Source organism: Sediminitomix flava, from assembly GCF_003149185.1.
Classification (GTDB): domain Bacteria; phylum Bacteroidota; class Bacteroidia; order Cytophagales; family Flammeovirgaceae; genus Sediminitomix; species Sediminitomix flava.
In genome coordinates this window covers 205,076-262,746 of the sequence record NZ_QGDO01000004.1, presented here as the reverse complement: position 1 = coordinate 262,746, position 57,671 = coordinate 205,076, and the positions used below count along the sequence as shown (strand labels likewise).

Sequence of the window (57,671 nt, the reverse complement as noted above, 5' to 3'; positions counted from 1 at the left end):
AGCAGCAGGTGAACGAAAGCAAATTTTACTTACATATTCACCAACAACAAAAGAAGAGGTAAGCGAACAATGGCTTGTGACCTCGGAAGGTATAGGGCAGCAGTCGATTGAAATTAATAGCAGTTCATTCTTGTCTCCTGAACCGACAGCAGAATTGTCTGATCTGATTTTTAGCCTAAAAACATTGGAGACAGATGTAGCAACACTTACGATTGCAAATACCATAGATACAGACTTGAACTATACGATTGAGCCAACTTCTATCATGAAGCTAAATACCAATGATGGAGAGGTAAACGGCTATACTTATCGTGATTCTCATTACGATGCTCAGGTTCGTTATGAATGGATTGATATTGCTGAAGAAGAAAATAAAATCTATGTGCCAACAGATGGTTTTGTAGCTGTAGAATTACCGTTTTCATATACTTTTTATGGTGAAACTTTTGATTCTATTTGGGTGTGTGAGAATGGTTACATCACATCTAAAGAGCCTCAAATAAGTTCAGACCCACAGTATGGCCCACATTTGCCCGATGACGGGATTTCTGGGGTAATGGCTCCAATGCGAGCTGCATGGACACTCAATTCGGCTGAAGATAGCTCAGGAATATATATGTCAGTTGAAGAAAATCGTGTCATCGTAGAATACAAGAGAGTTGTTTCGAGCCTATGGGGAAATCCTGGATATGCGACTTTTGAGGTCATTTTGCAAGCTGATGGTTTAGTAAAATTTCAGTATAAAGAAGTCGATAATTTCAATGGTGAGATTTGGTATGGCCTGAAAGATTTGGAAGGAAAAACCTTTGTAGATATTGGTCGTGCAGGGCATGACTACCCTGATGTCTATAATACAAGGTTTGAGGATTATCAAGCAATCATTTTTCAACCAAAAGTAAGTGTAACGATACAAGGAGAAGGAAGTAAAACGCATGAACTTACCATGACTTCTGATAGACTTGAGGAAGGGATTTATGTGGATACTTTGGTTGTAATTTCAAATAGTTATTCAACTCCCGAAATTAGAATTCCTATCAGTTACACCGTAGAAGGCGTATTGGATTATACAGTTTCTAGAGATACGCTTGATTATGGAAATGTATTCTATGTAGAAGATGATATTCGTGAGTATTCGCAGGACTTCTCAATTTCGAATGTTGGAACAAAAGAACTAGTGATTGAAAGGATGAGTTTACCTGACTTTCCAGAAGTTAAGTTAAAGCTAGATGGCAAAGAGCTTTACTTTAAATCGGATGGAGAATTGATTTCAAATGTAGTTTTAGAAGCTGGAGAAAGTATTGTATTGACTTTGGTATTTGAGGCAGAAGAGGTTAAAACTTATGACTCTGAGTTAGTGCTTTATGATCAAGATTTAAATAGAACTACGATCAAGGTAGTAGCGAATTCGGTATTACCTCCAGTATTTGAATTGGAAAGTACTGACCTTGTAAAAAACATGAATGTGGTAGATACTTTATCTCATGCTTTCATGTTGAAAAATACAGGTAATGCACCATTGATTTATACTGCGAAGGCTGGTTATGAATTTACAAGCTCAACAGCGGCAAACACAGTTATGTCCGCTTTTGGTTTGACACAAGAAGAAGTGGTGGCTAAAAGTGCTACAACTTTCGATTCCATCCATTATGATATTTCTGAAAAGGCAGCTGCAACTAGAGGAAATAGAACAAACACACCGATTCGGACAGCTGTTCGTATGACTGCTCCTGCAGAAGGTTTTACAATTACACATCTCAGAATGATGGTAGATTATCTGTTCCAAGATTATGTGCGGGTAGAGGTGTATGATGGTTCGAGTAATTGGCCCGATGGAGGAAATCAACTGTTTGAACAAGACTTTTTATCAACAGCACAATTAGGTTCAAGTAATTGGATGTTGTTAGAATTTGATAGAGCAGTAAATATTCAAGGAGGAGAAGATTTCTATATCGTCATGTCACATCCCGAATTTGGAGAGGCGGCTTATGATCTTATTGATGATGAGAATATTTATAAAAGAAACTTTTTCCTACCGTCTATTGAACACCAAATAGATCAAAATGGCGGATGGTTTTCAGGAGATCCCGATAATACGATTTATGATGAGGTAGAACGATATGTTTGGAAGGTGAGAGCACTTTCTTTTCAAGCCAATTGGATAGAGTTAGATGCTGTAGAAGGGGTAATTGATGCGGGTGCCAGTCAGGAAGTTAATTCAATAGTATTGGGAAATAATTTAGCTCAAGGCTTAAATGTGGGTTATGTATCTATTTCGACTAATGATCCAGTAAAATCAAAAGCAAAGGTAAACTATGAAATAACGGCAAATGCATCTCCTCAAGTCACTTATTCCCCAGACCAATATGGTGAAGCGGTAAAAGTAGCAGAAGGAGAGAGCAAGATTGTGAATTTATTAGCGATAGACCCAGAGGATGACCATATAAGTTTTGAAATAGTTTCTGATTCTTCTTTTGCGACCGTGGAAAAAGTTGAGAGTAATCAGGCTCAAGTTCGTTTATCTCCAAGCCATGATGATCAAGGGGCACAAGAAGTTGAGCTTAAGGTAATAGATGAACATGGAAATTATGTTATACACCCATTTTCTGTATATGTTGAAGATGTAAACAGAACACCGCAGTCGGCAGAACCTTGGGCTGTGAATTTACTTTTGGAACAACCTATTGGTTATACAATCACCGTAGCTGAAGTTTTTGAAGATCAAGACGGGGATACGCTTCAGTACGGAGCAGTGAATGACACTCCAGATATCATAGATGTTGCTTACGGTCAAGAGGATTTAGTGATTATTCCGAAATCAGAAGGGGTCGGGATTGTATATATTTTGGCAGATGACGGTAAAGAAAATGGCTTCACATACATTTATGTTGTCGTTTATGTTTATTCGGAAGAAAGCTATACAAATACATATAACACAGTGAATTTATCAGTTTATCCAAATCCAATAGTCGATGAAGTACAGTTAAGTTTTGAGACTGAAGCTCGCGGAAAAGCGTTGATAGAAGTTATCAATTTGGAAGGAGACGTGATGAAAACCTATGAACAGGTATTAAATGATGGAAATAACCAAGAAGTAATATATCAAGTAGCAGGATTACCCGCAGGAGTTTACCTGATAAGAATTAGTACATCAACGGAGTTGATTGGTGTGAAACGGATTGTCGTGAAGTAGTTTAGTTAATTATTGTAGTACACTTATTCTATTTTAGCTAACTGAAAGGCTTTCATACTCTAGTCACTAGGAGGCATAAAATGTTTTTGAACTCTATATATTTTAAACAAAAACAAAGGGTAATGAATAGATTTTGAGTCGAATAAGATGGATAGGTAAAACGTGAATACAAAGGAAAAAAGAGCGCTTTTAGTGCTCTTTTTTTTGTGTCAGTCTAAAACTGCGTATTTAAAAATATAAGTAAATCTTAAAAGGTTATTTAGATAAATTAAAACTCATTAGTACGGCAAGTTTTGTAAAGTCATCGGATTCTGCTGCTTTTGTAAAACAATTAATGAAAATTATAAAAAATTACAGGCAACTAACCAAGGTTTGTAATTGAGCCAAATTCACATACTAACCAAATATTAGATGAATTTTACTAATATATTTCTACTTACCGGAGGACTGCAAGCAATTATTCTATTGATGTTTTTCTTTGTGACCAAAGAAAAGCGGACAACCAATCGATTACTTGCGATCATGATGCTCGTCTGTGCAGTCAATTGTTTAGTTTTTGGTTATACTCCACTTAAGAGTGAGAAATACTATGAGTACTTAGTTCGCTTTAGTTTTGTGATCAGTACTACTTTTTTTCCTAGTGTTTATATCTACACTAAAATCTCTTTAGGAAAAGCTAAGAATTTCAGAAACAAAGACTTTAAACACTATATTCCTTACTTTTTATTTGTGTTTTTAGGTTTACCATTTTTTGTGATCATTACATCAGTATGGTTGAAATTGACGAATTGGACGTACCCAGAGTGGACGTATAACATCGTACAAATTTCAAACGCTGTACTTTATTGGTTACTAGGTTTTCAAGGGATATTTTATTCATGGAAAACGTATAAACTATTGAATAAGATAGGGAAGGTAGATCAGTCAGATCAACACAGTCAGAGTATCCAAACATGGTTGAATAATTTATTACTTGTTTCTCTACTTGTATTGCTTGTTGCTGCAGTTAAGATATTAACAATAAATGGGTTGGGTTTCGGTTTTCTTACTCCGCAAACGAATTATAGACTTATTCCGGCTATGATCATGATTTATATACTCACATATAAGTGTATATCAAATCCTGAGATATTCAAAAATAAGCAACTTAAAGTGGTATCTAAACCCATAGCTGTAATGCCAATTGCAGAAGTTATCAATGTAGAAAGACCTATTCTACATATTGAAGAAAAGGAGGAAGTATTTAGTGAAGAGGAAAAAGAGAAACTGAAAAAATATATAGAAACAGAGAAAGCTTATCTAAATACAAAGTTGGGCTTACAAGATTTGGTAGATGAGTTAGGGATTTCTAGAAACCGAATGTCAACACTTTTTCAGCAAACTTATAAGAAGAAATTCTATGATGTTATCAATAATTTTAGGCTAGATGAGGCAATTCGACAGCTAAAAGAAAAAGAAAATGATCATATAAAATTAGAAATTCTGGCGTATCAATCGGGTTTTCATTCTAAAGCCACCTTTAATAAGCTTTTTAAGGAAAAAATGGGGCAAACACCATCTGCTTATCGTAAAGAGGTGCGTTTTTCTAGAGAGAAAATGGCTTAATTATAGCTAATCGTTGATCTAGTTTAAAGTGCAAAAGTAAGAATATTAGTCTTGTGTAGGTTTTCAAGAAGAAGTTATATTACTTTGATAATTAAGGTTAAGGTTATATAATTTATAATCATCCATACCCAAGAGAATTACTTTTGTATTTTTAAAACTTTATCGATGAAACGATTTTTTTTGCTGTTTATAATGTGCTTCTCTTTTTCTGCGTGTATGCAGGGAGAAGTAGATCGATTAAATGATGAGCTAGAAAAACTTAAAGAGCAATTAAGTGCATATGAGGCTGCTCAAGAGCAAGAAATTAAAAATTTCCAAGAGACCATTCAGAACCTTAGATATCAACTAATTGATGTTATAGCTAAAAATGAAGAGTTAGAAGAAGAATTGGGAAGTGTTGCTCATGAATTAGATTCTGTGTCAAATGAGTTGATTGATTTGCTAGATAAGCATTTGTTGCTTACAGAGGATTTTGACTCTCTGTCGTCAGATTTAGATTCATTAAATTTAGATCTAGATTCATTAAATAATGAACTTGAAGTACATAGGAATAAGATTTATTGGGGAAGTATCTCTACCGATGCTGATTACGATAGTTTAATTGAGCATAATGTTGTTGTGATGGGGAGTGTTTTTGTTAGGTCAGAAAATGACTTAGAAAAACTTAAAAATATACAGGCAATCAGCGGTGACATTGTTCTAAAAAATACAAATGTATCTACTTTTTCATTAAATAGATTGAGAACCTTAGGAGGAGATTTACTATTTGAAAATAATATAAGCCTAAACTCAGTTGAACTCGATTCATTATTAGCTGTTGCAGGCGGATTCAAGTTGTTAGACAACCCTTCAATATCTGAGATTACTTTAGAGCAACTTGTAATTATTGAAGAAGAATTTGAGTTAAGAGGAAATGAAGACTTGGATTCTGATAATTTAAATGCTGCTACTGCTGTTTATGATTTTCCATCATTATTGATGATCGGAGATGATTTCAAAATTTATAAAACGAGTAATCTTTTAGGTCTTACAACGCCTAAACTTACACTAGTAGGAGGAACGTTTGAGCTATCAGAAACATATGGTTTAGACCAATTTGACTTCTCTTCTTTGTCTGTAGTTAGTGGCGACATCTCATTGAAATCTACAGATATTAGTTCTTTAGCTGTTGATCTTCTTGTAAAAATAGAAGGAGATTTAATGTTGAAAAATAATTCAGAACTATCAGGTTTCTCAATCGCAAAAGTAACAACTATTGAGGGCGAATTGGAATGGGTAGATAATCCAAACTTGAGTTTGATAGGAATGAATGCGTTGGAAACAATCGGTAAAGGGCTAAAAATTAGGCTGAACAACAATTCGTTATCATCAGAAGAAAGTTTGAATTATGAGTTCCCGATGCTGAAATCTTTGGGAGGCGATTTGCAAGTGAAACAGCTTAATAACCTTGTAGAGTTTAAAGTTCCAGCCCTTGAAAGTATTGATGGAGAGCTTGTTTTAGAGCAAATTTTAGCGTTGGAAAAGATGGACTTTACCTCACTTACTTCTCTTAATGGTGGATTGAAACTTCAAAATATTGAGACAGATGAGAACATTGGAAAGTTAGACAATCTAGATGTTTTCAATGCTTTAAATGAAATTAGTGGAGATATCTATATTGATTTACCATCACTAACTACTTTTAGTGGATTTTCAGCTTTGAGCTCAAGTCATGATGGTCTGAATATTACAATTTCAAATTCAGAAGACTTAAAAGAATTGAGTGGTTTTGATGTTTTAGAGTCGGTTTACAAAGTTGATATTAGTCCGAAAAACATTGATATTAATGGTGGAATTATTGATCTATTCGCAAAGTTGAAACAGGGGCATGTTCGTATTCTTTCTAAGCAAGCAGATTTAGATTCTTATACGACACTTTCAGTAAAAAGCTTTACAGAAATCGAGTCAGGCTCTTTTACAATGGATCTGATCAATGTTTCAGCAGATTTTGAGGAGAACTTCTTTGCTTCCTATACTGATTCCTTATCTTCCAATCTTTGGACGAATAATTCAATAGTTGATATAACTATCAATAAGTATGTATCTGATATGGATAATATTGGATTATGTACGTTGACTAATTTCTTCAATTCAGATTTAATGTTAGAACTTGAAGATGAAGTATTATTTGAGTATCAGCTTTTTGATCATGTCATTGGTGTAGAGTTAGATACAGATAATAATCCTATACCAACAGTAAAGTACCCTGTTGATGCAGATTCACCTTTGGCAGATGAAAATTTCTGTTTGTAGCATAGATTCTATTATTAGAAAAGTAAAGTACCTATTCCGATTCATTTTGGAATAGGTACTTTTTTATATGCTGTTTTTTTACTGTCTATAAGCATTTTCTTATACTTTCATTCAATTCATGTAATTAACTTGATGTTAATATTCGGAGTAATCTTTGATATGATCAGAGAAATTATGTTCATTTGCGACTGATTTTTATCAAAAAATTAAATTATTTGAACTGAGGACACTGTTTATAACAGTTAATTCAAATCCCACAAAATCAATCATATTGAATAGTAGTGACTAACTAAAAGTGTCCCAAAATATCCGAAGTCGATGAAAGAAATCAAGAATATCTGCTGTATTGGAGCTGGCTATGTTGGAGGACCGACAATGGCCGTAATCGCATTAAAAAATCCACAAATTAAAGTAAACATTGTAGATATCAATGCTGATCGTATTGCAGCTTGGAATGGTGATGATCTAGATAAATTACCTATTTATGAGCCTGGCTTAAAAGAGATAGTAGCTGAAACTCGTAATAAAAATCTATTCTTCTCGACTGATATTAGCAAAGGTATTGATGATGCTGATATGATCTTTATTTCTGTAAATACACCTACAAAGACATACGGAAAAGGAAAGGGTCAGGCAGCAGACTTGAAATATATTGAGCTTTGTGCTCGTCAGATTGCAGAAGTAGCAAAAGATGACAAAATTGTTGTAGAGAAATCTACACTTCCTGTTCGTACTGCAGAAGCCTTAAAAAGCATCTTAGAGAATACAGGTAATGGTGTGAAATTCGAAATCTTATCAAATCCTGAGTTTTTAGCAGAAGGAACTGCTGTGGAAGATCTTTTAGCTCCAGATCGAGTTTTGATCGGAGGTGATAATACCGTGACTGGTCAAGAAGCGAAGGATGCCTTGACTTCTGTATATGGAAGTTGGGTTCCAAAGGACAGAATTTTACAAACGAATGTTTGGTCTTCTGAACTTTCAAAACTTACAGCTAACGCATTTCTTGCACAACGTATTTCTTCAATCAATGCGATGTCAGCACTTTGTGAAGAAACAGAAGCTGATGTAGATGAAGTAGCTAAAGCTATCGGTATGGATACGCGTATTGGAGCTAAGTTCTTGAAATCATCTGTAGGTTTTGGAGGCTCATGTTTCCAAAAAGATATCTTAAATCTTGTGTACATTGCTAAATCTTATGGTTTGCAGGAGGTTGCAGACTATTGGGAGCAAGTGATTATTTTGAATGATTACCAAAAGCGTCGTTTTGCAGATAAGATTATCAGAGAATCTTATAATACTGTAAATGGGAAAAGAATAGCATTCTTCGGATGGGCATTCAAAAAGGATACAAATGATACACGTGAGTCTGCAGCTATCTATGTAGCAGATTATTTACTTGATGAGCAAGCTGATATTGTTGTTTATGATCCAAAAGTATCAACAGAGCAAATCTATGCAGACTTAGAATATTTGAATACACATTCTGCAGAAGAGATCAGGTCTAGAGTAAAAGTAGTATCTTCTCCTTATGAAGCAGTTGAAAAAGCACATGCGGTAGCAGTGCTTACTGAGTGGGATGAGTTCGTTACTTATGATTGGGAAAAAATTTATGACGAAATGCTTAAGCCTGCTAATGTTTTTGATGGTAGAAATATTTTAAAGAAAGACCAATTAGAAGGACTTGGTTTTAAGGTGTTTAATATTGGTAAGTAGGAAACCTTTAGCATCAGAGCGAATTCGTCGTGAGGAAGTGTATAATGAATACTCTGAGTTTAGAATATAAATGAAAAGGCATCCCAAAGGGATGCCTTTTTTGTGACTTACTTTCTGAAAAAAGCAGGTAGGCTGATAAATGAGTTTTTGGGAGATAAGATGGTGATCAGAGGTTACTTGTTAAGGTGTAATGATGTCCTGTTCAGTTAAAATATTTGAGAAAGGGGAGCTGTTATTCTCCAACCCTTAACAACTAAACAATTAAGTACTAATTTCTAATCCCTCAATCCATAATCTGAAACTATCCTCCACATTTATCTGAACGTGTCATGAAATTGGGTTTTAGTATAGTATTAGTTCGAGTTGCAAACTTTTTGTTGATGTATCTGTTTCGTTTGTCTTTAGTGCAAGTTTAGAAGGGTAGACCGTTAATGAAGTATGGTCTACAAGATTTTGTTGATAAAAGAGGGTAATCTTTTTTAAGTTAGGATTATATCAGTTGATAATGTGATTATTCTAATATTTGCAGTGTTCGTTAAATGATAAAGTGTATAAAGTTATTTTAAAAGCGCCATTGATTTTCATGTCTGATGAACGTTGTAAGTTTTTGTACTTGAGTTTTTTAAACTTCAAATTGCCTTCTAGAAGGGAGTGAGAGTTATGGCGTTAATAAAACTTTATTGGATTATACATATTCTAGACAATCATTATGTTAATAATTAGGGAAGTGATTGTGTTTATGAGTGAAAATGTGTTCTTTTGTGGCTGATTTTTAATTTGACGGAATTATTTGAACTTTTGAGGTGCACTTTAGATCGAAACCTCTTTTTATAAATAATTGCAACTGAATTTCCGACTAAGAAGTAAATTTCAATGAAAGGAGTAAAGAATATTTGTTGTATTGGAGCAGGCTATGTAGGTGGTCCAACAATGGCTGTGATCGCATTAAAGTGTCCACATATTAAAGTAAATATAGTAGATATTAATGAAGAGCGTATTGCAGCATGGAATGGTGATGATCTGGATCAACTGCCAATTTATGAGCCAGGCCTTAAGGAAATAGTTGCAGAAACTCGTGATCGTAACTTATTCTTCACGACAGATATTGAAAAAGGGATTGAGGAAGCCGATTTGATTTTTATCTCAGTAAACACCCCTACCAAAACTTATGGTAAGGGTAAAGGTCAAGCTGCGGATTTGAAATACATTGAGCTATGTGCGCGTAAAATTGCAGAAGTAGCGAAGGAAGATAAAATCGTTATAGAAAAATCTACACTTCCTGTACGTACTGCAGAGGCTTTGAAGAGCATCCTAGAAAATACTGGAAATGGAGTGAACTTTGAAATTCTTTCTAACCCAGAGTTTTTAGCAGAAGGAACAGCGGTTGAAGATTTGTTAAGCCCTGATCGTGTTTTGATTGGTGGGGATAACACTGAAACAGGCCAAGCAGCAAAGAATGCATTAACTGAAGTTTATGCGAACTGGGTTCCAAAAGAACGAATTCTACAAACAAATGTTTGGTCTTCTGAGCTTTCAAAATTAACAGCTAATGCCTTTTTGGCACAGCGTATCTCTTCAATCAATGCGATGTCAGCTTTGTGTGAAGTGACTGAGGCAGATGTAGATGAAGTAGCGAAGGCAATCGGTATGGATTCACGTATCGGTGCTAAATTCTTAAAATCTTCTGTGGGATTTGGAGGATCATGTTTCCAAAAAGACATTTTGAACCTTGTTTATATTGCTAAATCTTTTGGCTTACAAGAAGTCGCAGACTATTGGGAGCAAGTAATCATTCTAAATGATTACCAAAAACGTCGTTTCGCAGATAAGATCATCAAAGAATCTTACAATACAGTAAACGGGAAGAATATAGCTTTCTTCGGTTGGGCATTTAAGAAAGATACCAATGATACTCGTGAATCAGCAGCTATTTATGTAGCCGATTACTTACTCGATGAGCAAGCAGATATTATTGTGTATGATCCGAAAGTATCTAAAGAGCAAATCTATGCAGATTTAGAGTACTTAAATACACACTCTTCAGAAGAAATCAGGGCTAGGGTAAAAGTAGTATCATCACCTTATGAGGCAGTAGAAAAAGCACATGCTATTGCTGTTTTGACAGAGTGGGATGAGTTTATCAATTATGATTGGTCGAAAATCTATGATGCAATGCTTAAACCAGCAAATGTTTTTGATGGACGCAATATTCTTCGAAAAGAAGAGTTAAGTGAGATTGGATTCAAGGTTTTTAATATTGGGAAATAAGACGAACAAATTTTTAGATATATGAAAAAGGCACTTATTACAGGGATTACAGGTCAAGACGGCGCGTACTTGGCTGAACTACTTCTAGAAAAAGGTTATGAAGTTCATGGTATTAAAAGAAGAGCGTCTTTATTTAATACCGATAGAATTGATCATCTATATCAAGACCCTCATGAAAAAGATGTTCGTCTAAAGTTACATTATGGTGACTTGACAGACTCAATGAACTTAACTAGAATTATTCAAGAAGTTCAGCCTGATGAAATTTATAATTTAGGAGCTATGTCTCATGTTCGTGTAAGTTTTGACACTCCTGAATATGTAGGTAATGTAGACGGTTTGGGTACACTAAGAATCTTGGAAGCAGTTCGCTTGTTAGGATTAACTGAAAAGACTAGAATTTATCAAGCGTCTACTTCAGAACTTTATGGTTTAGTACAAGAAGTGCCTCAAAAAGAGACAACCCCTTTCTACCCTCGTTCACCTTATGCTGTGGCTAAAATGTATGGTTACTGGATTACAGTGAACTACAGAGAAGCGTATGATATGTATGCATGTAATGGTATTTTATTTAACCATGAGTCACCATTACGTGGAGAAACTTTTGTAACACGAAAGATTACACGTGCAGCGGCTAGAATCGCTTTAGGACTACAAGAAACATTCTACCTAGGAAACTTGAATTCGAAACGTGATTGGGGTCATGCTAAAGATTATGTAAAAGCAATGTGGTTAATTCTTCAGCAAGAGAAGCCTGAAGATTTTGTGATAGCAACTGGTATCACAACTACAATTCGTGATTTTGTGAGAATGGCATTTACAGAATTGGGTATAGAATTAGAATTCGAAGGTGAAGGAGTTGAAGAAATTGCAAAAGTTAAGTCCTGTTCAAATTCGGAATTTAAAGTTAAAGAAGGTCAAGTCATCTTGAAGATTGATCCACGCTATTTCCGTCCTACGGAAGTAGATCTTTTAATTGGTGATCCTACAAAGTCTCAACAAAAACTAGGTTGGGAATTGGAATATGATTTACCAGCTTTAGTGAAAGATATGGTACAGTCGGATTTGAGATTATTCCAAAAGGATCAATACCTAAAAGATGGTGGACATGATATCTTGAACTATTACGAATAAAAAATGAATAAAGACAGTAAAATATATATTGCTGGTCATCGAGGAATGGTAGGTTCTGCCATTCTTCGAAGACTAGAAAAGAATGGTTGCCGTAATATCCTTGTTAGGACTTCAAAAGAGCTTGATCTAAGAAATCAAGAGGAAGTTGCAAACTTTTTTGAGTCAGAGAAACCAGAGTATGTATTTCTTGCGGCTGCAAAAGTTGGAGGAATTCATGCAAATAATACTTATAGAGGAGAATTCTTGTATGATAACTTGATGATCCAAAACAATGTGATTCATCAGAGTTATGTACATGGTGTAAAGAAATTAATGTTCTTAGGCTCATCTTGTATTTATCCTAAAATGGCTCCTCAGCCTCTACAAGAGGATTATTTGTTAACAGGTGAGTTGGAACCAACAAATGAGCCTTATGCGATAGCTAAAATTGCAGGGATCAAGATGTGTGATGCTTACCGTTCACAATATGGTTGTAATTTTATATCGGTCATGCCAACAAACTTGTATGGACCAAATGATAATTATGACTTGAACAACTCACACGTATTACCTGCTTTGTTGCGTAAATTCCATGAAGCAAAAGTTAATGGAGATAGTGAAGTAGTTTGTTGGGGAACAGGTACACCAATGCGTGAATTCTTACATGCAGATGATTTGGCTGATGCTTGTTTCTTCCTCATGCAAAACTACAATGAGGAAGGATTGGTAAATATTGGTACAGGTACGGATGTGACTATCAAAGAGCTTGCAGAGACTATAAAAGAAACTGTAGGATTTGAGGGCGAGTTGGTTTGGGATGCTTCTAAGCCTGACGGTACTCCAAGAAAATTGATGAATGTAGATAAATTGAAGAGTCTTGGATGGGAGTATTCAATTGATTTATGTGATGGTATAAGTTCGGTATATCAAAGTGCATTTTAGACGTATATAATAATAGATGAAAGGTAGTAGTGTATTAGTTACGGGAGCTGCAGGTTTTATAGGTTTTCATTTAGTTGAAGCGTTAGTAGGTGAAGGGTATAGAGTTGTAGGTATTGATAATATCAATGACTATTATGATGTGAATCTTAAATATGCAAGATTAGCAAAAAGTGGTATTGATAAAGTTTCAATTGAGAGCAGAGGTTTAGTGAAAAGCTCTAAACATAGTAACTATCAATTTCAAAAGTTAGATTTAGTCGATTTACAAGCTCTCGAAAATTTATTTGTAAAAGAAGAGTTTGACTATGTGGTTAATTTGGCTGCTCAAGCTGGGGTACGTTATTCTTTGGATAATCCACATGCATACGTTCAATCAAATATAGTTGGCTTTGTGAATATTTTAGAGTGCTGTCGACATAATAACATTAAGCATTTTGTATATGCATCTAGCTCTTCGGTATATGGTGCTAATGATAAAATACCATTTAGTGAAGAGGATCGAGTAGATAATCCTGTAAGCCTATATGCTGCTACTAAAAAGAGTAATGAATTAATGGCATATACTTATAGTCATCTATATAATGTACCAACTTCTGGGTTAAGGTTTTTTACAGTATATGGTCCTTGGGGAAGACCAGATATGGCTCCAATGTTATTTGCAGATGCAATGGTTAATGGTCGTGAGATCAAAGTATTTAACCATGGTGAAATGCAGCGTGACTTTACTTATATAGATGATGTTGTAATAGGTATCATTGGTAGCCTTGAAAAAATTCCGACAAATGAGTCCAAAGCGGAAGTTTATAATATAGGGAATTCCACACCTATTAAGTTAATGGACTTTATTACAAATATGGAAGAGACGTTGGGGGTAGAGGCTAAAAAGATGTATATGGAAATGCAAGCTGGTGATGTTAAGGTTACTTATGCAGATACAGCTAAATTAAAGAATAATACGGGGTATAGTCCATCAACACCGTTGAAAGAAGGGGTCAAAGAGTTTATAAAGTGGTATACGGAATTTTATATTAACTGAAGTTATGAAGTGGGCTAGAGGCTTGTCATCAGACTTAGTGGAAGTGATTGTTAAAGGTGTTTCAACTTTAGGTATAAAGGTTTTAACATTAATTGTTGGTTTAATTATTAGTGTTATACTGGGGCAAGAGTTAGGGCCTGAGGGAGTTGGGGTATTTTCATTTGTTGAAAAAATTACTTTGGTTGCTTACATACTAGCAATTTTTGGCACTAGTGAGTATTTAATGAAAAATGTAGCGATTCATCTAGAACGTGATAATGTTGAATATATTAAGCATTATATTGTCAAGGTATTTCAAATTGTTAGTTTATTCTCGGTTTCAATATTTTTGTTATTTATTTTAACTATAAACACTAGTTTCCAGAATTACTTTATTCAAGATGAACGTATTTACTATCCACTTAGTGTCTTGTTAGCTTGTTTAGTTTTTCGAGCACTATTAACATCCCCAATTACAGCATTTTTGAAAGGAATTCGTAAAACATGGCAAGCAAATTTGTTCCAAGAGTCGCTGCCCTTGATTTTGCGTCTGTTTCTATTAGTCTTATTTGTTTATTTTTTATCAAATAACTTGACCGTAGCGGTTGTAGCTGAGATATTTTTCTATTCTTACTTGTTTACATTCGTTATTGCTTTAGGTTATAGTGTATTTATTCAAAAAAGAATCTTTAGAGAAAAGAATTACCTATTGGCTAAAGATTTAAAGGTAAAGGAGGTCTTGAGGAGCTCTTTTCCATTTCTTTTAGTGAGCTCTATGACTATAATGGCATCAAATATTGATGTTATTATGCTTGGAGTGATGATAGAAGACCTGTCTCAAGTGGGGATATATAGTGTGGCATCGAAGGTAGCTCTTTTATCAAATTTTTTTTTAATAGCTAGTAACTCAATCATCTTCCCAAAAATTGCTTCTTATTTAGATCAATATAAGCTTCCAGAGCTTGAGAAGCTTATTAGACAGGTAAATATTGGTTTATTCATAATAGCATTGTTAGTGTTTGTTTTTGGATACTTGTTTGGAGAATGGCTTTTGTCTATTTGGGGAGATGGTTTTTCTGAAGCGCATAGGATATTAATAATTTTGTTAGGTGGACAAGCTGTAAACATAGCGACAGGCTGTGTTGGTGGTGTACTTATGATGGGAGGAAAAGAAAAAGATTTAAGCAGGCTGTTAATGATTATGACGATTCTCAATATAGTATTGAACTTTATCTTTATTCATGTATATGGTAGTGTAGGAGCAGCAATTGCTACAGCGATTTGTATCGGCTTGGAAAATCTAATTAAGGTTTATTTAGTTTACAAGTCATTTAATTTATCAGTATTACCATTTTTTAAATCAAAATATTAATAATAAGGATGCAAGTATTAAAATTTTTATGGGATAAACTTCCTAAAAAAACAAGATTTAAAGTTAATCAAAAATTGGGTCGTAATTTAGTGCCTACATATTATCCAGAGTACATAGATAATAAGATGTTGTTTATACATATACCTAAAAGTGCTGGTTCAAGTATTGGAAAGGTTCTTATAGGTGATAAAAAACCAGGGCATTGGACAACTGATGATTTTATGGCGATGAATAAAGCCAGATTTAATGAATATTATAAGTTTTGTTTTGTAAGAAATCCGTGGGATCGTGTGGTATCTTCTTTTTTTTATCTTAAAAAAGGAGGGAATAACCCTAAAGATTTGGAGTTTTCACAAACAGAATTAAAGAATATAAACTCATTTGAAGAGTTCGTTTATTCGTTGAATGAGAATGAAAATCTCCAAAATTGGATTCACTTTATTCCTCAGAATCACTTCATTACGGATGGATATGGAAGAATAAATGTTGATTATGTTGGTAAATTTGAAAGTTTAGATCAAGATTTTAGTTTAGTCTTGGAAAAAATTGGATTGCCTCAAATTGAGCTTCCTAAAGTGAATAAGTCAAAGCATAAGAATTATCAAGAATATTATACTGATGAAACCAAAGAAATAATTGGTAATTTGTATCGAGAAGATATATCACTTTTTAATTATACTTTTTGATTTTAAAGCTATTTTAAAAAGAGGTTTGTATTATGAAAAGTGCTTTGATACGTCTGATAAAGAGGGTTCTGTCATTTTTTTACTTTCTTTTTAAATATTCTAAGAAAGTTCAAATTATTGAGGATGAAAGATATAATAACATATTCTTTGGTTATTATGATGTTACATCATTTTCTTCTTCTGAGAATCTCCTAACTATTCATGGTCAAAAATATGGTCATAAAGATGTTGATATCCTGTTGTATAATCTTCAAGATAGTTCTATTGAAGTTATTGATAGCTCAATGGCTTGGAATTATCAGCAAGGAACTCGTCTGATGTGGTTTAGTAGTGACGAGTTGCTTTACAATAAATATGATGAGATTAAAGGGTATTATTCTGTAATAAAGAATATAAATGATAAATCGGAAACAATTATACCTTTCCCTGTTCAAGCTTTATATGAGAATTCATATATCCTTTCAATTGATTATTCTAATTTGACTGAAATTGGAACAGAGTATGGCTATCCACATCTGCATCAAACTTCCTACAAAGATAGTTTGGTGTATTTTAATTTAAAGACATCTGAATATTCAACATTGTTTCAAGTTACGGATTGTGTAAAAGCCTTGACTACACAATTTGATAATGCTACAAAGTGCCATTTTAATCATTTTTTGATTTCACCTAACGGTAATTATTTCGTATTTATATTCAGGTTTTATTGTAATGGAAAAAGGGTTGATAATTTGTTAGGCTATTCTTTGATTACAAATAAATTAGATGTTATAGTTGAGGGACAGATGGTCAGTCATTGTGTATGGAGAAATAATGAAGAAGTATTGTTTTGGGGTAGAGTAGATAATTGTCCAGGGTATTTTCAGATTAATACAGAAGAGAAATGTATTAATTTGAAGTATAGTACAGAGAAAGATGGTCATCCATCATTTATCAATAATGATGTAATTTTAACAGACACATATCCAGATAGATTTTTGTGCCAAACTTTGTCTACTATCAATATTGAAACAGGTGAAAAGAATATTAAATTGGAGAAAAAACATCCTGCAAAATATTCAACAGCAAATAGGTGTGATATGCATCCAAGTTTATCACCTTCAAAGACTTTTTATCAGATAGATGTTATTGAAAAAGGAAAGAGAAAGGTATGTATAGGAAAGGTATAGAGCCAGTTGTTTCAGTTGTTATGAGTTTGTATCAAGAACCCATTGAGTGGATGAAACTAGCTATAGACTCTATCTTGAATCAAACTTTTAGAGATTTTGAGTTGATATTAATAAATGATCAACCTAATAGATTAGATAATAGACAACTCTTAGAAGAATACTTTAAAATAGATAATAGAATCGTTACTGTACATAATGATGAAAATATTGGTTTAACTAAGAGTCTGAATAAGGGATTAGAAATAGCTAGAGGGCATTACATCGCACGGATGGATGCTGATGATATTGCTAAAGAAAACCGATTAGAGTTGCAGTTTAAATTTCTACAAGAAAATAGTAAATATATTTGCTGTGGGAGTTTTGTTAATATCATTGATGCTAACAATAACTTTGTAAAACCGTTAAAGTTACCAGAAACACATCAAGAAATACAAGATGAATTAGTGGTAGAGACTCCAATGATTCATCCAACTTTGTTCTTTAGAAACATACACCAGATTAAGTATAATGAGAGTATTAGGTTTGCTCAGGATTATGACTTGATTTATAGATTATCTTTAAAAGGGCAATTGTATAATTTAGAGACACCATTATTGGAGTATAGAAGAAGTAGTGTTCAAATTAGTAATGCAAAACTTAGTGAGCAAACTAAATATGCAAATGATATTAGAGAAAGAATAATCATTGATTATTTACATAAGTATTATGGTGTAAGTTGTGTAAATATCCCTTCATATCCATTCTTACAAAATCTTCCAAAAGGAAGGCTTAAAAATAAAATATTATTTTCTTTTCTTATACATAATAACTTTAGAAAGAACCATATTAGATTATTAACTGAAGCTATAAGAGTTGATAAATTTTCAATGAAAGAGTCTGCGAGACTATTATTAAAAGTGGTAAAATGATTATTTTATTATTTGTATTTTTCTTGATAATCTATAGCTTAAGAAAACTTATTAAGCCTTTTTTAATGAGTCCACTTTGGTTATTTATATCTTTCCATTTTACATGCATTGTGTTCAGTTATATATATTATTATTTTGTTCCATTATCAAAAAAAATAAATTTATTTAATGTAGACAGGGTTACTTCGACACAGTTTGATGAAGTTATATTTTACTTTCTATTATCTTTAGTATTTTTTTCTTTAGGAGCTCTTTTAAATCTTTTTCTCTTGAAGAAGAAGTATAGGAGGAGCCTTAGACAAAATTTATCTAAAAGTCTTTTTTTAAACATAAAGTTACAGTCTTACTTTAGCTGGACTATTAATATCGTTTTTGTCATAATTATCTTGCTTTATATGAGCGTTTATGGCTCAGAATTATTTTTAAGAGAAACATATTTAGGCTCGGAAATAGCATCTCGCCATTTATCTACACTGTTGAAGTTTCTATCTCTTATTGAAGTAGTTTTATTAGGTATCGTTTTCAACAATTCTCCTAAGAAATCATTATTAATGTTTGTTATGTTAGTATTTCTTTCTTTAGGGACGGGCTCGAGGATACTTGTTGTATACTGTATCGCATATAATGCTATTGTTTATATTAATAGTCGAGGTGGTGGCACTCAGACACTAAGAGCTGTAGCTGGCCTATTTTTAACTTTAATATTGTATGCTTTTGTTATAGAGTTCAGATCGCAACATAGACATGGATTATATCCTTATTTACTTTCAGTCTTAGGTGATGGCGTAAACAAGGGCTTTGTCTATAATTTTTTATTCAATATCTATTATGCTTTGATTTTTGGAGTTTTTGCAACTGTAGAAACCCTTGAGAAAGGTGTAAGGGATTGGGGGATTATTAGAGCATCGTTGTCTCCTTTACCAGGATTTATGACAGACTTTTACAGTTATGTTCCTAAATTAAAGTTGAATCAATTTGCTCCATTTACCTATTATGGGCAAGTGTTTCTAATGGGAAAGACTTTTTCAATATTATTTTCCTTTTTGTCAGGATGCGTATTTTTGAGGTTAGAAATCTACGTGAGATACTTTCTTGTTAGAGGAAATAAAATATTTGCCTTTATCTTGTCATTTTTTGTATTCTTGCAAATTATATATAGTACACAATATCTATTAAGATCAGGGGTAAGGTATTTTTATTACTTATTTATAATTATATTTCTTTTTAAATTTATATCAAGAGTTAAGTTTCCTAAGATAAGGTTAAGGTAAGTGTATTGATATTGTTGTTTTTTATTTAAACTATTATAGGATTTATGAGGATTGATAGTTTAACCTTTTTAAGGTTTTTAGCAGCATTTATTGTTGTGATTTTTCACTTAGGTAAGGGAACATGGTTTACGAGTACGTTTGGCCGGATTGCTACATCAGGTCCACAAATGGTTTCATTCTTTTTTGTATTGTCGGGTTTTGTAATGGTTCTTTCTCAATTTAGAAAACCTAACTTCTCGATTAAAGAGTATTATTTCAATCGTTTTATAAGGATTTATCCTTTATATCTATTTGGTATAATTATTATTTACCCATTTAAAAGTATAGCCTCGGATGGGTATGCTCTGTTATTAAATTTGTTTACTTTACAGTCTTGGTTTCCTCCTTATCCACTTTCTTTTAATGGTCCAAGTTGGTCAATATCTGTAGAAGCATTTTTTTATATGTTATTTCCCTTCATTTTATATTACATTAAAAATGCAAAACCAAGGGTGATATATGTGTTTATGTTCTCACTATTTATATGGGGTGTAACACAGTTGATTCATATAAATTTGTTGAATAAACCTTTTTATAATGGTCCGAACGGAGTTCCGCATCAATTAATTTATTATCTTCCTATTTCACATTTAGGGTCATTTTTACTAGGTATTACAGCAGCATATCTTTTTCTGAGGCTAGAAGCTTGGAAGACAGTAATAAAACCATCTAATCCTATCTATACAGTTTTAGCATTAGTACTAATGTATTCTGTTTTGTTGCTAGAGCCCAAAATAGTCTCTGTTATAGGTTATAGGTTACCATTTGGGGGAAGCTTTCATTCATTGATTTTTTCATTTTGTATATTTGTAATAGCTGCTTCAGATAATATTATGACCAAAGTGTTATCAAATCGAGTATTTGTTTTTTTAGGAGAAATTAGTTTTGCTATTTATTTACTTCATTCTCCTTTATATAAAATTTATAAAGAATATTTCCAATCTTATATTATTACAAAAGGGTTTTCTAAAACAGGCGAATTACTCATATTTTTAACTGCGATGATCTTTATATCCTCAATTGTATATGTTTTTTATGAAAAACCTATATCAAGGTATTTTCACAAGGGAATAAAGAAGTTTAAAGGCGCATAGAGTTAATTGTTAATTAAGCAAAAGAGTTGATGTAGTGTGCTTTAAACGCTAAAAAGTAGACTACTTTTTGGTTTGTGGTGGAGTTAATAGTAATACTTCATCATTCATGACTATTGTACAATTGTTGGTGAAAAGTTAGATGATATATCACTAATTAGAAATAACACTCAATGTCTAGAGCGCAGTAGTATAGGTAAGTACTTTTTGTTTAGTTGGCTTAATATTAGATATAACTCTGATGGAGTTTTTTATTATAAGGTCTACATAATTAGGAGATAATAATTAAGTAACTCACTTCAAAATTGAGTTTTTTCAAGTTAAAGACTAAATAAATTATAAATTTTAGTAAGGTGTCAAGTAAATCAATATTAATAGTTGGACCATTTTCTCCTCCAATTACAGGGGTTTCATTTGCAAATGATGTATTATATGATAACCTAGTTGGATACAAAAAAAATAAAGTCAATTTTTCTTTTCCAGAGTTGAAAGAGAACTTAGGCACGTTTAGCTTTAGAAAAGTTCTAAAATATATACTTGTTTATAGGACTTTATGGAAGCTATTTAAAGTAGATATATTATACATAACACCAGGACAGACTTTTTTCGGTATACTGAAATATAGCCCTTTTATTCTTTTAGCAAAAATTTTAGAACGGGAAATTGTTTTACATGTACATGGAAACTATTTAGGAACGGAATTTAAAAACCTTAAAGGAATAAAAAAGAAAATATTTAAATTACTGATATCATTTTCTGATAAAGGCATTGTATTATCCCAGTCATTAAGAGGTAATCTAACTCCATTTATTGATGATAGTAAGATCTTTGAATTACCGAATTTTGTCGATTCCAACTTGTTTGGTAGTGATAGCAAGGAAACCGAAGAACTGAAGCTTCTTTATATGAGTAACCTAATGGAAGAAAAAGGGATAAATGAGTTTTTGGAAGCCCTTTCAATTTTAAAAAATAAAGGAGTTAACTATAGTGCTAAAATTGCAGGACAAATTGATCTTCTGAATAAAGAGAGACTTCTTGCAATAATTAAAGATTTAGAAGATAATGTTGAGTATCTTGGGGTTGTAAAAGGAAATGAGAAAAGAAATTTACTTTGGGAAAGTAATATTTTTGTTTTTCCAACATATTATAAAATGGAAGGACAACCCATCTCAATTTTAGAAGCTATGGCCACAGGGAATATAATACTTACCTGTGAGCATGCAGGTATTCCTGATATATTCAAACCCGGAGTAAATGGATTTTATATCGAAAAAAAGAGCTCTGAATCAATAGCTAATCAGATTGAAGAAATATACAACAATCTACCAATGAATTCGAATATGATAAACTTTAATATAGATACTACTCAAAAGGAATATACTATAGAAAGGTTTATTAATGGATTTACTAGAATTATAAATTATTAGATGCAAGATTTAAGTCAATTTAAATTACCTAAAAATTTTAGGGGACGTAATGCTATTTGGGTTCAAATATGGTGGGTGGTACAATCAATGTTATTTGGTACTTCGCTACAATTCATGTATGGTTGGAGAAGGTTTTTACTTAGGTTATTTGGGGCTGAAATTGGAAAAAATGTCATTATAAGACCAAGTGTTAAAGTAACTTATCCTTGGAAGTTGAGTGTGGGAGATAACTCTTGGATAGGAGATGATGTTGTTTTATACACTTTAGGAACTATTAAAATAGGAAAAAATTCAGTAGTATCCCAAAGATCATATCTATGTACAGGGTCTCATGATTATTCTCAAATAACTTTTCCAATTTTTGAAAAGTCTATTAAAATCGAGGATGAGGTGTGGATAGCTACTGATGTTTATATTGGCCCTGGAGTAGAAATTTGTTCAGGGAGTGTTGTCGGTGCTAGAAGTAGTGTCTTTAAGAATATAGAAAAAAAGGGAGTATATGTAGGAAGTCCAGTAAGGTATGTTAAGACGAGAGATTGAGAAGTTGTATTTAGATATTAAAGGGCAACCGTTATTATTATTGGCTTTGATGGTCCTACTACCTCTGAAGGTTCAAAATATAGTGTTATTTTATTCTTTGACTATAGCTATTTATAGGTTAAAACATCAAAAGTATATAATCAACAGAATTATACTTTTAGATTATCTGATAATGATAATTCCTTTTATAATTTACTTATTAGGATGTTTGTTGCATTTAGAAAAAGAGAATTATTTAGAACGAGTTATTAGTTATGTATTAATTCCTACTATATTTTTATTCTCTCAAAAATGTAATTATGATAAAACTATAGCAAAACTATTTCTAATAGGAAGTCTTTGTTACATTATACCTATAATACTTAATTTTATATTTAGTAAACATGCTTTTCATTGGGGAACTGTTGTTAATACTAGTACTGTAAGACTTTCTATTAATGTGATGCCATATATAGGTATTCATCCAATATATTTATCATTGTATTTATCAGTAGCGTTTGTTTTTGGTCTTTCAGTATTGAATACAAGTAAATTTTGGAGTGTAATAACCTTTATAATTCTGCCATTTATCATTTTTCTAGGTGGTAAATCAACAATATTATCTTTGTTAGTTATTGCTTTTATTCAAGGAGTCAAGTACTTCAATAAGAAAATCGTTTTAACGGCTTCTTTCTCTGCCCTTTTGATACTATTATTAGTAATTTATTTTATGCCAATAACTTGGCGAGTTTTAGATGTTTTTAACTTAGACAACTTTTTAGGAGAATTAAATCTATCTAGTTCAACTAGTATTAGAGTTTATATTTGGAAAGCTACTGTATCTCTAATTAAGGAAAATTGGATTATAGGGATAGGTTTTAACAATATAGCAGAGGCAATTTTCTCTTATCTGGAGAATGATAAAATATATTTGGATCATCAATATAATACACATAATCAATTTTTAAGTGTTTTTTTAGGAATAGGTTTTATAGGTTTTCTATTACTTTTATTATTTTATTTAATTCACTTACATAGAAGTAAGCATAATAAAATTTATTTTTTTTTACTTATAATTTTCCTTATTAACTCATTGACTGAGAATGTTTTAGAGCGGCAGTTTGGAGCTGTTCTTACATCTTTTTTATTGACATATTTTCTCTTTTCATCAAAAAAATAAAGATAAGTATTTCAATCATTTAGTATGGATATAGCAATTGTTGGAATAAATTACGCTCCAGAAGACTCTGCCATTGGATTGTATTCTGCACAAATGGCAGAGTTTTTAATAAAGAAAAATCATAATGTTTCTGTAATTACAGGCTATCCTTATTATCCACAGTGGGATATATGGGTTCCTTATAAAAAGAAAGGTTCTTATTTAAGGGAGAATATAAATGGAGTAAATGTATTTAGATACAAACAATATGTTCCTAAGAAACCAACTTTTTTAAAGCGACTGATTCATTTAGTGGATTTTACGTTAGGTTCTATTCTGAATATACAAAAGATAAAATCAGCAGATATAGTTATCTCTGTAGTCCCTTTTACTTCAAGTATCTTTTTAGGTAAATTAATTTCATGGAAAACTGGAGGTAAGCTTTGGGTGCATATTCAAGACTTTGAGTTTGATGCTGCTTTCGAATCTGGTTTAATAGGGAATAAATTTCATACAAGGGCGATGAAAAAGCTCTTAATGGAAATGGAAGTTAGCTTATTAAATAAAGCAGATAGAGTTAGTACGATCAGTCATGGAATGTTAAAGAAGTTAGCGTCAAAATCTTCATCATCAAGTTATTATTTTCCAAACTGGGTAGATGAAAATAAAATAACACCAGAAAAAGCTAAAAGTGGAAAATGGGGTAAGAAATCTGAATCTTTTAAAGTATTGTATTCTGGTAATATTGGAGCGAAACAAGACTGGGAAACTTATTTGAAAGTTGTTGATTTTTTCAAAGATGATCAAAGTGTCGAGTTTGTCTTAGTAGGTAATGGGGCAAAAAGGAAAGAATTAGAAAAAGATTTAAAAGAGTATAAAAACATTTATATATATAATCCAGTAGAATATTCAGAGTTAAATACTTTGCTGTGCTTTGCAGACCTCCATGTTTTGTTTCAAAAGAATGACGTAATAGATACTGTTATGCCTTCTAAATTGTTAGGGATGATGGCAAGTGAAGTTCCTTCTTTAGTTACAGGGAATTTATCCTCTGAAGTGAATAAGGTACTAACAGAATCCCAAGGGGGAATATTTTTAGATAGTAACGATTTTGATGGAGTCGTTAATACTATATCAGACCTTAAGTCTGATCAATATAAGTCAAAGGATATGGGGAAGAATGCTAGAAAGTATATTGTGGATAAATTTTCATATTCTAAAGTGTTAGATGATTTTATGAATGAACTAGAAGAATTAACTCATGAATAATAACTATATCATTATAATGGCAGGCGGTATCGGTTCACGATTTTGGCCATTTAGTACGAAAGAGACTCCAAAGCAATTTTTAGATATACTTGGAACTGGTAGAACACTAATACAACAAACCGTTGACCGTTTCACGGAAATAGCTCCTAAAGAAAATATCTTTATTGTGACTAATAAAGATTATAAAGGTTTAATAAATGAACAGCTTCCTTTTATTTCTGATGAACAAATCTTATTAGAGCCAGGTCGTAGAAATACAGCGCCTTGTATTGCTTATGCATCATATAAAATTCAGAAGCAAAACCCAGAAGCAAATATTATTGTTTCTCCTGCCGACCATGTGATAGTAAAGGAAGGGATTTTTAAGGATACGCTACGAGAAGTACTTTACATTAGTGAAAAAGAAGATGTGTTGGTGACTTTGGGTATTCAACCGAGTCGTCCTGATACGGGTTATGGTTATATCCAAGTCAACGAAGAATCTCGTCTAGGATCTCTATATAAGGTGAAACAGTTTACAGAAAAGCCTCAAAAAGAAAAAGCTATTCGTTTCTTGGAGAGTGGTGACTATGTATGGAACTCGGGAATCTTTATTTGGAATGTAGATGCTATTACAAAAGCATTTTCAGAGCATATGTCTAATCTAGCAATCGCATTTAATGAAATTGCTGATGACTTTTATACAGAAAGGGAGCAAAAGGCGGTAGCAAGAGTGTATCAAGATTGTGGATCTATCTCCATTGATTATGGGATTATGGAGAAAGCTCAGAATGTCTTTGTCAAGCCATGTGTGATTGGTTGGTCAGATCTAGGAACTTGGAAGTCTTTATTTGATATTTCTAAGAAGGATGATGCCAATAATGTATTAGATGGAGATATACATGTGTATAATACTAAGAATAGTATTATCAAAACACCGCAAGATAAATTATTGATTGTTCAAGGTCTAAATAATTTTATTATTGCAGAAAAAGATAACGTGATGGTAATCTGTAACAAAGATGATGAACAGCGGATTAAAGAGTTTGTCAGTGAACTTCAAGAAAAAGAAATTGAAAAGGTTTAGTTAACTAAACCTTTTTATTTTTTGTCTTATTTTTCTCTTGAATTGTCTTATTTTTGTATGTCAATTTGTGTTAAAAGGTGAACGTCTTCCTTTTAGAAACTGAATTAGATTTTTTGACGTTTTTTTGTTCGATATAGTGTTTGAAAAGATATGACAGGTAACTCTCATTATATAAAACCCATAGTATTTACACTTGATTTAGTTATTGTAAATATTTCACTTCTTTTAGTGGCTTTTTGGAAGTTTGATTCAGTCGCTATTTTATTTGAAGAACCTTATTCTTTATTATATGTGGGGAGTAATGTTTTTTGGATAATGCTTGAATTGATTATAAAGCCTTTTCATATAAAAAGAACAATGCGTTATGTGCAATATGTGCGTAAGTATACTTTTACAGTATTAATGCACTTTCTATTAATTACAGCATTTTCTACATTGATTAAATTCTCTAATATTTCAAGAGAATTTTTGATATTGGGGTTTACTACCGAATGGTTTTTGATGATGTTGCTGGGGGGAACGTTAATTTGGACTTTGAGAGCGTATCGAAAAAATGGTTATAATTACCGCAATGTAATAATTGCTGGACATGGAGAACTGTCCAAACAACTTGAGATTCTTTTTAGAGCTCATCCTGAATATGGTTATCGTATAAAAAGACTTTTTGGAGATGAACAAAATCAAAAAGTATCAGATTTGTCTACAATTAGCGAATACATAAATAATGAAGATATAGATGAAGTCTATTGTTGTGTTCCTTATCTAACTCATGAAAAGATACGTGAACTGATCGATTATGCGGAAGACCGTTTTATTAAAGTAAAGTTGATTACAGATTTCAGAGGGTTTCCAATGAAAGGGTTAACCTTGGAACGTTATGGACATATTCCAGTTTTAAATGTTACAGAGATTCCTTTAGATGATATAAAAAATAGAGTGATAAAAAGAACTTTTGATATCGCATTTTCTTCTTTAGTAATGTTGTTAGTTTTCTCTTGGTTATTTCCAATTATAGGTTTATTGATTAAGCTTGAGTCAAGGGGGCCAGTTTTCTTTAAACAGAAGCGTACTGGGAAAGATGGGAAATCATTTTGGTGTTATAAGTTTCGATCAATGGCTGTGAATTCAGATTCAGATTCGAGACAAGCAACAAAAGGGGATATGCGTATCACTAAGGTTGGTGCTTTTATTCGTAAGACAAGTATTGATGAATTCCCTCAATTTATTAATGTGTTGAAAGGGGAAATGTCTGTTGTCGGACCTCGTCCTCATATGTTGAAGCATACTGAGGAATATTCTAAAATCATTGAGAAGTTTATGACTCGCCATTTTGTTAAACCAGGTATCACAGGCTTGGCACAGGCAAAAGGTTATCGAGGAGAGACAGAAGGAGATGATTATGCAATGAAGGGACGTGTGAAGCTTGATCGATTCTATGTGGAAAATTGGAGTCTATATTTCGATGTTAAAATTATAGTCCTGACAGGTTTGTCAATCGTCAAAGGTGACGAAAATGCATATTAAGAATATGAAAAGATTTTAATTAAACCTCAGTTGAAAACAAATTCAGCTGAGGTTTTTTCTTTTTTTCACTTTTTTTATATTTACATTGAATAAAAGTTTAGTCGATTATTTATTTTTGAATCCATATTTATAATTTTTTTACCCATGAGCATGAACATAGAACTATCGATAGCAGATCAAGAACTACTCAACGATAAAAGCATATCTAGCGAACAGATTTTTTCTCAGTTGAATTATTTCCGAAATGGTTTCCCACCGATGAACATTGTTCGTCCAGCTATTAAAAAGGACGGGATAATAAAACTATCAGAGTCTCAAAAAATTTCTTATGAATTACAGTACGATGCTGCAATTGAGAATAAAGAGGTTATGAAGTTTGTACCTGCTTCAGGAGCTGCTACTCGAATGTTCAAAGTAATGTATGAATTTCTTCGTAAGCATAGAGGTACTGAAGTTGGTCAAGCGGACTTTACCGAATATCCATCAGATCATGATGTAATGGTACTTTTTGACCGTATCAAAGATTTTGCCTTTTATTATGATCTAAAAGAAATGTTAGCCGAGAAAGGAGGAGACATTGATGACTTATTGACTCAAAGAGCTTATGTTCAAATGTTAGAAACCTTACTAGAAGGAGATGGGATGGAATATGGGTCCTTGCCAAAAGGTTTACTGAAATTCCATAAATATGGAGAAAGTGAAATGCGTACCCCTGTTGAGGAGCATTTGGTTGAGGGGGCTATGTATGGGAAAAGTACAGGTAACGTAGTGAAGATTCATTTTACGGTTTCGCCTGAACATATGGAGCGTTTTCAGAAGCATTTAGAGGTAGTGCAACCTATTTATGAAGAAAGGTTTCATACTTCTTTTGAAATAACTTTTTCTGTACAAAAACCTGCAACCGATACCATTGCAGCAACTATGGATAATAAACCATTCCGTATGGAGAATGGGAAAATTCTTTTCCGTCCAGGAGGACATGGAGCCCTAATAGAAAATCTTAATGATTTAGATTCTGATATTATTTTTATAAAAAATATAGATAATGTTCAGCCTGATAGACTGAAGCCAGACGTAGAATTTAATAAAAAGGTTTTAGCAGGTGTTCTAATTTCGTATCAAAAGAAAGTATTTAAATACCTTAACCTTATTGATGAAGGGAATGTAGGTTTTGAGTTACGTTCAGAAATGGAGAACTTTTTGAAAGAAGATTTATATACAGTTTTTCCTAAGTCCTATCAAGATCTTTCAGATGAAGGGAAGTTAGAATATCTTCATACAAAATTGAACAGGCCTATTCGTGTAAGCGGAATGGTTAAAAATGAGGGAGAGCCTGGTGGAGGACCATTTTGGGCGGTTAATCCAGATGGGTCGATTTCTTTGCAAATTGTCGAGTCTGCACAAATTGATATGAATGATCCAGCAAAGGTAGCTGTAGTTGAACAAGCTACACATTTTAACCCTGTGGATTTGGTCTGTGGAGTACGAAATTATAAAGGAGAAAAGTTTAACTTATTAGACTTTAGGGATTCAGATACTGGTTTTATTGCTATCAAGTCTAGAAATGGTGAGGAAGTAAAATCACAAGAATTACCAGGGCTTTGGAATGGAGCAATGTCTGACTGGAATACAATTTTTGTTGAAGCCCCAGCTGCAACATTTAGTCCTGTAAAAAAAGTAAATGATCTTTTAAGAAGGGCGCACTGGACAAAGGATCAACTTTTTCTTTTGAGTTAAAAAACAATATGAGATATAAGGGATTTAATCATTTGATTAAATCCCTTTTTTGTTAATCAACTCGCTATAAATAGGGTCTTTTTAAGCTTAGCAACTTTCTCTTCAGTCATTACAAGATGCTGAATGGTGTGCATAATATCTTCATTTACATCTAGTAGGCTAGCAGCTCTTTCAACAGCCATACGTTCTTCTGATGGGTAGAGTTTATCTGCTCTTGCCATTTTAATAGCATTGTAGAGGAGGGTCCTTTTGATGTTTACAGGTACTTTTTTGTTTAATTCTGAGATAACGTCTTCTAGAGATTCATGTCTGTAATCAAAGTCCAGTACTTCTTTGACAACCTGAGTTGAAACAGAAGTGTTAACCGCAAAATCACTTTTATACCATTCTTGCTCACGTTCTGAAACTTCACCATCAGCGCCAGCAATGATCATTAGAGCAAAGCCATACAGACGTTGTAAGTTTTCTTCAACATGTTTTAGCCCAAGCATATTTCTTTCATGAATACTTGCCTTAAAGCTATTTGGGTCAGAAACTTTATATAAGCCATCGCCTTTCTTATGTTCTTCTAACTCGAATATCGCTTTACGAGTCATTTCAACGGCTTTTTCTGTATTGACAAGTCCTTCAATGGCTTTGGTGAGGTAGCTAGGAATTTTCATGTACTCCGCAGCTCTGTGAACAGAACTTTGTTCTTCTGGGGCGTAGACAAAGTCAGCTCTAGACATATGAACAGCATCGTAAAGAAGTGCTCTTTTATGATTTAAGGGTGTTTTAAAGTTTAGGTCGGTTAAAAGTTCTTCAATCTTCTGAGCACCAAAGTCATAGTTTTCCAAGTACTCCCTTGCCTCGGTGTTAGCTTTAACCACATTCAAAAATGCACTTGATAGCCATTCACTTTCATCTGATGATAGTTTTCCATCTGCACCAGCGATGACTAGAAGAGCTTGAGTGTAGCTGATCCATTCTTCAGAGGGAATATTATATGCAGCAAATGCAGCGGCCGAAGGAGAGCCTTCAAAAGTTCCAGTATAATTCATAGTCAAAAGAGTTGATGAGCATTTCAACCTGTACAAGTTAAAAGTCTCATGAAGAACTAAAAAGAAGCTTATTTAATTTATTATCAGAATTTAAATATAGTAGAATTATATATTTAAAATTAATATTTGAGCCATTCTAATTTATATTTTTTGAGGATAATGCTTTTAATTTTTCTAGGTCGAATTGTTTAAATCTTTCTTTAATACGATCGTCATTAAAACTTTGGCTCAATGATTTAATCTGTACTTGAAATCGATCAGCAACTAAAATAGCAATCGAGTTTTGACCTTTGATTAATAGTGGATAATCTTCGAAGGATAATTCACTTTTCTTGAACCTAGATATTTCATTCTTGTGATTAAGGAGGTCAATAATTGAGGAGCTTGCAATCACTTTACTACTATCATTTATCACTTTTGCCTTTACCATTCCTACAGCCGAGTGGGTTACATAAATTTGAAATTTAGGAAGAGAGTCAGGGAATGCCTCTTGTAGCAATTTCCCATCAATAACATCAGGGTCATTACTAAAAATAATATGATCACCTCTAGTTTTTGTTTCTGATTCAGATTGACATGAAGCAAGAACAAAGCAAAAGTATATTAGAATTTTAAATGTTAGTTTCATATTGGTTAGACTTCTTCTTCAATTTAAAAACAAGAGAATAGTCTGCTGTTGTTCGGTAAAGTAGAATTATAGGTTTAGACCACACCTTATATTACAAAGATGTGATCAAAGAATGATAGAAGGTTTTAAGCTTAATGGTGATGAGTACTGGAATGCTGCTTTCCATTATGATCACCAAATGAATAAAGTAGGCCAAAGCTCAGATTATTTTGACTCATGTCAGAAAATAAATGAGCATATTCGATAAATGGTGAAAAATGCCCAAACTGATAAAGCATACCACATCCTAAGTTTATACCCATACTATGTATGACTTCATCATGATTCACTGTTTCGTGTTCAGAGTGAGATTGAATCCCATTTTGCCCTTCAAAATGTTCTTGTTCAGCACTGTAGTTAATACCTGCAAGTGGATAGATCTCAAAGTGAGAACCTAGATGAAATGGTCTATCAATGTTTATATTAATTTCTCTTAGTTTGATATCTTCAGAACCTGTTCTAGTTTGTTCTTCGTGGTGGGCAAAAGTGGTGTATTCAGCATTTATGGCGATTGGCTTTTTGAACAGATACTGTCCTTTCAGTTGAAGTCCTGCTTCTTGAATGTCATCTCCATAGCTTATAGCTGTTCCAATACTGAACTGAGCTCTTGAATTTTGAATTCCGAATAGGAATGCACAACCAATGGCAATTCCATTGATAAGTTTGTTAGTCATGTCTTGATTTTTTTGAAGAAAGCAATTCACCTTTCACAAATAGATGGTATTTCAAAAGGCGATTAGTACTCTCTGTAAATTAGGTTAATATTTAAAGTAAGGTTTATTCCCCTATGCTTAGGGAAATTATTTTACGAATGAACTACTTAAAGCGGAATTTAAGACTTTCATTCTGTTAATGGTTCTTGCTGAGTTACTTAAAAAATTTAAACGCCAAAGACTAGTTTACAATTATAGCTCGTCAAAGAGCTCTAAATTACGTTAAATAAATGCAAAACCGTAGCCATGGTAAAACTGTTAAATTAGTAATGGCGTAAATTGGCTGAAGGTACTTTAGAAATAGGGTACTTTAAATTCAGTCAAACTATTCTTATTTAATTAAAACATTATTAGTTGATTATGACTAATCGTAAATTATTTTTCAGCCTAATGACCGCTTCGGTTTTGGGAGGAGCGATTGCGATAGGAGTTAACACTTACCTAACTCCTCAAAATGAAGTCAAATTTCAAAGTATAAGTGATCAGCAAGATCATTTCAAGCTCACAAACTACAATAATGATTCTGATAAGAAAGCTTATCAGGTTCCCCAAGGATTAAACTTTGTGGATGCTGCAGAAAAAGTAACTCCAGCAGTAGTCCATGTAAAATGCTATTATAAAGGGAATTATTCTCAAGGAAGAAGTAGAAGCCCTGAAGATATTTTTAGAGAGTTTTTTGGAGAAAGGTCTGCTCCAAGACAAGAGCAGCAACAGCCCGAAGAAGATAGTTGGGCAGGAATGTCAACAGGGTCTGGTGTTATCCTAACTGATGATGGGTATATCGCTACAAATAATCATGTTGTAGAAAAAGCAGATAAAATTGAGATTGTACTTAATGATAAGCGTCTTTTCGAAGCTGAAGTTATAGGTACTGATCCAACAACAGATTTAGCTTTATTGAAAATTGAGGAAAAAGGACTTCCTTTTGTTCCTTATGGAAATTCTGATGATGTAAGAGTTGGAGAATGGGTTTTAGCTGTCGGTAATCCATTTAATCTAACCTCAACTGTTACAGCAGGTATTATTAGTGCTAAGGCAAGAAATATTAATATTCTTCAACGTTCAAGAGAAAATTATGCTATTGAATCTTTCTTACAGACGGATGCAGCTGTAAACCCTGGTAACAGTGGTGGTGCATTGGTTGACCTTAAAGGAAACCTGATAGGAATAAATACCGCGATTGCTTCACGAACAGGTTCATATTCTGGTTATTCATTTGCAGTACCTTCAGAATTAGTAAAAAAAGTATTGGATGACCTCAGGAATTATGGTGTAGTACAACGTGCGATCCTTGGCGTTCAAATCTTGGGTGTCAATGCTGAAATAGCTGAAGAATACGGGCTTAAAAATGTAGAAGGAGTTTATATAGCAGGTGTAGCCGAAGGAAGTGGAGCAGATAGAGCCGGATTAGAAAAAGGCGATGTTGTTTTAAAAGTCGGAGGCGTAAGAGTTAATGAGTCTTCTGAGTTACAAGAACAAATAGCCAGAAAAAGACCAGGTGAAACCGTAACACTACTTATCAGAAGAGGAAGTGATGAGATGGAAAAAGAAGTGGAACTCAGAAATATGCAAAATGAGGTCTCTTTGGCAAAAGGAAGAACAACAATTGATGATTTGAAAGGAGAGTTAGGAGTTACAGTAAAAGCCCTTTCTGATGATGAAAAAGAGGAGTTAAACCTTGAAAATGGAGTGAAGATCACAAGCATTGAGAAAGGAAAGCTCTATGATTCGAGAGTACAAGAAGGATTCGTAGTTACTCATATTGATAAGGAACCAGTCTCAAGTGCTGATCAGTTTTATAGAAAATTGAGTAAGAAATCTGGTGGCGTACTTCTTGAAGGTGTTTACCCTAACGGAGAAAAAGGATTTTACGGACTTGGTCTGTAAGAATTAAAGATAGTAGTTTTTTAATGACCTCTTATTGTGAAAGATTAGGTCGAATGTGTTTTAGTAAAATCAAAGGTTTCCCAGTTTGGGAAGCCTTTTTTTATTCCCTATGGATAAACTTCTTCTGCTTATTTAAGAATAAAAGAGATTAATAAGATGTTTATTAATAATAAAAATTAATTATATTGAGTAATAAATAATAAAATTTATATATTTGAAGTGTAAGTTTATTACAACAATTCAAGGATATACTAGACGGGTATACCTAATTCTTCTTAAATGTATAAAGTCAAATACCTTTAAAGCTGAATTTGTTAGATATCTTCAGTACTTTCATAATTAGACTTAATGAACTGATATGAAGATTATAGCAGATAGTGGCTCTTCAAAAACAAAATGGATAGGTATAGATGAGAATGGTCAAGAGCTGTTTCAGAAAACAACTCAAGGACTAAATCCTTACTTTGTGGAGGAGAAAGAGATTAAAAATCTACTTCAAAAAGAGTTAGGAGAATTACAATCAGCTATTACGAGTATTCATTTTTATGGAGCGGGTTTAGGGCTTGAGCAGATGAAGCTAAAAATGGAAGAAATTCTTAAAGAATTTTTACCAAAAGCAGAAACTATAGAAGTGGAAAGTGATTTGTATGCAGCAGTTCGAAGTCTTTTTTATAAAGGAGAAGGAATAGCTTGTATACTTGGTACTGGGGCAAATGCTTGTTATTGTAAAGATGCAAATGTACTAGAGAAAGTACCGTCTTTAGGATACATATTAGCCGATTGGGCAAGTGGAGCTGTTTTAGGAAAACAACTGATTGCAAGTTTATTAAAAGGAGAGCTAAATGCAGAAATGACAGCTGACTTTTATTCAACTTACAATTTGGATACAGCTCAGATCTTAGATAAGATTTATAGACAAGCTAATCCAAATCGATTTCTAGCATCTTTCACCACATTTCTTTACAAACACAAAGATGATGCTGTGTGTAAGCGTATCATCAGAGAGAATTTTGAAAAATTCTTTGATGATTATGTAAAAGTTCTGCTAGAGCATAAGGGATCAGAAACTTCTATTGGCTTTGTAGGTTCAATAGCTTTTCATTTCAAAGACTTTATAACTGAAGAAATAACCAAAAGAGGATATAAGCTTTATAAAATAGAAAAAGATCCTTTAGACGGATTAAAAGCATATCACCTCAAACAAGGTTAAATCAGTAAAGAGGGATTAAGAAATTGTTGTAATAGGTTTTAGGTCGAATCAAGATATCAAACTATACATAAATTATATTTCTTATGAACTTAGCCGTAAATAATTCCTCAGAGAAGCTATATACAAATGTATATGCTGATGCTGAAAGTGCTTCAAAAAAAGTTGCACAAGATATTGCAGACCTTATCAGATCAAAGGCTGAGAAAGGTGAAAATGCAGTTTTAGGTTTAGCTACAGGTTCCTCGCCATTGAAAGTATATGCTGAATTGGTAAGAATGCATAAAGAGGAAGGTTTAAGTTTTAAAAATGTAATCACATTTAACTTAGATGAGTATTATCCTATGGATCCATCATCTGAGCATAGCTATGTGTATTTCATGAAGAAAAATCTTTTTGATCATGTAGATATCAATATGGAAAATGTAAACATTCCAAGTGGTACGATCAGAAGAAAAGAAATTGAAGAGTATTGTGCGACTTATGAGGCTAAAATCAAGCTGCATGGAGGAGTTGATCTTCAATTATTAGGTATCGGAAGAACTGGACACATTGGTTTTAATGAGCCACCATCAAATGAGAAGACTTTGACAAGAATGGTGACGCTAGATCCGATTACAAGAAAAGATGCCGCTCCCGGATTTGGTGGACTTGAGAATGTACCTACTGAGGCCGTAACAATGGGTGTCGGTTCTATTCTGAATGCTAAGAAAGTTATTATGATGGCTTGGGGAGAGAGTAAAGCAGCGATTGTCAATGAAATGATGAATGGGGAAGTTTCAGGACAAGTACCAGCAACATATTTACAATTGCATAATAATGTAGCTGTATTCTTAGATGAAGGAGCAGCAAAAGAATTGAAAACAGAGACTTTGGTCTAAAAAATATATTCGAAATACCTTTCGAGCTTTTAAGTAGTAAAAAGTATAATACAGTTAGTTGATTTTGTGACAAATGAGTAATGCCCAAGATGATGTCTTGGGCATTCTTTTTTTATAGTTTGAAATACTTCTGTCTTTTGTCTGAGATTATGCAGATTAAAGTAAAAATGATACTTTTGGAGTACCTAGATAGGTGAGAGATAGATTTTTTTGAGTTTGTAATAGATAAATGAAAAGCGATGAAAAATAAATTTTTTTTGATAGGCTTATGTACTTTTTTATTCTCATTCTGTACTGCTCCAGCACAAGAGAATAAAGTAGATAGTCCGATAGTCAAAGTTGGTTTAGACGTTCTTGTGGCAGATGAGTATACGATACTACAAGGGAAAAGAGTCGGACTAATTACGAACCCAACAGGAGGAGATTATAATTTTAATTCCACAGTAGATATTTTCTTTGAACATCCAGCTGTCGAATTAGTCGCACTTTTCGGGCCCGAGCATGGGGTAAGAGGTAGTGCAGATGCAGGTTCACATATCGAATCTTATAAAGATGAGCGTACAGGACTTCCGGTTTATTCTTTGTATGGAAAAACGCGAAAGCCTTCCAATGAAATGTTAGAAGGGATTGATGTGTTGGTTTATGATATTCAGGATATTGGAGTGAGGTCTTATACTTTTATTAGTACGCTAGGTTTAGTAATGGAAGCTGCTGCTGCAAATAATATTGAAGTAGTTGTGTTGGATAGACCTAATCCTTTGGGAGGAGAAAAAGTAGAAGGAAATATAGTTGAAGAAGGTTATTTTTCATTCGTAAGCCAGTTTCCAATTCCATATGTATACGGACTAACTGTAGGCGAAGTAGCCTTAATGATGAATAATGAAGGCTGGTTGAAGAATGGAGTGAAATGTAAATTGACTGTAGTTCCTATGGAAGGTTGGAAGCGTAATATGTCTTTCAAAGAGACTGGAAGAAGATGGGTTCCTACTTCTCCGCATATTCCTTTTGAGCATTCGGCAGTAATGTACCCCGTAACAGGGATTTTGGGAGAACTTGATGCTAATTTTATTGGTATTGGTTATACAATGCCATTTGAGGTGATTGGAGCTGAATGGATTGACCCATTAGCTTTTGCAAAAGCATTGAATAGTTTGGAGTTGGGTGGATTACTTTTCCGACCGATGTCATTTACACCTTATTACAAAGCTAAAAAAGGTACAACACTGCACGGAGTTCAGATTTATATTACTGATTATGAAAAGGCAAAACTTTCAGAAATACAGTTTTATATACTTCAAGAGCATCATAAACTTTATCCAGAAAAAGATTTATTCGAAATGGCTCCAAACAGACTTTCAATGTTTGATAAGGTCTGTGGTAGTAATTTTATCAGAGAAAATTTCACGAAGGATTATAAATTTTCAGATATAAAAGAGTATTGGTATAAAGATGTTGATACTTTTAAAACACTTTCTAAAAAGTATTATTTATATGACGAATAGAATACTCACTACATAGTTGAGAATAGTATTTTATTTGAAATCGATGTTATCTTTTCATGAGGTAGCATCGATTTTTTTATTATTCACCTTACTTTTTTAAAATAAAAAAGCGGACAACAACTTAAAAGTTATTGACCGCCCAAGTATATTCATATAGATATTAGAATGCGAAATCTAATTGTTGATTGCTTTCCAAACCATATCTTTCAAGTCTACAATTCCTTGTTGCGCAACCGATGAGATAAATGTATACTCCAATTTTTCTGGAAGATTATTATCTAATTCATCTTTCAATTGTTCCTTTAGTTCATCATCAAGCATATCACATTTCGTAATTGCTAAAAGACGGTTTTTGTCAAGTAATTCTGGGTTGTAAAGCTTCAACTCGTTGAGTAGAATTTGGTACTCTTCAGCAATGTCATCAGCATCGGCAGGTACCATAAACAAGAGAACAGAGTTACGTTCAATATGTCTCAAGAAACGGATACCAAGTCCTTTACCTTCAGAGGCACCTTTGATAATTCCAGGAATATCAGCCATTACGAAAGACTGATTATCACGATAGGCTACAACTCCTAAGTTTGGTGTTAGAGTTGTAAAAGCATAGTCAGCAACTTTAGGTCGGGCAGCAGAAACTACTGAGAGTAAAGTTGATTTACCTGCATTAGGAAATCCTACTAAACCAACGTCTGCAAGAACTTTAAGTTCCAGAATAATCCACATCTCAATACCTTCGATACCCGGTTGAGCATACATAGGCGTTTGTTTTGTGGCCGTTTTGAAATGATCGTTACCCAATCCACCTTTACCACCTTCTAGCAAGATTCTTTCTTCTCCATCTTCAGTGATTTCAAGAAGTTTCTCACCAGTTTCAGCATCACGAGCAATAGTACCAAGAGGTACATCTAGATAAATATCTTCTCCTTGTGCACCACTACGACAACCACCTTCTCCAGGCTTACCGTTTTCAGCATGAATATGTTTACGGTACTTTAAGTGAAGTAAAGTCCAGAAATTACTTTTTCCTCTAAGGATAATGTGCGCTCCACGTCCACCGTCTCCGCCATCAGGACCACCTTTAGCGACGTGCTTTTCTCTTCGGAAGTGGACAGAGCCTGGTCCACCTGCACCAGAACGACAGAATATTTTAACGTAATCTATAAAGTTTGATGAAGCCATAGTTCTTCTGTATTAATGGGAAGAGCTATAAATACATGATATCACCAATAGACTATCAGCAAGAAATACCTGCATGGGTATTATAACTCCCCTAAATATTTTAACCACAAAAAAAGGCGCTGAAGAGTTCAACGCCTTAATTCTGTCGCAAATGTACAATTCTCTAGCGGAAAATTCTAGAGATATGTATAAATCTCGCTTACAAAGTGTCAATCGCAGCACAAAGACTGTCGAAAATCTCTTCGATAGCCCCAACACCAGCTACTGATTTGTATTTGTTTTGCCCTTTGTAGTGATCTGCTACAGGAGCAGTTTTAGATTCGTATTCTTGTACACGATTACGGATAAGGTTTACATCTTGGTCATCAGAACGACCTGAAGTTTTACCTCTTTCCAAAATACGTTGAGTAAGCTCTTCCTCGTCAACTTCAAGAGCAACCATACCAGAAACTGCTGTACCGTTTTTCTCTAACAATACATCTAATGCTTCTGCTTGAGCTACTGTTCTTGGAAAGCCATCAAAGATAAAGCCTGCAGCATCTTGATTTGCTTTTACTTTGTTATCGATCATGCCAATCACAACTTCATCAGGAACAAGCTGTCCGTTGTCCATCAACTTCTTAGCTTCTAAGCCTAAGGCTGTACCTGCAGCAATTTCTGAACGTAGCAAGTCACCAGTAGAAAGGTGGATCAAGTTGTATTTTTCTTTGATTTTGGCACTTTGTGTACCTTTTCCTGCGCCCGGAGGGCCAAAAAGCACAAGGTTTAGCATTATATAGTCGTTTAAAATATTAAAACTATTTCTTCTCTTCCGAGAATTAGAAGTGGCTAAGTTAGAGATAAATCCTTAATTATTTGAGGATATAGCATAAACAAAAGTAAAGTAACTCAGTTTTTCTGTTTCGCCGTTAAATTAATAAATACAAATGATTGTAAATGTAGTGTCGGGGCTATATTCAAAATATGTATTTTTAGAATTGATTTAGAAGCTGTTTTAACACCAGAAATAGTAACTAAAACAAAATATTCTTTTTTTGCCCAAAAATAAAGGGCTGAATAAGCATACATGTCAAACTCATGTGTTTCACACCATCATATTGAGTTGACATTCATTTGAATTTTTTATTCATATAAATTTCCACTAACACAGTTTTGTGGGGTTGGATTGCTATGCTGTAATGTGTAAAGAGGAAACAAGTCTACCTTTAACTAGTAGCACTTACATCTTTCTCTACAAGAAATACTTTGAAAGGATAAAGGCTTTTATCTTTTTTAAGTTAGGAGATATAGATAGTGCAAAAGATATTGCTCAAGAATCTTTTTTAAAGTTATGGGAGAAAAGAGAAGTGGTGCAGGCAGAAACGGCTAAAGCCTTGTTATTCACTATTTCTCAAAACTTGACAATTAATTATTTCAAGCATAAGAGTATCGAATTGAATTACTCGGCTGAGATAGAGCAAAATGTAACAAAGAGTAATGAAACACCGATCTTTCTTTTAGAAATGAAGGAGTTTGAAGATAAATTATGTCGTTCAATATCTAAGTTATCTGATAAGAATAGAAAGGTTTTTATCATGAGTAGAACCGAAGGAAAAACCTACAATGAAATAGCGAAAGAATTAGGTATAAGCGTGAAAGCCGTTGAAAAAAGAATGCACAAGGCTTTAGAACAAATGCGTGGAGAAATTTCATTCAAGATTTAGGCTTCTTATTTTTACATTAAGGAGTTTAAAATTATGGAAGTTTCTGTTATCATACCTGTTTATAATGCTGAAGCCTTTGTAGAAAAGGCTGTTCGCTCTGCTCATGATCTTCAAGAAGTGAAAGAAATCATTTTGATAGAAGATGCATCACCAGATGGGGCATTAGAGATCTGTCAGAAACTTGCTAAAGAACTTCATAAAGTAAAATTATACAGACACCATGATCTACAAAATCATGGTGCTGGAGCAAGCCGAAATCTTGGTATTGAAAAGGCGAATAGTGAATACATTGCCTTTCTAGATGCCGATGATTTTTATCTTCCCCACCGTTTTGAAAAGGATAGAATTGTTTTTGAGAGTAATAAAGACATTGATGGCGTATATAATGCTGTGGGGGCTTTTTATTATTCTGAGGAGGCTAAAGAATTGTATAGAAACACAACAGGTACACCGGATACTATTTCATTTTCAGGAGAACATTTGGGCAAGGAACGATTCTTAACTCTTTTGAAGGGAGAAAATGGATTTATTCATCTTAATGGTCTCACGCTAAAGAAAAATAGTCTTTTTGAGAATGCGAAGATAGTGTTTGATTCATCTCTTCGTTTAACACAGGATACTGATTTTGTATTACGACTTGCGTGGTATTTAAAGCTACAAGCAAGTGAACTGGTTCAAAATGTAGCACAAAGAGGAATTCATCAACAAAATAGATGTACAGACATTGATTCTATATGGTTAGCCTCTCAAGTTTTATATGAGAATTTAGAAAAGGAATTATTTTTAAATTCTGCCAGACCTCATGAAAAAGTATTTCTGAGACAATTGATAGACGCATACAAAATCCATCAAGAATCACATTCTTTTTCAAAGAGAACGCTGTCTTTAATTGCATTTTTCTTGAAAGACCCATCTTTTATAAAAGAGTCAATCATCAGAAATACAGCAATAAAAACGTGGTTGGGTTTAGGTTATGTAGGAAAGTTTGTGACAAAATTTAAAAGGTCCTTTTCTTGAGAAGAAGATCTGAGTAAATATTTTCTTTCAACTTTCCAGCATTCTTTGCAATATCGAAATTCTCCTCTACGTGTTGTCTAGCAGCTTGAGAATAGTCTCTATATTCTTCATTACTCATCTGATAGAAATATTTGATGCCTTCAGCAATTTGGTCTGTGTTTTTTTCTTCGGCTAGCCATCCTGTTTTTTTATGGATTACTTCTGATGGTATATCACAGTGATTCGTAGAGATAACAGGCATTCCATTAGCTTGAGCATCTAATAATACGATAGGTGCACCTCCTTCTGAATCACCATCTTTTGCATGACAACTTGGATGGATAAATGCATCATATTTAGAGAGTGTAGATTGAAGTTGAGATAAAGGGATTCCATCACGGAAAAATACCTTATTTTCAGCGATTGTGCCTTTTACTATTTCTACTAGTTCGTTTGGCTTTTTACCTACACCGATTAGCGTAAGGGTCATATTAGGACAATTCTCCAATGCTCGGATAAAGGCTTTTAGGGTGTAGATATGTCCTTTTTTCTCTCTCAAGGAAGCAATTTGTACTAAATCTAGTTTTTCATTCGATTTAATACGCTCTATGAATGGTATTTTCGAAATTTCTACTCCTAGAAAGTTTACACGAATCTTTTCTTCTGGACAGCCTAGAGCAAGAAGTTGCCCTTTGCCATGATAACCTTCTGCAATGCAAAAATCAATTTCCTTGAAAAGGATAGTGTAACGCTTTTTCCAAATAGGTTCGAGAGTCAAGAGCTGTTTGTAGTCAAAGCCATAAAAAGAAACAACATGAGGAATCTGAAGTTTCTTTGCAATATTGAGGTGCTTCCAAGCAGCGGGAGCCGTGTGACTGTGGATAAGTTCTACTTTTGCTTCTTTTGCATGGTCAGTTACATATTTTTCATGAGCCAGTTTTCGGAAAGCATTACTGACATAAAAAATTAGTGTATCAAGAAAAGGAGCTGACTTGATGGAGTTGGGAGGGTAATAAGCTATTGGAAACTGAATAAAGTCAAAAGAAGCATCATAAAAGTTCTCTGTTAAGAAATTCTCGGCAGTAACTACATTTTTTGTATCAGGAATATGCTTAATTAGGTGGTAAGCCCAATTTTCGGTATTGAAAAGGTAGTTTCGGAAGGTGTGAAGAATGTTCATCTAATTAGTGTAATAATATAAAATCGTGATATATTAAAAAAAAACGGAATAATGTATTATTTCTTTAATCCATTTAATATAAAGCAAAGCTTGATTAAAAAAAATGTCGAAGAATAAGGGCTTATTTCATTTATTTTGGGTACAAAGTCACATTACCTATATAATGGCTAACAGTATTATTGCACATGAAAATTTGAATAAAGATCATTGTGTTTTTATGCTTTGGAGAGGTTACCAACTACCTGAAGATAATACTATTAGTAGTTTTGACTATCCTTTTTTGCCAACTAGAGAAAATAATCCATTTGATCATGGGAAACGGTTTTGGAAAAGTTGGAAAAATGTTCGTCTATCAGATAAAAGTATTTTAAGTGCATGTGACAATCATCCATTTATTTTTTATGCTGTAGACCTTCTTCCTGATGAAGTTTCTTTAATCATTAATATGAAAAAATGCAGAGGATATTACTTTATGGAAGAAGGATTATATTCTTATTATCCATTATCGTATTTAGATAAGATCTTTACCAAGAAAGAGAAACGAAATAATTGGAAGTGGCAGTTTGTAGATGGCTTAAATACTTTTTTTAGAAGATATAAGGCCGATTTATATCACTTTAATACTGTAAATAAGAAGTATAATGGTTCTTTTGGAATGTCTGAATATTCATTTTCTGAGTTACCCAATAAGGCTGTAGTAAGACCTCAGTGGGGGAAGAGTGAGAAAACAGAAAGTATTAGTCATTTAATAATTTTTAGTCCAGAAGTATATAATGGATATATAAGTTTTGAAGCCTATACAAAAGGGTTTACAAGGTTTGTTTCGGAAAACTGTTTAAAAGGTGAAGTTTATCACTACAAGTTTCATCCAAACCAATATATGTCTGAAGAGGAAATCTCAAATTTTAGACTATTTTTTATGCAACTAGAGGAAAGCTATAATTGTAAGTTTATTGAATGTAATCCATCATTAGTTGTTGAGAACTTAGTCTTTATGCATCAGAGTAATCTTACCGTTTATACGACATTGTCTTCGTTAGCATTTTATACCTACATTCTAGGAGCGAAAGTATATAGTTTTCACTCATATATCTCTGATCTAAGATCTTATTATGAGAAGGAGTATAGTATTTTGCCTCTGAATTTTAAAGATGAGATTTGTTATTTAGGATCTTAAATTGTTTAATCTAGCAACTATTTTTAAGAGGCTATTTTTTTGTTCTAGGTAAGAAAATGTTTGCCTTTTTGCTCCAAACCCTTCTTTGAAACGTTCTACACCATTTAAATTAGTACTAGGCCCTAAATCAAAATAAGTGAAATCAAGTTTTTTGAATTGATGTAATAATTGATCAAATAAAAGGAAGTTTGCTCTATGATCAAGCCCTTCTGTAGAACTTGCTCCAAGCCAATAATTGACAACAGAGTTACCTAAAAGAAATATTGCACCAGAAATTATTTCATCTTTTTGATTCTTAACAACCCAAAGTTGAATACTAGGGCTTCTAACTTGTGAAAGTTGATCAAATATGGACCAATCATATTGTATACCATTTACTTTTTTCCAACGATTGAGATTTTTCTGATAGAGTGCATAAAATGAACGCCATTCTGCCTCAGAATGAACTTGAAATATTCTTAGATTGCTGTTTTCTTTTGACTTTTTAAGATTACGGATGTGCCCTTTGCTATAATTATTTATTTCCTTAAAATTAATAATGTGCGTGTCAGATTTCTGATAAAGTCCATTAAAAGAAAAAGGCATAAAATAAAGTTGATATACCTTCCATTTTCTCCTTAAGTAATTGCTTAATACTTTATAGTGTTCGAATGTTATTTCTTCGTGGCTTAGGAGGCTGATATATGTACCATATACTGAAGCAATATGACTAACAGAAAGGCTTTTTAAAATGTTAACTTTTAAAGTTGGTAACACAGCTTTAACACCATCATTAAAGTGTATCTCGTAAGCAAGTGCTTTTTTATATTTTCCATCTGAAGTTTTTTCCCAAAACTTATTCCATTCTAGGCTACTAAAATAAGTAGTCAAAGGTGTTTTTAGATAAAATTGATTCCAAACGTGTTCGCTAGCCTCTTTAAACTCTATAATTTTAAGCATTCAACCTCAATCTTTTTTTCCAACCACTTATTATGTCAATACAATTCCCCAAAAAATCTCGTTGTTTCAGTTTAATATAAGAGACTTCTTTTGTACCGAATCCTTCTTTAAATTTTAAAATTCCATTACTATTTAAACTTGAGCCAAAATCGATAAATTTATAATCGTTATCTGCTGCTTTTTTGATAAGTTCTGTACATAAATAATTCATTGGTCGTTGACTTTGGAATTGCTTTATATGACCACCAATCCATAATTGAAGAATTGTAGGGGAGTATAGACATATAGCACCAGCGACTATTTTATCTTTATATTTTACTAACCACAACCGAATACCTTTTTTATTTCGCATAGAGAGTACTTCCGATTCAGAAAGAAGTTGTGTTTGATAGTTAGAATGATCGCTTATATTTTTGTAGATAACATGATAAAAGTACTGCCATTCGGATATGTTTTTCCCTTCATGTAGTGAACAACCTTCTCGGAGGCTTCTTCTGTATGACTTACGATGTTTTTTTGAAAAAGAGTTAAAATTTTCATCAAATCTGTTACTAATAATTAGAATGTTGGTTTGTTGTAAAGGTAGATTCAGAAGAGTATTTTGAAAGGGCGAAATATTCCACTCCAAGTTGTGGAAGTGTTTTAGAATATAGTTATGAACTAGCTCAAGATGACTATCCTTAGGCGTAGATAAAAAAAGAATACCTCCATAGGAAGAACGGCAAGAAAGAAGGTAAAACTTAATGTACTTCAATACTTTGGTAAAAGAATATGGAATTAAGACTTCAAAACCATCAGTAAAGCGAACTTTTCTAGCCTCGTAATAAAGTTTGCCATTGAGGTATTCACTCCAAATTGTAGCCCACTCTCTAGACTCAAAATAAGTAGCTGTTGGACAGTTATTCCAATAAAAATCCCATTCACTATTTTGAGCTATACTTACCTTTTCTATTTGAAGTGATTTTAACGATGAATTCTTTTTTTCCATTCCGCTCCCTTTTTTATGATTGTCCCTTTAAGACTTTTTTGTTGTATGATTCCAACCGTAGTTTCATCGGTATTAAAGCCTTTTTTGAAATCTAATACTCCTTTCAACTGATGACTAGGTCCCATATCCATCATTTTAAATCCTTTCGATTGACTTTCTTTGATAACTTCTATGATCATATAGTGCATGGCTCTTTTATCATGATGTTCATGCAGAGATGCTCCTTGCCAGTAATGAACACTTTGGTTTCCGTATAAGAACAGTCCCCCAGAGATAATCTTATCATTCCAAGAAACTAAATATAAATTTATATGATCACTTTTTAGTTGATAGAATAGTTTTAATTCCTCCCATGATAGAAGGAAGTTGACTTTACTCCAACGCTCTACCGTTTTTAAATAGATTTCATAGAAGGTTTTCCATTCTTGTAAATCTTCTGCAATCACTAATTTACAGCCTTCTCTAATTGCTTTTTTGTAAGAATATTTTGGACCTTTTTTGAAGTTTTGAAATGTTTGATTGAAGTTTGATTTATAGTAGAGTATGCTGGTAGTATTGTTAAGAATATTTTTATTTAGGTAAGTCTGTAAGTTTGGTTGAATAATCCATTGTAAGTTTTTCATATTCTTTAAAATATAGGATTCTAAAGAGATATGATCCGATTTGGAAAGTTCATAACTACTAATCCATCCTCCATAGTTATTTCTAGGTGAGAGGAGAAAAAAATGAGCGCCTAACTTACGAGTATAAGCATATGGTAAAAGTGCGGTTTTCCCATCTGAAAAAATAATCAATTTTGCACTGTAGTATAACTTCCCATTTAAATATTTAGCCCAAATTTGAAACCATTCAGGTGAATGAAAGAAAGTAGCTTCAGAACATTTTTTCCAGTATTCTTCCCATTCTTTTATATCTAATTTTTTTATGTCTTTAATCATTACAAAAATTGATAAATCAACCAACGAAACCCTTTTGTTTTCCCCAAAAATGAGTGAACAGCTAAGTAATAAAGAAGACGTTTAGAAGGAGTGAATAGAGTGTACTTGTTTACACAGCTTACCATATTTTGATAGGTATTGTTTAGTAATAAGCTATTGATATAGTATTTCTTAAAATATGATTCAAATTGTAATTCCAATCCTTTTTTAATTGTAGAACACTCATTGCTAATGGCTATGATTTCATGTATATAATGTAGAGCCCCTTCTAAATTTTTCTTTTGAAAATCTAAAGTGTTGTAACGTGGGCTATCATATATACGATAACTGACTAGTGCATTTTCCTGAACATGTTTTACTTTTTGATAAGCCCCATTAAATATCAGGGCTCGAGTGTGTAATTCTTGATCTTGATGACGTTGTAATTTTTCATTAAGCCCTCTGATTTTTTTTAGAAAACTAAATTTCCAAATAGGACTCATTATTCCCCATGGAGGTTTATCTTTTAATAAGTTTTCAAGATCTTTTTTTGTATCCCATATATTTCTTTCATTCAGCTCTATTATATCATTTTTAATAAATGCCATAGGAAACACAGCAAAGTCAAGCCCTTCATTTTCCTCCATATATTTTACTCGACTTTCTATGCAAAAAGGGGCTAGAAGGTCATCACTGTCCAAAAAGATTACATATTTTCCTTTGGCATTTTCGAGTCCTATATTTCTACAAGTATTTGCATTTTTAGGGAGTCGATTTCTCTTGAAATATTTTATTCGTGTGTCTTTTTTTGAGTATTTTTTTACTATATGAATACTTTCATCATTAGAGCCGTCATCAATCCAGAGGTGTTCCCAATTGCTGTAAGATTGTGCTAAAACACTTTGAATAGTTTCTTCAATATATTCAGCCCTATTGAAAAATGGTGTAATCACAGACACTAATGGACTTTGTTCCTTCATTTCAAAAATGATATTATCTTGCCAACCTTAGCAAGATACCAATTTAAAATAGTATTCTTGTTTTGAATGTTGCTAGACATTCAAGTTTGACTTTCTTTAAGATGATTAATCATTCGATATAAATGACCAACAAAGATATAGCTAAAGTACTAAAAAGTGCAGTGTCACTGATGGAAGTACATGGAGCAAATCCGTTTAAGACGAGAGCTTATAGTTCTGCCGTTTATGGAATTGAGAATTCTTCGGAATCAATAGCAGAATTAGATAATGATGGACTGCTGAAAGCTGGGTATTCCAAGAGTATGGCTGAAAAAATCTTATCTATTGTACAGTCAGGTTCTTTTGATGAGTATGATAAGCTAGTTGCGGATACTCCTTCTGGGGTAGTGGACATGCTAGAGATTAAAGGAATTGGAGGGAAGAAGATCGGAAAGCTTTGGAAAGAATTAGGCTTAGAGTCTTTAGATGCTTTGAAAACTGCCTGTGAAAATAAAGAGGTAGAAAAGTTGAAAGGATTTGGAGCGAAGACACAGGCTACAATTCTTGATCAGATAGCTTTCCTGAATAGTAATGTTGGGAAATTACATTATGCAGAGGCAGAACCTTTTGCTGTTCATTTATTGAATACCCTAGAGAAGCTTCCTTCAATTCAAAAAGTAGCCCAAACAGGAGAGGTAAGACGCTATATGGAGGTTGTAGAAACACTTCAATATGTAGTTGTAGCCTCTGACAGAACTGAAGCAAAAAAGGCAATTGCTGAAATTGAAGGACTGAATTATGATGAGAAGACTTCGGGACCACTGACTTGGAGAGGTATTTTGGATGGCAATATGCTTTCTGTAGAAATCTTCTTTGTTGAGGCTAAATCTTTCGGAAATGAAGTATTAAAACATTCAGCTTCGGGAGCCCATCTTGCTAATGAAGTGAAGGAAGGAGTTACCCTTTTCAAATTCTTACAGACTAATTTCTTCGAAACAGAAGAAGAAATCTATAAAGCATTGGAGCTTCCTTATTTTCCGGCCGAGTTGCGTGAAGGAATTTATGAAATAGAAGCCAAGGAGAAAGGATTACCAACTTTGGTTGAAATGTCAGATCTGAAAGGAATTCTTCATAATCACTCAACTTATTCTGATGGTAAGCATAGCTTGGAAGAAATGGCTACTTACTGCAAAGATTTGGGCTATGAATATCTTGGGATTTCGGATCACTCGGTTTCTGCTTTTTATGCCAATGGCTTAGATGAAGAACGAGTAAAGGCACAACAAGAAGAAATTGATGAGTTGAACCAAAAGTTAGCGCCTTTCAAAATTTTCAAAGGAATAGAATCTGATATTTTGAATGATGGTAAGCTAGATTACTCAGATGAAGTTCTTGCTTCTTTTGATTTCATTGTAGCTTCTATTCACTCCAATCTGAAAATGGATAAAGCAAAAGCAACTCAACGATTACTCACAGCTATTGCAAATCCATATACCACCATCTTAGGTCACCCGACAGGAAGACTTCTGCTTAAAAGAGAAGGCTACCCAATTGATCATGGCAAAATCATTGATGCTTGTGCCGAGCATAACGTGATGATCGAGATCAATGCAAACCCGTGGAGACTAGACCTTGATTGGCGATGGGTGAAATATGCTTTGGACAAAGGAGTGAAGATTGCGATTAATCCAGATGCACATGAGATGAATGGTTATCATCATATGAAATACGGTTTACTGGTTGGTAGAAAAGCAGGACTTACAAAAGAGATGACATTAAATGCTTTATCTTTAGAAGAAATTGATAAAGTATTTTCAGAAAAAAGAACTCAAGCTAAATAGTATTTTAGATTTGATTTGAGAAAAAAAGAACCTTTGAAGGCTGTTAGTCAGCGATTCAAAGGTTCTTTTTCTTTATTTAAAGTGAGCTATGGGTTGAGGTGAAACCATAAATATTTAATAATCTTCTCTTAGTGGGTTGCTTGCCTCAAAAGTGGAGAAGGGTTGGATGTGGGCTGGCCGATTTTTATGAGGCTTGATTTTTTTTGCTTCGTTTTTTGTATCAAGACAAAAAATGAAGACCACATTCCTCAAAAGAACGACTGTACCCACTAGGCAATACAATTAAAAGCCAAAGACTAAAAGAAGATACTTATAATTCACGTTATCTAAAAATAAGGGAATTTACATTCTACTCTTCTGCTAAAATTTTAGAAATATCAGCTTTATAAACGCTAATGGCAGGGAGAATAGCCGCAACTAATCCAATACCAACAGAAACGAAGAACATCCAAATTTCATCGGGCTGTAGTACAAGAAGATTCAAGCTGTAATTGAAGTTTTCTTCCAATAAATAACTCAAGCCCATCATACCTAATCTAGAAAGAAGAATTCCGAAGATAAATCCGATAATCGAAATTGTAATTCCTTCCCAAAGAATGAGTAAGAGTACTTGAGTACGACGCGCTCCCAAAACACGCATATAGGCCAACTCATATTGTCTTTCCTTCAATGAATTGAATAGTGAAATAAATACACTCAATGCTGAAATGAAGATGAGAACAACACCTAATATTTTTAATGCATCAAAACCGACTCCTAGTATGCTAAATAGACGAGCAGTTTCGTAAGATGGTACTGCAGCTTGCATATTTGTATTTGCATTGATGTTTCTAGGAATAGTGATAGCCCCCATAGGACTACGGAATTTCACTAGCATAGAAGTGATTTCTAAATCTTCCTTTGCAACAACATGACTATCTCCATGATCATGTCCTTCGTGTTCATCGTGATTATGTTCTGCGTGGTCATGTCCTTCGTGCTTATCATGATTATGTTCCGCATGGTCATGTTCTTCGTGTTCATCATGATTATGTTCTGCGTGGTTATGTCCTTCGTGCTCATCGTGGTTATGTTCCGCATGGTCGTGCCCTTCGTGTTCATCGTGGTTATGTTCCGCATGTTCATTTCCTTCATGCTCCTCCTGTTCATCATGACTTTCTTCTGTTTCCATTCCATGGACAGCCCAAACAGAAGCAACATTAGTTAAAATCAACTGATCTATTACTGTTCCTGTTGGTTTTAAAATTCCTGTAACCACAAATGAGTGATCGCCATGATCGTGAGCTGAAGCACCAATTCCATGTGAACCGTGAAAGGTATCCCCTAATTTCATTCCATTGTATTTGGCCACTTTTGCTCCAACGGTTACTTCTAGATTTTTCTTCCAAAGTCTTCCTTCAGCAATTTCTGCTTTGTATAATTCGGGGTATGAATGATCAGTACCAATAATTCTGTAGCCCTTGTAGTTATCACCCAAGGCCATCGGAATTGTACTTTTTATCAGAGGATTCTTTTTCAGTTTTTCGGCTTCACTCAGTTTAATATTTCCTGTAGGAACATCTAAATGATAAAGACTCGAAAGAATTAACTGAAGAGGACTTCCTTTTGCTCCAACGACCATTCCAATTCCTGCTTGGTTCTTATCTAGTTGATCTTCCACTTGTTTACTTACTAAAAGTAAAATTGAAATGATACAAATACCAAAGCCAAAAAGGATTAGGTTAAGAGTCGTGGTGAGTGGATTGGAGAGTATATTTTTGAAGCTAAGCTTAAAGAGTCTCATGAGTGCTTTCGTTTAGTTTGTGAAGTACTAACTGTGTCGGGAATTCTGTCTTCAAACGTTGATCATGTGTCACGATGACCAAAGAAGCATTTTCTTCGGCAGCTCTTTGTTTCAATAGTTCGATTACTTCTTGTGTATTTTCATCATCAAGACTAGCTGTAGGCTCATCAGCAAGAATTAGAGAAGGTTTATTGATAAGTGCCAAAGCAATAGATGCGCGTTGCTTTTCCCCTTCACTCAGTTCTGAGACTTTTGCATTCTTTCGGTGTGAGATTCCTAGCTTCTCCAACAATGCATCAATTCGAGCTTTGTCCGTAGGTTGTTTAGCCAGAAATTGAGCAGTCTCTAAATTTTCTTTTATGGTTAGAGACTTCAAGAAATGAGGTTTTTGAAATACAATACCGATATGCTGTGCTCGGAAAGTATCCATTTGAGCTCCAGAGAGGCTACTAAAGTTTGTATTATCCAATGAGACTTCTCCTTCTTTTGTTGAAAGCAATCCTGCTAAAAGATGAAGAAATGTGGTTTTACCACAACCCGAATTTCCTAGAATAAGAAGATGCTTTCCTTTTTCTAAGGAAAGGTCTGGAAAATGAAAAGCTTGTCCGTCTTTGCTGTAAGAGAAAGACAACTGATTTGTTTGAAGCATTTTAGTACTATCTTTTCTATTAAATGCAATATTGTTGCATAAGTTATAAAATGATGCTGGTATTTATGTTTTAAATTGTCTTAAATCTCATATATATTAGATTACATTATAAAGCTTAGATCATCATAATCTTTGTTTTATCTCTTTTTATAAGCTCTGATACTGCGTAATAAAATCATATATGTATAAACATTTTACTTCAATTTTTCTATTGTTATGTGCTTTTACCTTTCCACTTAAAGCACAGCAAAGTTCTTTAGGTTTGAATCCTCACTCGCAAAAGTGGAGACAGATCAACACCGATATTGTCAGAGTCATTTATCCTGTAGGACAAGAAGCAGCTGCACAACGTGTAGTCAATTTAAGTCATTATTTAGCTGAGAGAGATAAGCAGACCATAGGAGAGAAGGTAGAAAAATTGGATATCATCTTACAGCAGAATACGACTAATGCCAATGGTTTTGTAGGATTGGCACCTTTCCGTTCTGAATTATTTTTGACACCATCACAGTTTGGTTTCACAGGGTCTGGGAATTGGTTGGATCTTTTGACCATTCATGAATACCGACATGTTCAGCAAGTATCAAATGTGAAAGTAGGTTTGACCAAAGGCTTATCTTATGTCTTCGGTGAAAATGGTTGGTTATTGGGGAAAAGTTTGGGTGTGCCTGCATGGTTTTCTGAAGGAGATGCTGTATTGACCGAAACACTTTTGACTACGGCAGGGCGAGGTAGAATGCCTGAGTTTGATATGGAATATAAATCATTATTACTCTCGGGGAAAAACTATAATTACGAAAAAGCAGTAAGTGGCTCATTTAAAGATTATGTACCTAACCATTATAATTTAGGTTATTATCTAGTGACCAATGCTCGTAGAGAATTTGGAGAGGATATTTGGGGGAAAGTACTTTATGAAACAGGAAAATATAAAGGTTTAGTATGGCCCTTTAGCCGAAGTTTGAAACGAAATATAGGGTATTCAACTCCTCAATACTATCGTAAAACAATGGATCAACTCTCAAATGATTGGAAGAGAGAAGCTCCCAAAATGACCGTTACATCATTCAATTCTGAAAAGAAAAAGACATTTACGAGTTATACACAACCCAATTTTTCGAATGAAGATGTGATTATAACCTTAAAAAGTGGATTTAATCAGATTCCAGCTTTTTATGCAGTGACTGCTAATGAAGAATATTTTTTGACTTATCCAGGATTTCAAGCTTCTACCAATAACAGCTTTAGTTATCGTAAGGGATATTTAGTTTGGTCTGAACAACGTTATGATTTGCGTTGGGGACAAAAAGATTATTCGGTAGTGATGCTCTATGATGTGGGGCAAAAGAAAAAGGTGCAACTGACTAAAGAAACCAAATTGTTTGCCCCAGACTTGAATGCCTCTGCTTCACAAATTGTAGCTGCAGAAGCAAACGAACAAATGCAATATACTTTGGTGATTTTAGATACAAACGGACAGGAAATAAAACGTATTCCTAATCCTGAGAATGTGTTTTTCTCTACCCCTAGATGGATTGATGAAACCAATGTGATTGTAGTTGGGCAGAAAGATCAAAAAATGAGTTTATTGAAAGTTGACACAGAGCTTGGCACAATGGAAAATATAACGTCTTGGGATGTTGCTCACCTTTCCAATCCATATCCTTCTGAAGGCTATGTGTATTACTCATCAAGTTATACGGGGGTAAATAATATCTTTGCAGTTTCACTTTCTGATAAAGAAATCTATCAACTTACTGATGATGCTTTGGGAGCATTTTATCCTACTGTAAGTAAGAGTGGAAGTAAGTTAGCCTATAGCAATTTTACCGTTGATGGTTACAACCTTCAGATGAACCCGATCGAAAAGGATTCGTGGAAGAAATATCAGTCAAATCAGCCTTCTACATTAGATTTTTATAGACCACTATTAGCACAAGAAACAAATGTGTTGGATAGCATTCCTTCCAATGAATACGAATCTAAAAACTTTAGGAAAACAACAAGTTTAATAAATCCGCATAGTTTGGAGCTATTTGGTAGCCCTCCATATTATACAGCTTCGATTCTTTTGGATAATACATTTACCACATTTAGTGGAGAAGTGGGCTATTTATTCAATTCTAATGAAAGAGAAGGAGGTTTCTATGGGACTTTGACTTATGGTGAGTGGTTCATTTTGCCACAGCTTTCAGGGCAAATGAATATGGATAGAAGTAGGACGGAAGCTTTTGTAGCTTATTCCCAAAGTAATCTACCTGAAAATCCTGCAGTGGCAGTCCTACAAAGTAGAGAGTGGGAGCAAGACCAAATAGGCTTAGGCTTTGTCATGCCTTTGAATCTTACGAAAGGAAACTACTTCAGCAATCTGACTTTATCAGCTTCATATGATCAGATTTTCTTGAATTATCCAACAGACATACTTTCTGATCGTCCATTTGAAGATGAAAATATAGGTTCTATTGATTTTGAGTTAGATTGGTACAGACAACAAAGACGTGCTTTACAGCATATCTACCCGAGATGGGGACAAAGCCTGTCATTGTCTTATCAAAAGGCCTTGAATGGTGATGTAAACAGTTATCAGTTTAAAGCAGATGCAAAGTTTTTTTTTCCTGCTTTCATGAAAACACACAATCTTACTTTGGACCTCAATTATATGAACGAGCCTTTTGTCGGACAGTATAAATATTCAGATACGTTCCGATATGCAAGAGGATATGGTGCACAATTATTTGATCAGATAGGTAGAGCAGGACTTACTTATACCTTGCCTGTTTGGTATCCTGATATTGCAATCAGTAGTTTGGCATTTATCAAGCGTATTTATTTGAATGGATTTTTTGATATGATGTATAATCAATTAGATCCTATCCGAGTGTCAGATATAGGTGTAGATGTAAGGCATGGTAGAAATGATCCGTCAAATGGTGGCTCGGAACAGTCTTTAAATAATGCAACGATTGATTTCTCTTCTACAGAACATCTGAGAAAATCAGTTGGAGCAGATGTGATATTCGATTTTAAAGCGTTCCGATTGGTAGATATGCAAGTTGGGTTCAGATATAGTTACTTATTGGATAATGGACCTCTGTTAAACCCTGCTGATGGAAAAGGTAGTAAGTTTGATCTATTGTTAAACGTATTGAGTTTCTAATGTCGGATTAATTGTTCTGTATTTAAACGAGTGTCACTACGGAGAGCGTCTTTGTTTGTGTATCCAATTCTTAATAATAGGGCAGGGGACTGCTTAAATTCAGAAGGAAAGATTTGAACGAATCTTTCCTTCTGTTTTTTAATGATTTCTATGTGATGTGGAAGAAAAGAACTCGGCGCATCAGAAAGTCTTGTGAGGTATTGAGGCAATACGCCGTATGGGTGAACGGATAAGCCTTCAGAATTAGCTTTTAACCAAAGTTGCTGAATTGCTCGACCTGCTTCTAAGTAGCCTTTTAAGGACGAATCAGAAGTAGAAACGAAACAATATGCTCCTGCATTTTTCATTGTCTTAGCCATTAGTTTAGCATTCATTTTTGCAGCACCAAATCGGTTTATAAATTGATTGATTTTCCAATTCTTCAATTTTTTTGCGAACAATGAAATGGCAGGAGGAATACCTAGACTTTTAGCATTTAGACCAAAGCCATGAAGTTTCATTTCACGATCAGAAAAACGTAGGATATCGTAAAGTTCTTTGTGAAAAGGCTTGTGTTCTATTCTGATATAAGAAGTATTAGCATCAATTTTTGCTAAAGTTTTGAAATCTATTTTTTTTGTTGTCCACTGCATTTTAGCGTCAATACCAATAATACTTTCGGCTAACATAGAAAGTTGACTTTCAGAAAGAATTTTATCTTGATATGGCTTACGATTCGTTGAACGTTTTGGAATCCATTCGGTTAAGTTCATTTTGTTCTGTAAGCCTTCTCTTAAAGTTAGATATACGATAGGCTTATCTATTTGGAATTTTTCAGCGTATTGAATTTTACACTCTAGCCCTTTTTCTTCTGCTTTCAAAAAAATATTCTGAATGGCTGCACCAATACTTATTTGTGTAAACATGTGGTGAATATCCATTGGAAGCATTCTCTTTTCTTCAGCATAAACCTCAATACTATTACCTATTTTCTTGAAAGACCAAGCTTGCATATTATCAGCAGAAGGAGCGAGAGAAGCCATTTTTACCAACTCTTGAAAAAGTGAATCTGAGAGCATAATGAAAAAGTAACTTTAGAATTATGGATAGGATAGTAAACTAAGCATTTTGCTTATTTACAAAAAAGGCTTACTCCAATAGTTTCTTGAAGTAAGCCTTATATATTTTAGAGCAGAAGAAAATTAAGCTTCTCCTCCGTCTTTCAAACGTTCTGCGTTTTCAGCGATACGAAGCTCCTCAATGAATTCTCCGATCTCACCGTCCACGATTGAAGGTAAGTTATAAACCGTTTTGTTGATACGGTGATCAGTTACACGACCTTGAGGGTAGTTGTACGTACGGATTTTGTCCGAACGGTCACCACTACCAACCATTGATTTACGTTGAGCACCAACTTCTTCTTGGTGTTTTTTCAATTCGATCTCATAGATACGAGAACGAAGTACTTTCAATGCTTGATCGTAGTTTTTCAACTGAGATTTCTGATCTTGACATTGCGCGACAACTCCAGTAGGGATGTGCGTCAAACGAACCGCAGAATAAGTTGTGTTTACAGACTGCCCACCAGGTCCTGAAGCACAGTAAGTTTCTTTCTTGAGGTCAGCTGGAGCAATATCAACATCTACATCCTCCATTTCTGGAAGAACGGCAACAGATGCTACAGAAGTGTGGATACGTCCTTGAGTTTCAGTTGCAGGAACACGTTGTACACGGTGAACTCCTGATTCGAATTTCATTTGTCCGTAAACGTCCTCTCCAGACATTGAGAAAACGATTTCTTTATAACCACCAGAAGTACCTTCTGTATAGTCCATCAAGCTCGATTTCCAACCCATACGCTCACAGTAACGTTGGTACATACGGTAAAGGTCTCCTGCGAAAATAGCAGCTTCATCTCCACCAGCACCCGCACGGATTTCGACAATACTATCTTTACTATCGTTCGGGTCTTTCGGGATCAACATCACTTTCAACTCATCCTCAATTCCAGGAACTTGATCGTTCAGCTCATCCAATTCCATTTTAGCCATTTCACGGAATTCTGGATCTTTTTCCTCCGCTAAAACTTCTTTTGAGCTAGCAATATTGTCTAGGATATTTTTGTATTCTTCGTACTTCCCAACAATTTGTTCTAGGTCTTTATATTCTTTATTAAGCTTTGCGTATTGCTTCATGTCTGAAATAATATCAGGCTGAACAATAAGATCGCTCACTTCTATAAATCGTGTCTTTATTTTCTCGAGTTTATCTAACATCTTGATATAACTTGTATTGAATTGCAAAAATAAACTTTTCTATCCAAATTCTAACATAGTTCAACAAAGAGAGCTATAGATATTTCTTTCTTGTTGACAAAAATTGAAGGATATTAATACTCACTAACGGTGGGGTAACATGGCATTCTTGGTTCTAATACATAAATTTAATACGATTCTTGGTATAGAATAGATTCAGAAATTAAAAACATATTTTTCTTTAAATTGTCTTATTCTAAGTGATACTTTTGTGCATGTGTGAGTATAAAAGGATAAAATTTACAGATATAAAGAATTTTTTTATTCGATTTTCTTGTGCTGAATCAATTAATCGCCTACATTTGCACTCGCAAAAATGAACAATGCTCCGTTCGTCTAGGGGTTAGGACGCCAGGTTTTCATCCTGGTAGCAGGGGTTCGAATCCCCTACGGAGTACAAGCTGCGATCTCGAGCAGTGTAAAAAGTGAGACCCGCTCCGTTCGTCTAGGGGTTAGGACGCCAGGTTTTCATCCTGGTAGCAGGGGTTCGAATCCCCTACGGAGTACAAGCTGCGATCTCGGGCAGTATAAAAAGTGAGACCCGCTCCGTTCGTCTAGGGGTTAGGACGCCAGGTTTTCATCCTGGTAGCAGGGGTTCGAATCCCCTACGGAGTACAAGCTGCGATCTCGGGCAGTG

44 protein-coding genes and 3 tRNA genes (1 of these 47 cut by a window edge) are annotated in these 57,671 nt (G+C 33.8%); 33 read left to right on the top strand and 14 right to left on the bottom strand.

Annotated features, from left to right (window positions below; all coding sequences use genetic code 11):
• From BC781_RS16635 to BC781_RS16535, 21 genes are all read left to right on the top strand, one after another.
• Positions 1–3,190, top strand: the final stretch of a protein-coding gene (locus BC781_RS16635; protein ID WP_109619848.1) for a S8 family serine peptidase. The gene continues 4,403 nt to the left of window position 1, outside the view; the window shows 3,190 of its 7,593 coding nt (coding positions 4,404–7,593); its start codon lies beyond the left edge, outside the window; the stop codon is at positions 3,188–3,190.
• 411 nt (positions 3,191–3,601) lie between these two features.
• On the top strand, positions 3,602–4,795 hold the full coding sequence (locus tag BC781_RS16630; protein WP_109619845.1) for a helix-turn-helix domain-containing protein: 1,194 nt from the start codon (positions 3,602–3,604) through the stop codon (positions 4,793–4,795).
• Between the two features lie 165 nt (positions 4,796–4,960).
• Positions 4,961–7,087, top strand: coding sequence for a hypothetical protein (locus BC781_RS16625; RefSeq protein WP_109619843.1), 2,127 nt, complete (start codon positions 4,961–4,963; stop codon positions 7,085–7,087).
• 318 nt (positions 7,088–7,405) lie between these two features.
• Positions 7,406–8,800 carry a nucleotide sugar dehydrogenase gene (locus BC781_RS16620; protein ID WP_109619841.1) on the top strand — a complete coding sequence of 465 codons (1,395 nt, stop codon included), beginning with the start codon at positions 7,406–7,408 and terminating at the stop codon, positions 8,798–8,800.
• An 873-nt stretch (positions 8,801–9,673) separates the two neighbouring features.
• Positions 9,674–11,068, top strand: coding sequence for a nucleotide sugar dehydrogenase (locus BC781_RS16615; protein WP_109619839.1), 1,395 nt, complete (start codon positions 9,674–9,676; stop codon positions 11,066–11,068).
• Positions 11,069–11,089: 21 nt separating this feature from the next.
• The gene (gene gmd / locus BC781_RS16610) at positions 11,090–12,202 is read left to right on the top strand and encodes a GDP-mannose 4,6-dehydratase (RefSeq protein WP_109619837.1); all 1,113 of its coding nucleotides are present in this window, start codon (positions 11,090–11,092) and stop codon (positions 12,200–12,202) included.
• 3 nt (positions 12,203–12,205) lie between these two features.
• Positions 12,206–13,123, top strand: coding sequence for a GDP-L-fucose synthase (gene fcl, locus BC781_RS16605; protein WP_109619835.1), 918 nt, complete (start codon positions 12,206–12,208; stop codon positions 13,121–13,123).
• Between the two features lie 16 nt (positions 13,124–13,139).
• Positions 13,140–14,159, top strand: coding sequence for an NAD-dependent epimerase (locus BC781_RS16600; RefSeq protein ID WP_109619833.1), 1,020 nt, complete (start codon positions 13,140–13,142; stop codon positions 14,157–14,159).
• Positions 14,160–14,163: 4 nt separating this feature from the next.
• A complete protein-coding gene (locus tag BC781_RS16595; RefSeq protein ID WP_109619830.1) occupies positions 14,164–15,510 on the top strand; it encodes an oligosaccharide flippase family protein in 1,347 nt (448 codons plus the stop codon).
• An 8-nt stretch (positions 15,511–15,518) separates the two neighbouring features.
• Positions 15,519–16,196, top strand: coding sequence for a sulfotransferase family 2 domain-containing protein (locus tag BC781_RS16590; protein WP_109619828.1), 678 nt, complete (start codon positions 15,519–15,521; stop codon positions 16,194–16,196).
• A gap of 32 nt (positions 16,197–16,228) precedes the next feature.
• The gene (locus BC781_RS16585) at positions 16,229–17,365 is read left to right on the top strand and encodes a hypothetical protein (protein WP_109619826.1); all 1,137 of its coding nucleotides are present in this window, start codon (positions 16,229–16,231) and stop codon (positions 17,363–17,365) included.
• A complete protein-coding gene (locus BC781_RS16580; protein WP_109619824.1) occupies positions 17,347–18,273 on the top strand; it encodes a glycosyltransferase in 927 nt (308 codons plus the stop codon). Before BC781_RS16585 ends, BC781_RS16580 begins: the two co-directional genes overlap by 19 nt.
• On the top strand, positions 18,270–19,544 hold the full coding sequence (locus BC781_RS16575) for a hypothetical protein (protein WP_109619822.1): 1,275 nt from the start codon (positions 18,270–18,272) through the stop codon (positions 19,542–19,544). Before BC781_RS16580 ends, BC781_RS16575 begins: the two co-directional genes overlap by 4 nt.
• A 44-nt stretch (positions 19,545–19,588) precedes the next feature.
• Positions 19,589–20,677 (top strand): acyltransferase family protein, encoded by a 1,089-nt coding sequence (locus BC781_RS16570; protein ID WP_109619820.1) that lies wholly within the window; start codon positions 19,589–19,591, stop codon positions 20,675–20,677.
• 350 nt (positions 20,678–21,027) lie between these two features.
• Positions 21,028–22,101: a glycosyltransferase family 4 protein gene (locus BC781_RS16565; protein ID WP_109619818.1), complete on the top strand. Its 1,074-nt coding sequence runs from the start codon at positions 21,028–21,030 to the stop codon at positions 22,099–22,101.
• Positions 22,102–22,641 (top strand): putative colanic acid biosynthesis acetyltransferase, encoded by a 540-nt coding sequence (locus BC781_RS16560; RefSeq protein WP_109619816.1) that lies wholly within the window; start codon positions 22,102–22,104, stop codon positions 22,639–22,641. It abuts the gene before it with no gap.
• 172 nt (positions 22,642–22,813) lie between these two features.
• Entirely contained in the window at positions 22,814–23,800 is a 987-nt protein-coding gene (locus BC781_RS16555) for an O-antigen ligase family protein (RefSeq protein ID WP_158281503.1), read from the top strand.
• A gap of 24 nt (positions 23,801–23,824) precedes the next feature.
• On the top strand, positions 23,825–25,048 hold the full coding sequence (locus BC781_RS16550; RefSeq protein ID WP_109619813.1) for a WcaI family glycosyltransferase: 1,224 nt from the start codon (positions 23,825–23,827) through the stop codon (positions 25,046–25,048).
• A complete protein-coding gene (locus BC781_RS16545) occupies positions 25,041–26,114 on the top strand; it encodes a mannose-1-phosphate guanylyltransferase (RefSeq protein WP_109619810.1) in 1,074 nt (357 codons plus the stop codon). Before BC781_RS16550 ends, BC781_RS16545 begins: the two co-directional genes overlap by 8 nt.
• Before the next feature lie 150 nt (positions 26,115–26,264).
• Positions 26,265–27,638, top strand: a complete 1,374-nt coding sequence (locus BC781_RS16540) for an undecaprenyl-phosphate glucose phosphotransferase (RefSeq protein ID WP_109619809.1) — start codon at positions 26,265–26,267, stop codon at positions 27,636–27,638.
• A 150-nt stretch (positions 27,639–27,788) separates the two neighbouring features.
• The gene (locus BC781_RS16535; RefSeq protein ID WP_109619807.1) at positions 27,789–29,375 is read left to right on the top strand and encodes a DUF4301 family protein; all 1,587 of its coding nucleotides are present in this window, start codon (positions 27,789–27,791) and stop codon (positions 29,373–29,375) included.
• A gap of 56 nt (positions 29,376–29,431) precedes the next feature.
• Here BC781_RS16535 and BC781_RS16530 read toward each other — a convergent pair whose 3' ends face one another.
• From BC781_RS16530 to BC781_RS16520, 3 genes are all read right to left on the bottom strand, one after another.
• Entirely contained in the window at positions 29,432–30,415 is a 984-nt protein-coding gene (locus BC781_RS16530; RefSeq protein ID WP_109619805.1) for a TerB family tellurite resistance protein, read from the bottom strand.
• 136 nt (positions 30,416–30,551) lie between these two features.
• On the bottom strand, positions 30,552–31,043 hold the full coding sequence (locus BC781_RS16525; protein WP_109619803.1) for a hypothetical protein: 492 nt from the start codon (positions 31,041–31,043) through the stop codon (positions 30,552–30,554).
• Between the two features lie 131 nt (positions 31,044–31,174).
• The gene (locus BC781_RS16520; RefSeq protein WP_109619801.1) at positions 31,175–31,756 is read right to left on the bottom strand and encodes a hypothetical protein; all 582 of its coding nucleotides are present in this window, start codon (positions 31,754–31,756) and stop codon (positions 31,175–31,177) included.
• 399 nt (positions 31,757–32,155) lie between these two features.
• Between BC781_RS16520 and BC781_RS16515 the strand changes: the two genes are divergently transcribed.
• The 4 genes from BC781_RS16515 to BC781_RS16500 all read left to right on the top strand — a co-directional run bounded on the left by BC781_RS16515 (position 32,156) and on the right by BC781_RS16500 (position 37,272).
• Positions 32,156–33,682, top strand: coding sequence for a Do family serine endopeptidase (locus tag BC781_RS16515; RefSeq protein WP_109619799.1), 1,527 nt, complete (start codon positions 32,156–32,158; stop codon positions 33,680–33,682).
• 358 nt (positions 33,683–34,040) lie between these two features.
• Entirely contained in the window at positions 34,041–34,892 is an 852-nt protein-coding gene (locus tag BC781_RS16510) for an N-acetylglucosamine kinase (protein ID WP_109619797.1), read from the top strand.
• 83 nt (positions 34,893–34,975) lie between these two features.
• A complete protein-coding gene (gene nagB / locus BC781_RS16505) occupies positions 34,976–35,770 on the top strand; it encodes a glucosamine-6-phosphate deaminase (RefSeq protein WP_109619794.1) in 795 nt (264 codons plus the stop codon).
• 239 nt (positions 35,771–36,009) lie between these two features.
• Entirely contained in the window at positions 36,010–37,272 is a 1,263-nt protein-coding gene (locus tag BC781_RS16500; protein ID WP_109619792.1) for an exo-beta-N-acetylmuramidase NamZ family protein, read from the top strand.
• Between the two features lie 174 nt (positions 37,273–37,446).
• Here BC781_RS16500 and obgE read toward each other — a convergent pair whose 3' ends face one another.
• Positions 37,447–38,451 carry a GTPase ObgE gene (gene obgE, locus BC781_RS16495; protein WP_109619790.1) on the bottom strand — a complete coding sequence of 335 codons (1,005 nt, stop codon included), beginning with the start codon at positions 38,449–38,451 and terminating at the stop codon, positions 37,447–37,449.
• Positions 38,452–38,650: 199 nt separating this feature from the next.
• Positions 38,651–39,223, bottom strand: a complete 573-nt coding sequence (locus BC781_RS16490) for an adenylate kinase (protein ID WP_109619788.1) — start codon at positions 39,221–39,223, stop codon at positions 38,651–38,653.
• 382 nt (positions 39,224–39,605) lie between these two features.
• On the opposite strand from BC781_RS16490, the gene BC781_RS16480 reads away from it, so the two are divergent.
• Together BC781_RS16480 and BC781_RS16475 are read left to right on the top strand one after the other, a co-directional pair.
• Positions 39,606–40,154, top strand: a complete 549-nt coding sequence (locus BC781_RS16480; RefSeq protein ID WP_211323852.1) for an RNA polymerase sigma-70 factor — start codon at positions 39,606–39,608, stop codon at positions 40,152–40,154.
• A gap of 33 nt (positions 40,155–40,187) precedes the next feature.
• Complete coding sequence (locus tag BC781_RS16475) at positions 40,188–41,171, top strand: glycosyltransferase family 2 protein (protein WP_109619782.1); 984 nt, start codon at positions 40,188–40,190, stop codon at positions 41,169–41,171.
• Here the strand turns inward: BC781_RS16475 and BC781_RS16470 are convergent.
• Positions 41,152–42,330 carry a glycosyltransferase gene (locus tag BC781_RS16470; protein ID WP_109619780.1) on the bottom strand — a complete coding sequence of 393 codons (1,179 nt, stop codon included), beginning with the start codon at positions 42,328–42,330 and terminating at the stop codon, positions 41,152–41,154. The genes BC781_RS16475 and BC781_RS16470 overlap by 20 nt on opposite strands.
• A gap of 103 nt (positions 42,331–42,433) precedes the next feature.
• On the opposite strand from BC781_RS16470, the gene BC781_RS16465 reads away from it, so the two are divergent.
• Positions 42,434–43,507 (top strand): hypothetical protein, encoded by a 1,074-nt coding sequence (locus BC781_RS16465; protein WP_109619778.1) that lies wholly within the window; start codon positions 42,434–42,436, stop codon positions 43,505–43,507.
• Here BC781_RS16465 and BC781_RS16460 read toward each other — a convergent pair.
• Genes BC781_RS16460 through BC781_RS16445 form a run of 4 tightly spaced genes read right to left on the bottom strand, consistent with a single transcriptional unit; the run spans position 43,496 to position 47,331 of the window.
• Positions 43,496–44,446, bottom strand: a complete 951-nt coding sequence (locus tag BC781_RS16460; RefSeq protein WP_109619776.1) for a GNAT family N-acetyltransferase — start codon at positions 44,444–44,446, stop codon at positions 43,496–43,498. The genes BC781_RS16465 and BC781_RS16460 overlap by 12 nt on opposite strands.
• Positions 44,439–45,434 (bottom strand): GNAT family N-acetyltransferase, encoded by a 996-nt coding sequence (locus BC781_RS16455; protein ID WP_109619774.1) that lies wholly within the window; start codon positions 45,432–45,434, stop codon positions 44,439–44,441. Before BC781_RS16455 ends, BC781_RS16460 begins: the two co-directional genes overlap by 8 nt.
• Positions 45,410–46,372, bottom strand: coding sequence for a GNAT family N-acetyltransferase (locus BC781_RS16450; RefSeq protein ID WP_146201714.1), 963 nt, complete (start codon positions 46,370–46,372; stop codon positions 45,410–45,412). Before BC781_RS16450 ends, BC781_RS16455 begins: the two co-directional genes overlap by 25 nt.
• Positions 46,372–47,331, bottom strand: coding sequence for a glycosyltransferase family 2 protein (locus BC781_RS16445; protein WP_109619769.1), 960 nt, complete (start codon positions 47,329–47,331; stop codon positions 46,372–46,374). The genes BC781_RS16450 and BC781_RS16445 overlap by 1 nt, the downstream gene beginning before the upstream one ends.
• Positions 47,332–47,453: 122 nt before the next feature.
• On the opposite strand from BC781_RS16445, the gene polX reads away from it, so the two are divergent.
• A complete protein-coding gene (polX, locus tag BC781_RS16440) occupies positions 47,454–49,151 on the top strand; it encodes a DNA polymerase/3'-5' exonuclease PolX (RefSeq protein ID WP_109619767.1) in 1,698 nt (565 codons plus the stop codon).
• Positions 49,152–49,500: 349 nt separating this feature from the next.
• Here the strand turns inward: polX and BC781_RS16435 are convergent, their stop codons facing one another.
• Together BC781_RS16435 and BC781_RS16430 are read right to left on the bottom strand one after the other, a co-directional pair.
• Positions 49,501–50,934 carry an FtsX-like permease family protein gene (locus BC781_RS16435; RefSeq protein ID WP_109619764.1) on the bottom strand — a complete coding sequence of 478 codons (1,434 nt, stop codon included), beginning with the start codon at positions 50,932–50,934 and terminating at the stop codon, positions 49,501–49,503.
• The gene (locus BC781_RS16430) at positions 50,921–51,583 is read right to left on the bottom strand and encodes an ABC transporter ATP-binding protein (protein ID WP_109619762.1); all 663 of its coding nucleotides are present in this window, start codon (positions 51,581–51,583) and stop codon (positions 50,921–50,923) included. Before BC781_RS16430 ends, BC781_RS16435 begins: the two co-directional genes overlap by 14 nt.
• Before the next feature lie 181 nt (positions 51,584–51,764).
• Between BC781_RS16430 and BC781_RS16425 the strand changes: the two genes are divergently transcribed.
• The gene (locus BC781_RS16425) at positions 51,765–54,740 is read left to right on the top strand and encodes a TolB-like translocation protein (protein WP_109619760.1); all 2,976 of its coding nucleotides are present in this window, start codon (positions 51,765–51,767) and stop codon (positions 54,738–54,740) included.
• Here the strand turns inward: BC781_RS16425 and BC781_RS16420 are convergent.
• Both BC781_RS16420 and prfA read right to left on the bottom strand, forming a co-directional pair.
• A complete protein-coding gene (locus tag BC781_RS16420) occupies positions 54,737–55,798 on the bottom strand; it encodes a hypothetical protein (RefSeq protein ID WP_109619758.1) in 1,062 nt (353 codons plus the stop codon). The two genes, BC781_RS16425 and BC781_RS16420, sit on opposite strands and share 4 nt — an antisense overlap.
• A 123-nt stretch (positions 55,799–55,921) precedes the next feature.
• A complete protein-coding gene (gene prfA / locus BC781_RS16415) occupies positions 55,922–56,995 on the bottom strand; it encodes a peptide chain release factor 1 (protein ID WP_109619756.1) in 1,074 nt (357 codons plus the stop codon).
• 364 nt (positions 56,996–57,359) lie between these two features.
• Between prfA and BC781_RS16410 the strand changes: the two genes are divergently transcribed.
• The 3 genes from BC781_RS16410 (at position 57,360) to BC781_RS16400 (ending at position 57,649) form a co-directional block, all read left to right on the top strand.
• A tRNA-Glu gene (locus BC781_RS16410) sits at positions 57,360–57,431 on the top strand.
• A gap of 37 nt (positions 57,432–57,468) precedes the next feature.
• Positions 57,469–57,540 (top strand) — tRNA-Glu (locus BC781_RS16405).
• Between the two features lie 37 nt (positions 57,541–57,577).
• Positions 57,578–57,649: transfer RNA gene (locus BC781_RS16400), tRNA-Glu, on the top strand.
• Positions 57,650–57,671: the final 22 nt, after the last annotated feature.

Coding starts and splice junctions, on each gene's coding strand:
- BC781_RS16630 (WP_109619845.1), top strand. CDS start 3,602: ATGAATTTTACTAATATATTTCTACTTACCGGAGGACTGCAAGCAATT.
- BC781_RS16625 (WP_109619843.1), top strand. CDS start 4,961: ATGAAACGATTTTTTTTGCTGTTTATAATGTGCTTCTCTTTTTCTGCG.
- BC781_RS16620 (WP_109619841.1), top strand. CDS start 7,406: ATGAAAGAAATCAAGAATATCTGCTGTATTGGAGCTGGCTATGTTGGA.
- BC781_RS16615 (WP_109619839.1), top strand. CDS start 9,674: ATGAAAGGAGTAAAGAATATTTGTTGTATTGGAGCAGGCTATGTAGGT.
- gmd (WP_109619837.1), top strand. CDS start 11,090: ATGAAAAAGGCACTTATTACAGGGATTACAGGTCAAGACGGCGCGTAC.
- fcl (WP_109619835.1), top strand. CDS start 12,206: ATGAATAAAGACAGTAAAATATATATTGCTGGTCATCGAGGAATGGTA.
- BC781_RS16600 (WP_109619833.1), top strand. CDS start 13,140: ATGAAAGGTAGTAGTGTATTAGTTACGGGAGCTGCAGGTTTTATAGGT.
- BC781_RS16595 (WP_109619830.1), top strand. CDS start 14,164: ATGAAGTGGGCTAGAGGCTTGTCATCAGACTTAGTGGAAGTGATTGTT.
- BC781_RS16590 (WP_109619828.1), top strand. CDS start 15,519: ATGCAAGTATTAAAATTTTTATGGGATAAACTTCCTAAAAAAACAAGA.
- BC781_RS16585 (WP_109619826.1), top strand. CDS start 16,229: ATGAAAAGTGCTTTGATACGTCTGATAAAGAGGGTTCTGTCATTTTTT.
- BC781_RS16580 (WP_109619824.1), top strand. CDS start 17,347: ATGTATAGGAAAGGTATAGAGCCAGTTGTTTCAGTTGTTATGAGTTTG.
- BC781_RS16575 (WP_109619822.1), top strand. CDS start 18,270: ATGATTATTTTATTATTTGTATTTTTCTTGATAATCTATAGCTTAAGA.
- BC781_RS16570 (WP_109619820.1), top strand. CDS start 19,589: ATGAGGATTGATAGTTTAACCTTTTTAAGGTTTTTAGCAGCATTTATT.
- BC781_RS16560 (WP_109619816.1), top strand. CDS start 22,102: ATGCAAGATTTAAGTCAATTTAAATTACCTAAAAATTTTAGGGGACGT.
- BC781_RS16555 (WP_158281503.1), top strand. CDS start 22,814: ATGATAATTCCTTTTATAATTTACTTATTAGGATGTTTGTTGCATTTA.
- BC781_RS16550 (WP_109619813.1), top strand. CDS start 23,825: ATGGATATAGCAATTGTTGGAATAAATTACGCTCCAGAAGACTCTGCC.
- BC781_RS16545 (WP_109619810.1), top strand. CDS start 25,041: ATGAATAATAACTATATCATTATAATGGCAGGCGGTATCGGTTCACGA.
- BC781_RS16540 (WP_109619809.1), top strand. CDS start 26,265: ATGACAGGTAACTCTCATTATATAAAACCCATAGTATTTACACTTGAT.
- BC781_RS16535 (WP_109619807.1), top strand. CDS start 27,789: ATGAACATAGAACTATCGATAGCAGATCAAGAACTACTCAACGATAAA.
- BC781_RS16530 (WP_109619805.1), bottom strand. CDS start 30,415: ATGAATTATACTGGAACTTTTGAAGGCTCTCCTTCGGCCGCTGCATTT.
- BC781_RS16525 (WP_109619803.1), bottom strand. CDS start 31,043: ATGAAACTAACATTTAAAATTCTAATATACTTTTGCTTTGTTCTTGCT.
- BC781_RS16520 (WP_109619801.1), bottom strand. CDS start 31,756: ATGACTAACAAACTTATCAATGGAATTGCCATTGGTTGTGCATTCCTA.
- BC781_RS16515 (WP_109619799.1), top strand. CDS start 32,156: ATGACTAATCGTAAATTATTTTTCAGCCTAATGACCGCTTCGGTTTTG.
- BC781_RS16510 (WP_109619797.1), top strand. CDS start 34,041: ATGAAGATTATAGCAGATAGTGGCTCTTCAAAAACAAAATGGATAGGT.
- nagB (WP_109619794.1), top strand. CDS start 34,976: ATGAACTTAGCCGTAAATAATTCCTCAGAGAAGCTATATACAAATGTA.
- BC781_RS16500 (WP_109619792.1), top strand. CDS start 36,010: ATGAAAAATAAATTTTTTTTGATAGGCTTATGTACTTTTTTATTCTCA.
- obgE (WP_109619790.1), bottom strand. CDS start 38,451: ATGGCTTCATCAAACTTTATAGATTACGTTAAAATATTCTGTCGTTCT.
- BC781_RS16490 (WP_109619788.1), bottom strand. CDS start 39,223: ATGCTAAACCTTGTGCTTTTTGGCCCTCCGGGCGCAGGAAAAGGTACA.
- BC781_RS16475 (WP_109619782.1), top strand. CDS start 40,188: ATGGAAGTTTCTGTTATCATACCTGTTTATAATGCTGAAGCCTTTGTA.
- BC781_RS16470 (WP_109619780.1), bottom strand. CDS start 42,330: ATGAACATTCTTCACACCTTCCGAAACTACCTTTTCAATACCGAAAAT.
- BC781_RS16465 (WP_109619778.1), top strand. CDS start 42,434: ATGTCGAAGAATAAGGGCTTATTTCATTTATTTTGGGTACAAAGTCAC.
- BC781_RS16460 (WP_109619776.1), bottom strand. CDS start 44,446: ATGCTTAAAATTATAGAGTTTAAAGAGGCTAGCGAACACGTTTGGAAT.
- BC781_RS16455 (WP_109619774.1), bottom strand. CDS start 45,434: ATGGAAAAAAAGAATTCATCGTTAAAATCACTTCAAATAGAAAAGGTA.
- BC781_RS16450 (WP_146201714.1), bottom strand. CDS start 46,372: ATGATTAAAGACATAAAAAAATTAGATATAAAAGAATGGGAAGAATAC.
- BC781_RS16445 (WP_109619769.1), bottom strand. CDS start 47,331: ATGAAGGAACAAAGTCCATTAGTGTCTGTGATTACACCATTTTTCAAT.
- polX (WP_109619767.1), top strand. CDS start 47,454: ATGACCAACAAAGATATAGCTAAAGTACTAAAAAGTGCAGTGTCACTG.
- BC781_RS16435 (WP_109619764.1), bottom strand. CDS start 50,934: ATGAGACTCTTTAAGCTTAGCTTCAAAAATATACTCTCCAATCCACTC.
- BC781_RS16430 (WP_109619762.1), bottom strand. CDS start 51,583: ATGCTTCAAACAAATCAGTTGTCTTTCTCTTACAGCAAAGACGGACAA.
- BC781_RS16425 (WP_109619760.1), top strand. CDS start 51,765: ATGTATAAACATTTTACTTCAATTTTTCTATTGTTATGTGCTTTTACC.
- BC781_RS16420 (WP_109619758.1), bottom strand. CDS start 55,798: ATGCTCTCAGATTCACTTTTTCAAGAGTTGGTAAAAATGGCTTCTCTC.
- prfA (WP_109619756.1), bottom strand. CDS start 56,995: ATGTTAGATAAACTCGAGAAAATAAAGACACGATTTATAGAAGTGAGC.